The organism is Pseudomonas sp. WS 5021 (assembly GCF_012985535.1).
Taxonomy (GTDB): domain Bacteria; phylum Pseudomonadota; class Gammaproteobacteria; order Pseudomonadales; family Pseudomonadaceae; genus Aquipseudomonas.
In genome coordinates this window covers 1-43,831 of record NZ_JAAQWP010000014.1, presented here as the reverse complement: position 1 = coordinate 43,831, position 43,831 = coordinate 1, and the positions used below count along the sequence as shown (strand labels likewise).

The following is a 43,831-nucleotide window of genomic DNA, read 5'->3' as shown; positions in this document are numbered from 1 at the left end:
GGTTGGCCACGAAAAGCTGTGTGTCTTCAACTTGGCCAGAGTGTAGAAACGCTTTGACCTGGGCGTTATAGCCACAGGGCAGGCGCATCAGAAAGTGCCGCTGTTGCTGCGCGAACAGCGCGAATAACCAGTGCCCAGGGTAACCACGGTCAAACAGCGTCAGGCTGTCAGCCGGCAGGTGCTCAAGGTGCAGATGGGCACAGTCGCGCTCGCCGACGGTCAGGGGCACGATCAGGCTATGCAAGGTTTGACCGTCAGCGACTTCGTAGAGTGTGGACAAGCGAGCCATGGGAAAGCCAGAGTGACTGCCAAAGAAGGTCGCCATGGTCGACTCCAGGGGTAAATGCACGGTCGAGCCATCCACCGCGAGCACCCTCAGCCCACGCCACTTCTGACGCAGCCCGAAGCAGTCAATTTGTTGCTGCAGGAGGCGATTGAGACTTTCAAATACCTCGGGGTTGAGCTTTTTGCGCGCTTTGCAGAAGGCCTGCGCAGTGACCATTTGCGTCTCAGTCGACGCCTGATTGAGTACGCGATAGAACTGATCGAGTTCGGTTTGCAGGGCCGTGCGCGGCTGATTGAGCAGGAACAGGACGAGGTTCTTGAAGGTGAGCTGGCGTCGGCGGGTAAAGTCTTGAGGATTCTGGCGGTGGGCGGCGATGAAGGCGGGACAATCGAGCGGGCTGGTTATTTTTTGTACAATTTTCAAGCCAGGGTTTGGCTGGCGGTGTCAAGCGATGCGGTATAGGTAGTCAAAAGGGCTTCTCCCATGCACTGATTTGAGCGCTAATTATATGATATTTATGGATAATTTCCAAAGTTGATGACATTGGTAGCGAACATGCCGGCGTAAATCAGCCAACGGATAAAGTGATCACTGAGCAGCTCAGCCTCCCTTTCCAGTTCGGCTGTTAAAAAAACAACACCGTTGTTTGAAAGCACCAGCAAATCAAGTGCTCACTCTTCTATTTTACAGTACCTGGCAACAGCACTTTGCGGTGCAGTCGATCAGATATCCGGAAGGTTGATCGTAAGCTTCAGCCTAGCGCTCTTCGAATTTAATGTCGTCGAGCTTCGGCCCAACCATTCCCCCGACCTACTCTTCCCTCCCCTAGAGACCCTAGCAGTCACTTGAATCGCGGCTGTCTGCGATAAGGTGTTGCTGGTAACTATTGCATCAGCGCCTGAAAACTCCACCTCGGCCGGCAGACTTGAGACCTTAAGTCGTATGGTAGCGAGAGGTACCTTGGAGCCCGATAGCGTCTGTACGAAAACGAACACACTGTCATCCAAAGCGACCTTTTCGAAAATTTCCGGGGAAATGTCCACCCGTACCTTGAGCGGTGTTGGTGGCAAGCCAGCAACATGGTTAATCGTCAAATTGTTGTTTTTTTCATCCGCTGAAAGACCGTTTCTTGCCTTTCCAATGGCCTGTACTAAAGCAGCGTGTGACGGATGGTCGGAACCCATCTCTGCTAATGCGTGATGCCAATATTTTAAAGCATCTTGGTAACGATGCTCTTCAAACGCAGCCAGACCTATGAGACTCAAGCTCTGGAGCTCACCCGGATTTCCATTTAAAGCTTCATCTGTCAGCGCCTTGATTGGCGGAGACCACATTTTGTTGTTAGAGAAATACAATGCTTTAGCCCACTCGCCTAATAACTCCGGTCGGCGACCGGCCAGTGACACCGTTCGTTCGAACATTCTAGCGGCATCGTCGGGCCTCCCTTGAGCCATGTAGTTTTGGGCCAGGTTATAAGCGTTCTCAGCTGACTCCGGTTGGGCGTTAACCGCGCGTTCCAGACGGTCGTTCATTTGCGCGAGTGAACCGGGAGGCTGGGCGAACTCACGAACCAGCTCGACTTTGTCGCTGGCGCCAAAATGCAGGTACAGCGCGAGCCCCAGCGCCGGTATCAAGAAAGCCACGAATACTGGTAGCGGCTTGCCTGTAGTCGAAAAACGTTCGAGGCCAGCTCCTTCGGTGTCCGCCAGCAATTCGCGGTCCGCCTCAGAGCGGGCACTGTTTTTTTGCGCAGGAGACATCACTCCGTCCCCTTGCTGAAGCTGTAGCTCCGCCAGGCGTTCCTGATACAGCGCCACGTAAAAAGCGGTGCGATCTTCTTCGCTTTGGGCACGACGTACAAACAACACAGGGATTAGCACGAAACTGAGGGCAACCAGCAACAGCAGGCCGACCCATAGCCAGAAATCAATCATTAGATTCTTTACCCAATAGGAGGAGGAGCCGTTGACGCTCTTGGTCAGAAAACACCTCAACATCATCGCCATGCCGACCACGATGACGTGCAACGATCAAGTAAATCACCCACACACCGCCCAACAACAAACCGCCAGGCCCAAACCAGAGCAACCAGGTGTGGCTGTTCAGCTCAGGTTTGTAGCGCACGAATTCGCCATAGCGATCGACCATGAAGTCGATGATCTGCTGATTACTCTGACCTTCATCGAGCATGCGAAAGATCTCTTTTTGTTGCCGCTGACCGAAAACTGACCCAGTAGAGGCTGTTCTGCCGACTGAAAACTGACCCAGGTGTTCAACTGCTTCTGCTCAATTTTTGAGCAGGAGAACACAGGGTGATCAGTATGGAAATGATGGGCAAAATTCGCCGGATGTATTTCCGCGACAAGCTGTCGCTGCATGAGATAGCCAAGCGCACCGGGTTGGCGCGCAACACGATTCGCAAGTGGGTCAGATCACCTGAGGCCAAGCCGCCGGTCTACCAACGCCGCGCGATCTTCAACAAACTCAGCCCTTTTCACGCCACGCTGGAGCAGGCGCTAAAAGCCGATTCGCTGCGGCCCAAGCAACAGCGGCGCAGTGCCAAGGCGCTGTTGGCGCAAATCAAAGCCGAAGGTTATGACGGTGGCTACAGCCAGCTCACCGCGTTTATCCGTGCCTGGCGAGGGGGACAGGGCAAGGCGTCGCAGGCCTTTGTGCCGCTGACCTTTGCTCTTGGCGAGGCGTTTCAGTTTGACTGGAGCGAGGAAGGCTTGCTGGTCGGCGGCATTTACCGGCGTATGCAGGTGGCACATCTGAAGCTGTGTGCCAGCCGTGCGTTCTGGCTTGTGGCGTATCCGAGCCAGGGCCATGAGATGTTATTTGACGCCCATACACGCTCGTTCGGCTCCTTGGGCGGCGTGCCGCGCCGGGGCATCTACGACAACATGAAGACCGCCGTCGACAAGGTCAATAAGGGCAAAGGCCGGGCGGTGAATGCGCGCTTTGCGGTGATGTGCGCGCATTACCTGTTCGATCCGGACTTCTGCAACGTCGCCGCTGGTTGGGAAAAGGGCATCGTTGAAAAGAACGTGCAAGACAGCCGCAGGCGTATCTGGCTAGACGCCCAGGACTGCCAGTTTCACTCCTTCGAGGAACTCAATGCCTGGCTGGGCCAGCGCTGCCGCGCGCTTTGGAACGAGCTGACGCACCCTCAATACAGCGGGCTGAGTGTGGCCGAAGTGCTGGAGTTGGAGCGCGCTGAACTGATGCCTGTGCCAGCGCCATTCGACGGTTACGTCGAGCGGCCTGCGCGGGTCTCCAGCACCTGCCTGGTCAGCGTCGGGCGCAACCGCTACTCGGTGCCGTGTGAGTATGCGGGTAAGTGGGTCAGCAGCCGTTTGTATCCGACGCGAATCGAGGTGGTGGCTGACGACGCGCTGATCGCCAGCCATGTCCGCTTGCTGGATCGCGACCAGGTCAGCTATGACTGGCAGCACTACCTCCCGCTGATCGAACGCAAGCCCGGTGCGCTGCGCAACGGCGCGCCCTTTGCTGATCTGCCGGCGCCGCTGCGTCAGCTTAAGCACGGTCTGGGGCGTCATGCCGGCGGTGACCGGATCATGGCGCAAGTTCTGGCTGCCGTACCGGTCGCCGGGCTCGATGCGGTGCTGGTGGCTGTTGAGCTGGTACTGGAAAGCGGCAGCCTGAGCGCCGAACACATCCTCAATGTCGTGGCGCGCCTGGCCGCGACCGAACCACCACCCAGCGTCGAAACCCACTTGTCGCTCAAGGAAGCCCCCGTCGCTAACACGGCGCGCTACGACCGCCTGCGTGGCCAGACCGAGGAGATCGGTCATGCGTGATTTGATGGCGGAACTCAAGGAGCTGCGCCTGCACGGCATGGCCACGGCCTGGGCGGAGTTGACTGCGCAGGGTGAGTCGAACACAGCCTCGTCCAAGTGGCTGCTCGAACACCTGCTGGAACAAGAGCACACAGATCGCGCCATGCGCTCGGTGAGCCACCAGATGAACATGGCCAAGCTGCCGATGCACCGCGACCTGGCCGGCTTCGACTTCAGCGCCTCCAGCGCAGACGCTCGTTTGATCAGCGAACTGGCCAGTCTGGCCTTTACCGACACCGCGCAGAACGTGGTGCTGATCGGTGGGCCTGGCACCGGTAAAACCCACCTGGCCACTGCGCTGGCCGTGTCCGGCATCACCCGGCACGGCAAGCGCGTGCGCTTCTACTCCACGGTCGATCTGGTCAATCTGCTGGAGCGCGAAAAGCACGACGGCAAAGCCGGGCGGATCGCCCAAGCTCTGCTGCGCATGGATCTGGTCATCCTCGACGAACTGGGTTATCTGCCCTTCAGCCAGGCCGGCGGTGCGTTGCTGTTTCACCTGCTATCCAAGCTGTACGAACACACCAGCGTGGTGATCACCACCAACCTGAGCTTCGCCGAATGGTCGAGCGTGTTCGGCGACGCCAAGATGACCACCGCCCTGCTGGATCGGCTGACCCACCACTGCCACATCGTCGAAACCGGTAACGAGTCCTATCGCCTGCAACACAGTAGCTTGGCGGCCCAGGCCAAGATCAAATCACGGGAGCGAAAGCGTAAGGGCGGCCAGGAACCGGAGGACGATGAGCCGTTCTGATTTCATGGCGACGACGGCCTGCTACATGGCTGCGTGTGGCAGGTCTTAAACAACTGAACTGGGCTAGCGAAGGAGTGGGGGCAACAGCAGCTGCGCTGGTAGACTTATCCACAGTTGCTGGTAACAAAATCAGCAATCCGCCCTGGGTCAAATTTCAATCGGCAGGGTGGGGATGCGGACAAAAACTTGGACTGGTTATGCCGCGAAGCCCAGGCTTTCACGATACTCAATGGGACTGAGCGCGCCGAGGGAAATCTTGATTCGTTTTTCGTTGTACCAGCGAATGTATGAATCCAAGGCCTGAATGAACTGCTCGATGCTCGTTGACTGCCAGTTGCGAGGATAGAACAGCTCCGTTTTCAGTCGGCCGAAGAAACCTTCACAAGCCGCGTTGTCAGGTGAGCAGCCTTTGCGCGACATCGAACGAATCAGCTTCGCATCAGCGATGCGCGATAGCCAGCCGGGCCAGCGGTAGTGAGCGCCACGATCGGAGTGAACAACAGGCCGTTTATCGTTGCTGGCCACCGTTTCGACAGCGGCATCCAGCATCGTGTTCACAAGCTCGGCGTCGGGACGCGTGCCGATCGACCAACTGATTACCTTCCCATCGAAGCAGTCGATCATGGGGGACAGGTACACCTTGCCGGCTGGGATCTGGAACTCCGAGATGTCGGTCAGCCATTTCTCATTCGGAGCTAGGGCCGTGAAGTCGCGGTTGAGGAGGTTTTCCGGCGCCGGACTGATCTCCCCGAGGTAGGAACCGTATCGACGCCGTTTCGGCTTGGCGACGACTAGGCACTCCTGCTTCATCAAGCGCTGCACCACCTTCTCTGAAAGGCGCACACGCTGCCTGCTCAACGAAGCTCGCATCCGACGGTAGCCATAGCAACGATGATTGCGCTCGAATATGTCCGCCATGGCACGACGCGCTTCGGTGTACTTTTCCGCGACCTGCATTCGGGCTCGATGATAGAAATAGGAGCTTCGGGCCAAGCCCAACGCGTCAAGCAGCTCTAGCAAGGAGTACCTCTGCCTTAGGGCATCAGCCAGCAATGTCTTCTCCCGATTGGTCAGGACTTGCCGGTTGATGCCCGTCTCTTTTTTTATGAGTTCATTCGCCCTCATCAACAGGTCATGTTCAAGCTGCAAACGGCGAACATCGAGCTGGAGAGATTCGAGTTGCCGCTGCAACTCCTCTCGTTCCGGTGACGATGAGGGTTCAAGCCGACACTTCATGGATGGGGATACCTCTGGGCCGAGTAGCTGGTTTTTCCAGTTGTACAAGGTCGGCCTGCACACGCCCAGCTTTTGAGCCAGGGCTTTCGCACTTTCTTTTCGCGTGCACAGCGCGATGACCGCTGCCTGCTTCACCGCTGGCGGCCGGGCTAACCCGTCTGAACGACCGACAATACGCGTATGCAACTCGGGGTGCATTTCGTAAATCCAGGCACGCAACGAATCCCGCGCGGGGTAGCCCAACGCCTTGATGGTAGCGGCGATGTTGCGACCGTATTCGAGATAGTGCCCGACAGCCTTTTCCCTTTGGGCCAGTGAGTACTTCGACTTCGAGTTCTCGTAGCCACGCGGCAGGTCGAGGCATCGCTCATACTCTGCGTGCCAGCTCTTCAAAGAGTTCTTCGTCGGGTAGCCCAACTGACGAATAGTTGCCCCGGTTCGCTTGCCCAGTTTGATGTAGAGCTTGACCGCTCGGATACGGTCTTCGTATGAGTACATGAACTACCTCCAGGTAGTCCAAGATTTCCGCCGCATCCCCGGTGGGTCAATTTTCCATCAGCGCCAACACACTAAGCAACCATCAGAAAATTTTGACTGTACGCCAAAAAATTCGCATCTACCAGCATCTAAACAGGCGTTGTTGATTATCATAAAACACTGACACTGTATTATATAATCGTGCTTTTGTGTTATTTTTTTAATATTTACTGATTACGTACTTGCTTAACCACTCAGTTGCGCTAGAATTAATAGACGCGAAATTTAAATCTCTAATTTTCCAACACTTAGTAAAACCTCGTTTGCCATCCCACTACCATTGTAGGAGCAAATCAGGAGACATAAAAAATTAGCGGTAGCGTGCCTGGCCCTCTAGATAAGTATTGGAGACTGTAATGAAGTTTGAAAAGTCACAGACAGCAATCGACCACCTGACTCCCGAGCAACACCGAATTACCCAGGAGGCGGGCACCGAAAGGCCCTTCACGGGCGAGTACAACGACAACAAGGAGCCTGGCATCTACGTCGACATAGTGTCGGGAGAGCCACTGTTCGCTTCGACGGACAAGTTCGATTCGGGTACTGGCTGGCCCAGCTTCACCAAGCCGATCGTTTCGGCAAACGTGAACGAGGTGCGGGACAGCGCACACGGCATGGTCCGGACGGAGGTCAGGTCAGTACACGCAGACAGTCATCTCGGCCATGTGTTCCCCGATGGTCCTTCCGACCGCGGCGGTCTGCGGTACTGCATCAACTCAGCGTCCCTTCGCTTCATCCCGCGCGACGAGATGGAGTCCGAGGGATACGGTGAATATCTCGATCAAGTAGAGGAGGCTTAACATGCATCAGCGCGCTGTTCTCGCAGGAGGATGTTTCTGGGGCATGCAGGATCTGATCCGCAAGCGGCCCGGCATCATCTCGACCCGTGTGGGTTACACGGGCGGCGATATTCCGAACGCCACGTATCGTAATCACGGCACGCATGCCGAGGGGATCGAGATTGTCTTCGACCCGACAGTGACGAGCTACCGGAACATCCTGGAATTCTTCTTCCAGATCCACGATCCGACGACGCTGAACCGCCAGGGCAATGATCGTGGGCTCTCCTACCGGTCGGGCATCTATTATGTCGACGAGGAGCAGAAGCGCGTCGCCGAGGATACGATCGCCGATGTGGATGCCTCGGGGCTGTGGGATGGCAAAGTGGTGACCGAGGTCCAGCCGGTCGGCGAGTTCTGGGAGGCCGAGCCCGATCACCAGGATTATCTGGAGAAGCGCCCGGGCGGCTACACCTGCCACTTCGTCCGTCCCGGCTGGGTGCTTCCGAAGCGCCAAAAGGTTGACGACGTACAGCCAGCGGCCGGGACCGCGGCGGAATAGGCTTCACTGCCGTTGCCACTGCGCCGATCCGGTCCGCAATCTTCGTGACCGCGTCGTTCAGCGACGCGGTCATCGAACCCTACTTCAGAGTGACGGCTCGTTCCAGTCAGTCGCCATCGCAACACCAGGATCGCAGATTTATGCCAGACCTCTCGTCCTTTCCGATCACGCAGCGCTGGCCGGCATCTCATCCCGATCGCCTGCAACTCTACGCAGCCCCTACGCCCAATGGCGTCAAGGTCTCGATCATGCTTGAGGAGACTGGCCTGGCGTACGAGCCCCACCTGATCGACATCTCGAACAACGAGTCGAAGGATCCGGCGTTCGTGTCGCTGAACCCGAACGGACGCATACCGGCGATCATCGATCCGGCTGGCCCTGACGGTAGACCCATCGCCTTATGGGAATCCGGTGCGATCCTCCTCTATCTGGCCGACAAGACGGGTCAGTTCATCTCCACCGAACCAGGCCAGCGTTACGAGACCCTAGCGTGGGTGTTCTTTCAGATGTCGGCCATCGGGCCGATGTTCGGTCAGCTCGGCTTCTTCCTGCGATTTGGCGGCAAGGACTATGAGGACAAGCGGCCGCAACAGCGCTTTATCGACGAATCCACGCGTCTGCTGGGGATTCTGGATCGCCGGCTGGAAGGCCGCGACTGGATCGTCGACGACTATTCGATCGCGGACATCGCGACGCTCGGCTGGGTGAATGCGCTGGTGGAATTCTACGCTGCGGGTGACATCCTTGGCCTCAGCAGCTTTTCGAACGTCCGCGCATGGCTTGGACGCGGGCTGGCTCGACCGGCCGTCCAGCGTGGCCTCCACATTCCCGCGAGGCCAGCATGAGCATCATCGCCGCCTATTATTACAACGAAGGCAAGCGAGTTCGCGAAATCGCGCTCGATGAGCACGTCAAGTTGGGCGAGAGTCGCTCGGGCTTCTGCTGGATCGCGCTTAGCGAACCCACCCCCGAGGAACTACTCGCGATCCAAAGGACATATAATCTTCATCCGTTGGCGATCGACAACGCGATGCACCCGCTGTGCCCGCCCAAGCTCGAGGTCTACAACGATGAGTTGTACGTCGTCGCGCAGACCGCCGAGCTGGTCGGCGACCGGATCAGCTACGGCAAGATGGCGATCTTCACCGGTCACAATCACCTTATCACCGTGCGGCACGGCAATGCCGGAGCGCTGGGCAAACTTCGGGAGCAACTCGAGGCATCGCCGACGCAGTTCGGCAAGGGTGTCGACTATGTGCTGCACGCGATCTTGCATCGCGTGGTCGACCAGTATCTGCCCATCTTCGAAATGATCGAGGACGACGTCCTGGCGATGGAGCGACGGTCGCTGCACGATTTCCTCGGGCCAGAAGAGGTGGCGCGAATCTTCGAACTAAGGTCCGAACTCACGCGGTTCCAGCGCACGCTCGGGGCTATGGCCGAGCTGGTGCGAAAGCTCGTTCGCGGCCACTTTCCCTGCATCAGCGCCGAAATGACACCATATTTCCACGACGTCGCGGACCATGTCCACCGCGTGCAGTCCATGGTCGACGGCCTCCTGCTTGTCCTGTCCACGGTCTTTGAGGCCAGCAGCCTTCTTGAAGCGCAAAGGACGGGGGTGATCACCCGCCAGCTGGCGGCTTGGGCGGCAATACTGGCAGTCCCGACGGCGATCGCTGGAATATACGGCATGAACTTTAAGCACATGCCGGAGCTGGACACGGCCTACGGATACTTTGTCGTGCTCGGAGTGATAGCGATATCGTGCGTTTTCCTATTTGTGCGCTTCAAGAAGGCTAAGTGGCTGTGAATACTGCCCATCGTTTTCTTCGCCGTCATCTGACGGTTACAGCGGGCCTTATACGGAAGCTTGTCCAATCCAACTCAAGATGAAGGTGCGTCCATGACATAGCAGCTGACCGACGCTCTACAAGCAGTTCAGTCCTTCATCGCCAAGGGCTAAGACCGCGAATAGCGCGTCAAGGACAGCAATCTCGTCGATCTCGAGCCAGGATCAACCATCGGTCCGTGCGGCATCTGCGTCGACGCGGCGTTTCGCCTCGGAAGCGGTGATGATGGCGATAACGCCTCCACCCTCTACGCGATCACCGATCCGGCGACCGAGCATAAGGGCCTGTTGATCGACGTGTTCGATGAAATCTGCTACCGCGACCCAGTTCAAGAGTCGGGACCTCAATGTAGAAGAAGTTGACTAACGAGCATTCGCGTCATCCGATCAAGCAAGCTGGAGACATTTATGAAAGCCATTGGTTACAAGGTTCCGGGACCCATCGCCGCGGATGCCGCGCTGGTCGACATCAATCTGCCTCGGCCTGTCGCTGCAGGATACGATATCCTGGTTGAGGTGAAGGCCGTCTCGGTCAACCCGGTCGACTACAAGGTCCGCAACAGCACGCCGCCGGCAGATGGCGATTGGAAGGTGCTGGGATGGGATGCCGCCGGGATTGTGCGCGAGGTCGGCCCCGACGTCACGCAGTTCGAGTTAGGCGACGAGGTCTATTATGCCGGATCGATCACACGGCCCGGTACCAATGCGGAGTTCCATCTCGTCGACGCCCGGATTGTCGGTCACAAACCTGCGTCGCTCTCCTGGGCGGAAGCGGCGGCGCTGCCGCTGACGACGTTGACGGCCTGGGAGGCGATGTTCGACCGCCTGGACGTGGCGAAGCCCGTACCCGGTGCGGCGGAGGCGATCCTCATCATCGGTGGCGCGGGCGGGGTTGGGTCGATCGCCGTCCAGATCGCGCGACAGCGCACGGACCTCACCGTCATCGCCACAGCCTCTCGACCGGAAACCCAAGAGTGGGTAAGAGGGCTTGGAGCTCACCACGTCATCGACCATTCTCGTCCGCTCGCGCCACAGATCGCCGAACTCGGCATCGGTGCTCCCGCTTTCGTCTTTTCGACCACACATACCGAGCAACATGTCGCCGACATCGCCGAACTGATCGCCCCACAAGGACGGTTCGGACTGATCGACGATCCCAAGGCATTCGATATCATGGTTTTCAAGCGCAAGGCGGTGTCGATCCACCACGAGCTGATGTTCACGCGGTCGATCTACGGCACGCCCGACATGAATGAGCAGGGCGAGATTCTGGATGCGATGGCAGCGCTGGTTGGGGTCGTCTCAGAAAACGGAAAATAAAGCACGCTAAGCCGGTTGCAGCGGCCGTAGCGGCCTGAACTTGCCCGCGCCGATCTTGGCGCTGCTGCGCCAGAGGTAATCGCCGGTCAGGTTGATGTGCTCCCAGCCGAGCGGCGACAGGTACTGCAACAGGCCGTCATCGACGGCTTGACCGTGGCCACGCAAGGCGTTCGCGGCCCGCTCCAGATAGACCGTGTTCCATAGCACGATGGCCGCCGTCACCAGGTTGAGGCCGCTGGCCCGGTAGCGCTGCTGCTCGAAGCTGCGGTCGCGGATTTCCCCCAGGCGGTTGAAGAACACGGCGCGGGCCAGCGCGTTGCGCGCCTCGCCTTTGTTCAGCCCGGCATGCACGCGGCGGCGCAGCTCGACGCTTTGCAGCCAGTCCAGGATGAACAGTGTGCGCTCGATGCGTCCCAGCTCACGCAGGGCGACGGCCAGGCCGTTCTGGCGCGGGTAGCTGCCAAGCTTCCTGAGCATCAGCGAGGCCGTCGCCGTGCCCTGCTTGATCGAGGTGGCCATCCGCAGGATTTCATCCCAATGGGCGCGGACGTGCTTGATGTTGAGCGTGCCGCCGATCATCGGTTTCAACGCCTCGTAGGTGGCATCGCCCTTCGGGATGTAGAGCTTGGTGTCGCCCAGGTCACGAATGCGCGGGGCGAAGCGGAAGCCCAGCAGGTGCATCAACGCGAAGACGTGGTCCGTGAACCCTGCCGTGTCGGTGTAGTGCTCCTCGATCCGCAGGTCGGATTCGTGATACAGCAGGCCGTCGAGCACGTAGGTCGAGTCGCGCACGCCGACGTTCACGACCTTGGTGTGGAACGGCGCGTACTGGTCGGAGATATGGGTGTAGAACGTCCGCCCAGGGCTACTTCCATACTTCGGATTGATATGCCCGGTGCTCTCTGCCTTGCTGCCGGTTCGGAAGTTCTGGCCGTCCGACGATGACGTGGTGCCGTCGCCCCAATGCTCGGCGAAGGGATGTCGGAACTGCGCGTTGACCAGCTCGGCCAGTGCCGCCCCGTAGGTTTCGTCGCGGATGTGCCAGGCTTGCAGCCAGGCCAGCTTGGCGTAGGTCGTGCCGGGGCACGATTCCGCCATCTTGGTCAGGCCCAGGTTGATCGCGTCGGCGAGGATCGTGGTCAGCAACAGGTTTTTGTCCTTGGCCAGGTCGCCTGACTTCAGGTGGGCGAAGTGCCGGGTGAAGCCCGCCCATTCGTCTACCTCCAGCAGCAATTCGGTGATCTTGACGTGCGGTAGGATCATCGCCGTCTGGTCGATCAGGGCCTGTGCGGTATCGGGCACCGCCGCATCGAGCGGCGTGATCTTCAGGCCCGACTCCGTGATGATGGCGTCCGGCAGCTCGTTGGCCAGCGCCATGCGGTTGACGGTGGCGAGCTGCGTTTCCAGCAGCGTCAGCCGGTCATGCAGGTACTGGTCGCAATCGGTGGCCACGGCCAGCGGCAATTCGCTGGCCTGCTTGAGGCTGGCGAATTTCGCGGGCGGCACCAGGTAGTCCTCGAAGTCCTTGAACTGGCGCGAGCCTTGCACCCAGATGTCGCCGGAGCGCAGCGCGTTCTTCAGCTCCGACAGCGCGCACAGTTCGTAGTAGCGCCGGTCGATGCCGGTGTCGGTCATCACCAGCTTCTGCCAGCGCGGCTTGATGAACTCGGTCGGCGCGTCGGTGGGCACCTTGCGGGCGTTGTCGCTGTTCATGCTGCGCAGCACCTCGATGGCGTCGAGTACGTCCTTGGCGGCGGGCGCGGCCCGCAACTTGAGCACGTCGAGAAATTCCGGCGCGTAGCGGCGCAGCGTGGCGTAGCTCTCGCCGATGCGGTGCAGGAAATCGAAGTCCTCGGGTTGCGCGAGCCGCTGCGCTTCGGTGACGCTCTCGGCGAAAGCATCCCAGGACATGACGGCCTCGATGGCGGCGAACGGATCGCGGCCCGCTTGCTTGGCCTCGATCAGCGCCTGGCCGATGCGCCCGAACAGCCGCACCTTGGCATTGATCGCCTTGCCGGATGCCTGGAACTGCTGCTGATGCTTGTTCTTGGCGGCATTGAACAGCTTGCCCAGGATGCGGTCATGCAGGTCGATGATTTCGTCGGTGACGGTGGCCATGCCCTCGATGGCGAGCGCCACCAGGGTCGCGTAACGCCGCTGCGGCTCGAACTTCGCCAGGTCGGCGGGCGTCATCTGGCCGCCCTCGCGGGCGATCTTGAGCAGCCGGTTCTGGTGAACCAGCCGCTCGATGCCGGAGGGCAGGTCGAGCGCCTGCCACGCCTTGAGGCGTTCGATGTGTTCCAGCATGTGCCGCGAGTTCGGTTTGACCGGGGATTGCCGCAGCCAGGCCAGCCACGTCGTCTTGCCGTTGTCGCGGCGCTTGAGCAGATCGTCGAGGCGACGGCGATGCACGTCCGTCAGCGGCTCAGCCAAGGCGTCGTAGAGACGCCGGTTGGCGCGGGTAATCGCTTCGGCGCTCGCCCGCTCGACGGCGTTGAGGGCGGGCACAATGACCGACTGCCGCCGCAGGTGCTCGATCAAGGCTCTGGCCAGCACGATGCCCTTGTCGGTTTGCATGGCCAGCTCGGTCAGCAACTGGACAGCCTGCCGGTAGTGGCCAATCGTGAACGGCTGGAAGCCGAACACCGTTTGCAGCTCGACCAGGTGCTCGCGTCGGGTCTGCTCACGCTGCCCGTACTCGTCCCAGCTTTCGATGCCGACCTTGAGCTGGTTGGCGACCAGTCTCAGCAATGGCGGGAACGGTGGCTCATCAGCGCCAAGGATGACGCCGGGAAAGCGCAGGTAGCAGAGCTGCACCGCGAAGCCCAGCCGATTGGCCGGGCCGCGCCGCTGCCGGATGATGGAGAGGTCGCTTTCGCTGAACGTGTAGTGACGGATCAACTCATCCTTGGTGTCCGGCAACGCCAGCAGGCTTTCGCGCTCGGCGGCGGAGAGGATCGAACGGCGGGGCATGCGGTTTCCTTCTTCTTGAAAACGTAGGTTTGTGACAAGCCCGCCAAGGCAACCGGCGCGGCACGGGAATCAAGGCATTGCGATTCTCGAAAATAGTTCTTGAAATTCTATTCTTGATTGCATATCATCTCAACGAGTTTCGATAAGAAAGGATGCCCATGCGACCGTCTGTTGTGCTTGACATGAAGCGAAGCGCAGTGCGTGAAGCGGTAGGCCGCTTTCGCGCCGCGAACCCGCGCGTCTTCGGCTCGGTGCTGCATGGCACCGACCGGGATGGCAGCGACCTCGACCTGTTGGTCGATGCGCTGCCCGGTGCCACGTTGTTGGACTTGGGCGATTTGGAAGAAGAACTGAAATCGCTGCTCGGCGTTGACGTCGATCTGCTGACTCCCGGCGACCTGCCGCCGAAGTTCCGGGCCAAGGTGCTCGCGGAGGCGCAACCGATATGAGCGAGAACCGCCTGCCCGATTACCTCGACCACATTCAGCAGGCCGCAACCGATGCGCGCAGCTTCGTGGAAGGGATGGCCAAGGACGACTTCTTGGCCGACAAGCGCACCCAGCAGGCCGTCATCATGAGCCTGATCGTCATCGGCGAGGCGGCCACAAAGGTGATGGATGGCTACGTCGAGTTCACCCAGGCGCATGCCGACGTGCCGTGGCGCAGCATGCGCAATATGCGTAATCGCATGGCTCACGGCTATTTCGACATCAACCTCGATGTGGTGTACCGATACGGTACAATTAATTTTGGAAATGGCGACAAACGGCTATTTTCTGGCGGTCGTATCACAGACCAATTCGATGCTATATTTACAATTTAACTGGGGGGGGGTGCGCTGGTAAGCGTAATGCAATACTACGCTAAGCGAGGCGAGGCGATGATGCACAAGCATGGGATGGGCAGATAGGTTTTTTGAAGCTGTAAAAAAGTTAACACACTCACATGAAGGGGTTGAAATGGATACACGATTATTTGCATTCGTCGGCGGAGACAGCGGTCTTTGGCGGATCGTTGGAACCGAAACCATAGTTGGCAAGTCACTGCCTGAAGCCAAAAGGCTCAACGTAATATCTGCCTCAGAGTTGCAGCCCGAAACCAATGCACCCTGGGTACTTCGCGGAATAACAAGCAATGAACGGTATGTCATGCGCGAAGAGAAGAACGAAATTGTGGCGAAGCAGCAAGGGCTAGCGCGCCCAGAAGCAACTTGCGCTGCGTTGATACCGATCCGAAAAAACGCAGCTTGGTGGGAATTCACGCAAGACGAGCGCCGGAGCGTTTTCGAAAAGTCAAAGCACATTCAAATCGGGCTCAACTACTTGCCTGCAGTAGCGCGCAAGCTCCATCACTGCCGCGACCTCTCTGAAAATGAACCGTTCGATTTTCTCAATTGGTTCGAGTTCGCGCCAACCCATGAGGCTGAGTTCAACGCATTGCTTTCCGAACTGCGTGCAACAGAGGAATGGAAGTACGTTGACAGAGAAGTCGATATCCGTCTCGTGCGAGAGGCGGCGTAGGTCAATCCCCGTCTGACCGCTCAGGGGCGTTAGCGGGCAGCCGGCACTGCATCTATTGATTTTGGATAGCTTGGAACCAGGCATTTCACTTGCAATTAATTCGAGCACGCCGCCATGAAATGCGAGCCGCCGCCGTCGATTGCAAGCTCGTTTGCAAATAGCGTGAGCTTCAGCGCGCCGTCAGTTGCAGTTAATTCGAGCCGAAAGCGGCATCGAATGCGAGCACGCCCGTTTTCAAACGCGAGCCGTTACACATATCCAGCCTGTCTGGGGGCACTGTGAAAGAGGGATCTCCGATGACTGTTGAATCGAGAATATTTTCTGTAGCCGAGTATGTTCAGCCGTCCGAAGGCGAGCCTATTCGTTCCGTTGTGCTTGAAACCCGAGACTCAATTATCGTGGTTTGGCATGTCCATCCCGGGCAGGAAATTGCGGCTCACATTCATCCTCACGGCCAAGACACGTGGACTGTTTTGTCGGGAATGGCTGATTACTTTCAGGGCAATGGGATTGTTCGTGCCCTCAGGGAAGGTGAGATAGCCGTGGCAAGACCGGGCCAAGTGCACGGGGCGCGAAATACAGGTACCGAGCCATTTGTGTTCGTCTCGGTTGTGGCATCAGCCAATGCCGGTTTCGTATTGGCTGAGCGATAGAGCCCAATCTCTGGAGTTGGTCCAATGAGCGGTCGGGGAGATAGGTAACAGACATGCAGCGGACACGGCTGCTAAACCAGGTCGCAAACCTCCTTGCGTCGCAGCGTGCCGCAAGCGACGCGATCAATCGAATGGGGTCGGCATGAGACTGAACACCATCCAGTTCCCGACCGCGTAGCCGCCTGTCCTGCCGATCAGGTCTTGACCATCGACGCCTGGGATCAGTCCTGAATGTTCTTGGAGACCACTACGTTATGAGCCGCAGCCGCCGCAAAACACCCATCGTCGGGCACACGACCTGCGGCAGCGAGCGCGAGGACAAGAAGCTCTGGCATCAGCGCTGGCGCACCCGTGAGCGCACGGCGCTGACCAGCGCGTCGCCCGAAGCCCTGAGCGCCCATCTGCCCCTGCTGGAAAACCAGGCCAGCAGCGTCTGGTCGATGGGCAAGGATGGCCGCTCCTACTGGCCCGTCAAGCGCCAGGCCGCCACGGCGGATCGCATCGCCAATCACAAGGGACGCAACCCGCAAGAACGCGCCTCCCTGAAAAAGCGCCTGCTGCGCAAGTGGATGAGCAAATGAAGCTCTCCTTCCATCAGCACATTGCGCTGTTCTGGATGATCGGTGCTCCGGGCGTCTTCGCGCCCGTGATCGAGAACGCCAAGCGGCCCGATGCCGGCGCCGTCATGGCGTGGGGTGTCGCGATCGTGGCGGTGATGATCCTCTTCACCCCTTTGCTGCTGCGCTGTCCACCATTCCGGCGCTGGTATGGCCGGACGGATGCGCTGTCGGAGCGGCAGCGCCAGGCGCTTGCCGAGCGCGGCCTGCGCCGCTACTACCAGACCGCTTTCGATGACGGCTACGTGCCCCGCGTGATGCCCTACGTGTGGCGCATCATCTGGACGGTCGGCGGGTTGATGGCTGTGACCGCCGTACTGCCTACCAACACCGGACGGCCAGCCTTCGATGCCTTGGTGGTCTTCTCGACCTGGTATCCGATAGGCGTGATGCTGCTGGTTTTCGCGTCGAGGCCCCTTGGCCGGTTGATTCGCCAAAGAGCACAGGAGCGGCGGAAATGAGCACGTCAACCATCGAGGCGCTGGCCAGCGCCTGGGCAAGGATTGCCGAGGAAGCGGAATTCCCCGCTGACTACGAGGGGACTGCCACACCACAAGCGCATCGGGCTAGCGAAGCTATTCAGGAGCAGATTCGGGAGCGCATCGTCGCCACCAACGACATGCGGCTGTTCAGCCTGCTGCACCTGCTGGGTCAGGCGTCGCTGCGCATGGAGCAAGCGCTGTGGCCGGAGGATTACGAGCGGATGACGCGCGAGGTTGAGGAAGCCCTGCGGCAAGCCACCGACGCCAACGCCAGATCGTACACCCACGAAGAAGTGATGCAGGCGATGCAGGAACGCATCGACCGGGCGCGAGACAAGCCATGTTGATTGGCTATGCGCGCGTCTCGACGCAGGATCAGAACCTGGAGCTGCAACGCGAAGCCTTGAGCAAGGCCGGATGTAAAAAGGTCTTCGAGGACAAGGTGAGTGGCACGCGGGCAGACCGGCCTGGCTTGGCCAAGACGCTCGAAATGCTGCGCGAAGGCGATACTTTGGTCGTCTGGAAGCTCGACCGGCTGGGCCGGTCGGTCAAGCAACTGGTCGATCTGGTCGGCGAGCTGCACAAGCACGGTGTCCAGTTCAGGAGCCTCACCGACTCCATCGACACCGGCACACCATCCGGGCGGTTCTTCTTCCACGTCATGGCGAGCCTTGCCGAAATGGAGCGCGAGCTGACCGTCGAGCGCACCCGCGCCGGGCTGGAAGTCGCCAAGCAGCTCGGCCGCAAAGGCGGCCGCAAGCCGAAGATGACCGACAGCAAGATCGAGTCGGCCAAGAAGCTGCTGGCCAGCGGGGTGCCGCCCAAGGACGTGGCCAAGAACCTCGGCGTGTCCATTCCGACGCTGTACCGCTGGGTGCCAGCCTCCACGCACGCTTAGCGTGCTTTATTTTCCGTTTTCTGAGACGACCCCTTGAACAGAAAACGACTGACGTCGCCCTTGCCCGCATACTTTTCGCCGTACAGCCAAGCCGACAGACCAGTGAGCAGCACGAACACCGGGGCACACAGGTGCGCCAGGGTGCGACTGAAGAACAACGCGGGTTCAGTGGTGGCAACGTTCATGGGATCGCCGACCTGATGGTGCAGGAAGAAGGTTTCGCGCACGTGGTCGAGCAGCATGAACAGAATCACCAGGCCTCTGAGTGCATCGATGCTCAGAAGCCGGACGACGGTGGAACGCGGTGGTGCGAGGGTCATGGGGTATTCGCATTACAGGAACGGGGGCGAGCACCTTATATTGTTACCCTATAACATCTCAAGCATTTCCGAAGCCTTGTAAGAGCGAGCTTGCTCGCGATGGCACCGCCGACATCAACGCTGACTGCCCCACCGCTATCGCGAGCAAGCTCGCTCCTACAGGAGGCCGGGCCGCTCACAGAATGTGTGTTTAGCCCAAATCCCTGTGGGAGCGGTGGTAGGGTTCGATGAAGTGACAGCCCAGGACATCGTTCAGGCGCTGGCCGTCGCTCATGCGGCGGAACAGCCCGGGTGTTTGCCAGGGCGCATCACCGTCGACGTTCGGCGCGCCGAGCCCGGCCAGGACGTCGGCGATCAACACCGAGCGGGTTTCGAACGAGATGCGCGTCAGCCCGGTGCTGTTGCCAACGCCGGCGTGGGCGTGCGCGCCGGAAAAGGCGATCAGGCTGCCCGGCTCGATTTGCACCGCAATGCCCTCTTGCCCATCGATCGGTTCCAGCAAATGCGGGATGGCCTCATCGGCATCCACCGTGTTGCGCCCGTCCTGGTGGGAACGCTGGAGAATGGCGCGCATATCGAAATCGGCGCTGGAATTGCGCAGTGCGCGCTGCCAGAGGTTGGGGTAAATCGCAAACGTTCGCCCTGCCGTGATCGGATAGATCGGCGCCCACCAGTTAGTCTGCGCGTACAGGTTCGAACCCCAGGTGTCTCGGTGAAATGCAATGGTTGCCGTCACTCGTGCCCGTGAGGCACGCGCATCAGCTTCGCGGTGCGGCTGGAAGCGCAGGTGCAATCGGTCGCAGGCCAGTGCCTGCGCCTCAAGGCCCTGGCTTTCGATGACCGCTCGCCACAGCCCCTGAATCTCGCGAGAACCGGCAAAAGCGCCCTGGCATTTGGCGAACAGCACGGCCTGTTGTTCGTGGTTCAGATGGCGATGGATGTGGGTCGGCGGCCAGGGATGCAGCGCTTCTTCAAGCATCGCCCGGGTGTGCTCGACCAGGGCGAGCATGGCCGGCGCCTCGTTGATGCGCAGGATTTCGCCGGCGTAGAGACGATCATGAAATTGTCGAGCGGAGCCTGGAACAGCGAACGGGCTGTACATGGGCGGGGTTTCCCTTGGGAAGATCCCTCGACTTTAGAAGCGCGCAGGGCTTGGCGACAGTGGCAGGCGGGACAAAAAAGTGCGGATCAGTGGATCCGAAGCTACCGCGTCCCCTGTAGGAGCGAGCTTGCTCGCGATTGCGGTGGATCAGCCGACATCCATGTTGAATGTCACACCGCTATCGCGAGCAAGCTCGCTCCTACAGAGGGGGGGGGTGCAAGCAGGTCCGGTTAGCTGCGCCCACAATGCTCCAGCAACGCCTCCAGCGGATGGCGCAATTGCTTGTCTGCCTGGCGCTTGACCTGGCTGCGGCAGGAGTACCCGGTGGCCAGGGCCTCGCCAGGCTTGTCCAGCTTGCCGGCCCAGGACTGCTCGAAAATCGTTCGCGAAGTTTCCTGGTTGCGCGCTTCGTGGCCGTAGGTGCCGGACATGCCGCAGCACCCCGTCGCTTCCGTCACCAGTTTCAGCCCAAGCTTGGCGAACACTGCTTGCCACTGCCCAGTGCTGGCCGGGGCGTTGGTTTTCTCGGTGCAATGGGCCAGCAAACGGAAGGTCTGACTGACCGGACGAGGATTATCCGGCAGCGCATCCAGCAACCACTCCTGAGGCAGCAGCACGTTCGGGCAGCCTTCGAGCCCCGGCACTTTCTGATATTCCTGGCGATAGACCAGGGTCATCGCCGGGTCCAGGCCGACCAAAGGCACGCCGCAGTCAGCCAGCGCCTTCAGTTGAGTGGCATTGCGAATCGCCGCCTTGGCGAACGCGCCGAGAAAGCCCTGCACATGCAATGGCTTGCCGTTGGCACTGTAGGGCGCCAGGAACACCCGGTAACCCAGCTGATGCGCCAACTGGATGAAGTTGGCCAGCAATGGCGTTTCGAAGTAACGGGTGAAGGCGTCCTGTACCAGCACCACACTGCGGTCACGCTGCGCAGCAGTCAGTTCGCGCAGGGCCGGCACGCTGGCCACCGCGACCTTGCAACAGGTCAACGTGTTTTGCAGGTCGAAGCGATGCAGCAGCGGACTGTCGAGCATACCGACGTGGCGCTCAAGCAGACGACTGATCCATTTCGACCCCATCACCGCGTTATACAGGCCCGGTGCATAGGCCATGTAAGGGATGGTGAACTCCAGCGAGCCGATCAGGTAATCGCGCAACGGGCGTTGATAACGACCGTGGTACAGCTCAAGGAAACGCGAACGAAATTCCGGCACGTTGACCTTGATCGGACACTGTCCGGCACAGGATTTACAGGCCAGGCAACCCGCCATCGCGTCGTAGACTTCATGGGAGAAGTCCGCCTCGCCACGGGCGCGCGCCAGGTTATTGCGCAGCCGCGCAGGCAAGCCACTGAGCCACGACACCTTGCTGCGTGCCGCCGCCAGCACGTCGATATTGGCCGCCCCTTGCAGACGCAGCCACTCACGGATCAACGACGCCCTGCCCTTGGGTGAATGCTGGCGCTCGCGGGTCGCTTTCCACGACGGGCACATGGCGTCGTTAGGGTCGTAGTTGTAGCAGGCGCCGTTGCCGTTGCAGTGCACGGCGCTGCCGAAGCTCTGCCAGACGCGCTCGTCGATCTGCCGGTCGAGGTCGCCACGCAGGGTCACCTCGTTGACCTTGAGCAAACCCTGTTCGGCGTCCGGCGGCGTGCAGATCTTGCCGGGGTTGAGCTGGTTATGCGGATCGAACGCGCCCTTGAGCGATTGCAGCGCCGGGTACAGCTCGCCGAAAAACGCCGGGACGTATTCCGAACGCAGGCCCTTGCCGTGCTCGCCCCACAGCAGGCCGCCATAACGCTGGGTCAGCTCGGCCACGGCATCGGAGATCGGCTTGACCAGCGCCGCCTGGGCCGAGTCCTTCATGTCCAGCGCCGGGCGCACGTGCAGCACCCCGGCGTCGACGTGGCCGAACATGCCATAGGCCAGGCCATGGCTGTCGAGCAAGGCGCGAAACTCGGCGATGTAGTCGGCGAGCTTCTCCGGCGGCACGGCGGTGTCTTCCACGAACGGCTGCGGGCGCACTTCGCCCTCGACGTTACCCAGCAGCCCCACCGAACGCTTGCGCATGGTGTAGACGCGGGTCACCGCTTCGGCGCCTTCGGCCAGGGTGTGGCCCAGGCGCTCGATGGTCTTGTCGGCTTGCAGGTGTTCGACGAATGCCGCCACGTCGGCGTTGACCTGCGCCACGTCTTCGCCGCTGAACTCCACCAGGTTGATACCCAGGGTGGCGCGCTCGGGGTCGCTGGGGAAATACTCGGCGACGCTGTGCCAGACGATGTCCTTCATCGCCAGCAGCAGCACCTTGGAATCGACGGTTTCAATCGACAGCGGCTTGTGCGCCAGCAGTGCGTTGGCATCGCGCAGCGCGTCCATGAAGCTGCTGTAGCGCACGTTGACCAGCACCGAATACTTGGGGATCGGCAGCACGTTGAGCTTGGCTTCGACGATGTAGCCCAGCGAGCCTTCGGCGCCGCACAGCACGCTGTTGAGGTTGAACCGACCTTGTTCGTCACGCAGGTGCGCCAGGTCATAGCCGGTCAGGCAACGGTTGAGTTTGGGAAACACCGACTCGATCAGATCGGCCTGGGTTTCCTGGATGTGCCGTGCGGTGCGGTACACCTCGCCAATGCGTCCTTGCTGGGCGCACACCGCCTCCAGCTCCGCTTCGCCGAGCGGCTGGCTGTGCAGACGCTCGCCACCCAGCAGTACGCTGTCGAGTTCCAGCACGTGATCGCGAGTCTTGCCATAGGTGCAACTGCCCTGCCCGCTGGCGTCGGTGTTGATCATGCCGCCTACGGTGGCGCGGTTGGAGGTGGACAGTTCCGGGGCGAAGAACAGGCCGTGGGGCTTGAGCGCAGCATTGAGCTGGTCTTTGACCACGCCCGCCTGCACGCGCACCCAGCGCTCTTCGACGTTGATCTCGAGCACCGTGTTCATGTGGCGCGAGAGATCGACGACGATGCCGTCGGTCAGCGACTGACCGTTGGTCCCGGTACCGCCGCCCCGTGGCGTCAGTTTGATCTGCTGGAAACGAGGTTCGGCCATCAACGTCGCGATGCGCACGATGTCGTCGGCGTCCAGCGGAAACACCGCCGCTTGCGGCAGGCGCTGATAGATCGAGTTGTCGGTGGCCAGCACGGTACGGGTGGCATAGTCGGCGCTGAGCTGGCCGCGAAAGCCGCTGGCTTGCAGGGCCTGGAGGAATTCCGGGTAGTGCTGCGCGGGGGACGCGGTCGTCAGCTGGGCGATCATGGCGGTGGTCTCTTCACGGAAATTTCATGATACTTGTCGCCTGAGCATTAATAGATCAGCCTCAGGTCGTTATAGACGCCAATGATCCCGCAGGCTCGGTCACGCAACAAACGGATATTTCTGCCGCTATCGATGAGTTTTATGAATGAATTACCGCCATCTCACGCCGTCGATGTCGCTGCTGCTGGCGTTTGAAGCCGCCGCCCGCCATGAAAGCTACACCCGCGCCGCCATGGAACTGTCGCTGACCCAAAGCGCGGTGAGCCGACAGGTACAGGCGTTGGAGCAGCAATTGGGCCTGACCCTGTTCCGCCGCGAAGGGCGCCAGGTGCAATTGACCGATGTCGGCCGACTGTATCAACGGGAAATGAGCGAAGCGCTCGGGCGTATTCGCAGCGCGACCTTGCAGGCCATGGCCTATCAGTCCGGCAGCGGCACCCTGCGCCTGGCCACCCTGCCGACCTTCGGCTCGAAATGGTTGTTACCGCGCCTGCACGATTTCTACAAGAACCACCCCGGCATGCTGGTGCACATCCATTCGCGGATCGACACCATCGACTTCGAATCCAGCGGCATCGATGCCGCCATCGTCGTCGGCTCCAGCGACTTGCCCGGCCTGATCAGCCACCGGCTGCACACCGAAGAACTGCTGGTGGTGATCTCCCCCCAAGCCGCCGCAGCCCAGCAGGACTGGTCGGCTGAGCGCATCGGCGCGCAGACCCTGCTCAATGTCGCCACCAACGCCAACGTCTGGGGCGAGTGGTTCAGCCATCACCACCTGCCCCATCGCATGATGCGCCTGGGGCCGAGCTTCGAACTGACCTCGCACCTGATCCAGGCGGTCAGGGCCGGCATCGGCATCGGCCTGGTGCCGCGCATCCTCGTCACCGACGAACTGGCCAACGGCGAGCTGATCAGCCTCGACCTGCCCTTCGCCAGCCAGCGCAGCTATTACCTGGCCTACCCGCCACGCAACGAAATGCTGCCGTCGCTGGTGGCGTTTCGTTCGTGGTTGCTTGCGCAAATTTGAACGAACAAGCCTAAAGCCACCGCCTGACCCTCCTCAGAAATCCACCGTCGCCGACAACTGCAACGTACGCGGATACCCCTGGGAGAACGCCCCATACGAGGCCACGCCCGACCAGTATTCGCGGTCGAAGACGTTTTGCACGGTGGCGCGGAACGTCGTTGGCCGGCCTTCGATTTTGGTGGCGTAGCGCGCGCCGGCGTCGATGCGGGTCCAGGCATCCAGTTCCTGGGTGTTGGCCTGGTTGACGTATTGGCTGTCGGTGTAGATGGCGCCGCCGGTCAGGGTGAAGCCTTCCAGCCAAGGGGTGTCCCATTCGGCCCAGAGGTTGGCCTGGATGTCGGGTACGCCGACCGGTTTGTTGCCGCGGTTGGCCGCAGTGGCCGAGTCCGTCAGTTCGCCGTCGAGGAAGGTCACGCCGCCCATCAGGCGGGTGCCGGGTGCCACTTCGCCGAATACGCTGAGTTCGACGCCACGGTTGCGCTGTTCGGCCTGCACCGAAAACACATTGTTCGCACCCACTTCGCCGCTCGGTTTTTCGATCTGGAACAGGGCCAGGGTGGTCATGAACGTACCGTGCTCATACTTCACCCCCAATTCATGCTGCTTGGACTCATACGGAGCGAAGGTTTCACCGGCGTTGGCCGCCGTGCCGGGGGCGATGTCACCTTTGCTCAGGCCTTCGACATAGTTGTAGTACAGCGACACGTCTTCCCACGGTTTGACCACCACGCCCACCAGCGGCGTCGTGGCGCTGTCGTCATAGCGCGAACTGACTGAGCCGGCGGCGTTGTAGTTACGCGATTCGATGTCCTGGCGGCGCACACCAAGCGTCAACTGGATGCGGTCATCCAACATGCCCAGGGTATCGGTGAACGCCACGCCGGACAGTTCCGATTCGGAAACGCGCAGCACCTTCGGCGCAGCCAGGTACTGTTTGGGCACGTCAACCGGGTGGTAGAAGTTGGAACGGATGTCGGTACCGTTGGTGATGCCTCGGGACAGTTCATCCTGATAACGGGTGGCCATGAGCGTCGTGGTATGGGTCACCGGGCCGGTGGCGAAGAGTGCGCGAAGGCCCACATCGACGGTCGAGCGGTCGACGTTGAATTTGTAGTAACCGGGAATATTACTGGTGTCACCTGCATCGTTGAGAATGCGAGGCACCTGGTCGGACAAGCGTTTGACATCCGACTTGCCGCCACCGGCGTGGGCGAACACGGTCAGGTTGTCGTTCAGGTCGTATTCGCCGCCCAGCAAGGCCGACTGCTCCTTGGTGTCGGACCAGCCCCACTTCTGCGATACGTTGGTACGACCATTGGCGGCGGAAGGCACCTCGACCCCCGGTGCGATGGTGAATGGCCGTGATGCGCCATCGAATTTTTCGCTCTGGCTGATGAAGTCCAGGTTCAGGCGCAAGCGCTCACCCTGATAATCCAGGGCGATGGCGCCGATGTTCACCGCACGCTCCTGGTCATCCACAGCGGTATCGCCACCCTGCAAACTGCCGTTGAAGCGCACGCCAAACTGGTTCTCGTCGCCGAAGCGGCGGCTGACATCCAGATGACCGCCGACGTTGGAGTCCGACTCGTAGCTGGCGGTAAAGCGGGTCAGGTCTTCGGCCAGCGGGCGCTTGGGCACGATGTTGATCACGCCGCCCACCCCGCTGTTGGGTGAAATGCCGTACATCAAGGCACCCGGCCCCTTGAGCACTTCGACACGTTCGGTGTACTGGGTAAAGGCGCGATAGTTGGGCGCGACGCCATACACGCCGTCGTAGGCGAGTTCGCCCAGGTTGCCTTCGCCGATGGCAAAGCCACGGATGAAGAAGGAGTCGACGATGCCGCCGGTTTGCCCGGTGGAGCGCACCGAAGGATCCCGTTGCAGGGCGTCGGCCACGGTCACCGTTTGCAGGTCGGCCAGGGTCTTGGCCGTGTAGCTGGTCACGCTGAACGGCGTGTCCATCACATCCTTGTTGCCCATCATGCCCAGGCGCGCACCGCGCGCTACCTGGCCACCGGTGAACTCTGCGGGCAGCGCGGTGGGCCCGGCGTAGCGGGCGTTGATGTTGGTGGTGTCCAGGGTCAGGTTCGGTGCCTCGTTCGACGAACCGGTTGAAGGATTTTCCGGCTTGCCCGAAGGCCCGGCCGTGGCGGCCCAGGCGCTGGTGCTCCCGGCTATCAGGGCAACATTGAGCAAGGCCGCGCGGATGGCGAGCGTGAGGGCGCGCTCGGCGCAAGGTCGACTGGCAACAGGCATGGCGTGAGGTTCCTTGGAGGTAGGAAATGGGAATCACTCCTAATGCCAGCCAGCTCGAAAAAAAGTATCACCCGGCTTCGATTTTTCCTCACGGGCATCACGTGGTGGGTTTATCCGGTTGCGGCAATCGCCGGAGCCGGGTCAAATGCACGCCGTTTGGCCGGGTGATGCGAGGATGTTCTGCCGCTCCCCCGCTCCCGTTCGACTAGCGAGGTTGTCCCATGCCCAGCGCCGGTGTCATTCAGGGCTCGAGCGTCAGAGTCCTGATTTATCTTCTGTTCGCGATCCAGTTGGTCTCCATGGGCGCGATGGAAATGAGCGGGCCGTTCTGGCCGGTGCACCTGCGCGGCTTGACGGACTCGGCCTCGTTTTTCAGCTTCGCCAGCATCGCCGTGTACGTCGGGCCCATGCTGGGCATCATGCTGACCAGCGCATTCTGGGGTCGCATCGGTGATCGCTACGGTCACAAGCTGATGATGATCCGCGCCCTCGCCGGCTTGTCCCTGACGCAACTGGGCCTGGCCTTTGCCAGCGATATCTGGGTGATCCTGGTGCTGCGATTCCTGCAAGGCGCGTTTGCCGGCTACATCGCCCCCGCCCAGGCCTACGGCGTCAGCATCGAAGCACCAACCCGCCGCGCCAGGCTGTTCGCGATCCTGCAAATTTCGACCAACGTCGGGTCCTTGCTGGGGGCCGTCGTCGGCGGGCTGATCCTCGATTACGCGACGTTTTTCTGGATCAACCTCATCGCCTCGATCCTGTGCGCCGTCTGCACGGTGATCGCCGCCGTGACGCTACCGGATGTGCCGCCGGTGAAGAAAACCGCTGCCACCACCCGGCAATCCCACGACCCTGCCTGGCGCCGTTCTCCGGTGCTTTCGTTGTTGTGTGTCATGGGCATTCTGCTGTTGGCGCGGATGCTGCCACAGACGTCGTTTTCGCTGTACGTCAGCTCGACCTTCGAGGTCAGCAACTCGGTGGTCGGCCTGTGTTATGGCCTGCTGGCGCTGGGTTTCATCCTCTGTGCAACGACATGGTCGCGTTATTTCGAGCACCGCACCGCGCAAGACTCGCTGCTGCGCATCCGCTACGTGGTGATCGCCTGCATCGCCCTGACCGCGCTGATCGGCGTGACCCGCAACGCCAGCGTATTTGTCATGGCGTACTTCGTCTGGGGCGTATTGTTGGGCGCGACGACACCGGTACTGATGGCTCTGATCTCGAAAACCACTGACAGCTCACAACAGGGCTACGTGCTGGGGATTGCCCAGGGCATCTCGCAGTTCGCCTCGATTGCCGGCATCTGCGCCGGTGGCTTGCTCAGCCAGATCTACGGTTTGCAGTACACCTACCTGTTCGTCTGCGCGGCCTACCTGATCGCACTGCTGCCCATCGTGGCGTTGCGCGCCCTGCCCCTGCGGACATCGGGCCAATGATCGCACTTGCTTTCCCGGTAGCGAGTCATCTAGCATTGGGAATACTTCTCAATTACAAGTCAGCCTGGCGCCATGAGCGAAACCCTCCCCGCGAATCAAGATCAGCATCTGCGTGCGATTGAGGCCCTGTACAGTGGCCATCACGGCTGGCTGTATGCGACGTTGAAACGAAAACTGGGCAACGCCATGGATGCGGCCGACCTGGCACAGGACACCTTCGCGCGCATCCTCGCGTCCCAGGTCACGGTGATCGAACAGCCGCGTGCCTACCTCAGCTGTGTGGCCAAGGGCATCCTGATCAACTGGTACCAGCGCAAGGCACTGGAACGCGCCTACCTTGACGCCCTCGCCAACCTGCCGCCGCAGGAAGCCCCCTCCCCGGAAGCCCATTTCGTGGTGCTGGAGACCCTGCACGAAATCGACGCGATGCTCGATGCCTTGCCGCCGCTGGTCAAGCGGGCGTTCCTGCTGTCGCAGCTCAATGGCCTGAAATACCAGGACATCGCCGATCAACTGGACGTGTCGCTGATCACCGTCAAGCGCTACATGAAGCAGGCGTTCGTGCAGTGCCTGATGCTGGTGGAATGAATGCTCATCCTGCGCAAAGACCCGCCGCTGCCCCCTGAAGTCCTCGAAGAAGCCGCCGAATGGCTGATGCGCCTGAGTGAAAACGACCTGAGCGACAGCGAACGCGCCGAGTGGGAACACTGGAAGGTCAGCAGCCCCGAGCGTGATCGCGCCTGGGCTCGGGCGCAGTTGCTGCAAAGCAAACTGGGCGGCCTGCCACCTTCGCTGGCGATGTCAGCGCTGGATCGACCGAGCAACCCGGAACGCCGTGCGGCCCTCGGCAAGCTGGCATTGTTGCTGGCGGTGATGCCGGTAGGCTGGGGCAGTTGGAAACTGGCGCAATCGCAGCAGTGGACGGCCGATTACCGCACCGCCGTCGGCGAACGACGCGAGTGGACCCTGGCCGATGGCTCTCGCATCACCCTGAACACCAATACCGCCGTCGATGTGCTGTTCGACAGCCAGCAGCGCCTGATCCGCCTGCGCGAAGGCGAGATCCTGGTGCAGACCGCCACGGACAATTCCCCCCTGGCCCGGCCCTTCCTGGTCAGTACCGCACAGGGCCACATGCAGGCCCTGGGCACGCGTTTCATCGTCCGCCAATTGAGCCCGTTCACCCACCTTGCGGTATTGGAAGGCGCCGTCAAAGTGGTGCTGGCCGAGAACCGCCAGGCCGAGTCCCTGATCGTCAATGCCGGACAACGCATGGCATTCACCGCACAGGCCTTTGGCGCGGCGAACCCCACTGACCGTAACGCCAGCGCCTGGACCCAGGGCATGCTGATGGCGGACAAGATGCGCCTGGCGGATTTCGTCGCTGAGGTCACCCGCTATCGCCACGGCTTCGTCAGGTTCGACCCGGCGATTGCCGACCTGCGCATTTCCGGCGCTTTTCCGATCAGCGACAGCCAGCGCACCTTGAACATGCTGGTGCAAACCTACCCGGTCACCGCCACCGCTCATCTGCGAGGGTACTGGGTCACCTTGTCCCCGGCCTGAGTCTCCAAAAAAAATCTGCCGCTGGCTGATACTTTTTTCGATCTCGGCTGGCCTGTACAGAAACCTCCATTGCCTCTCGCCACAGGGTCATCCATCCATGCCTGTCATTTGCCGCGCGCTGCTGAGCCTGACCCTGATCAGCGCTGCCTGCCCGTTGGCGATGGCAGCCGCGCCGGTGCAACTGGATTCGGTCGTGGTCCATGCCTACAACATCGCCCCCGGACCTCTGGGCGCAACGCTGTCGAGCTTCGCCGTGGATGCCGGCATCGCCCTGTCGTTCGAACCTTCACTGACCGAGGGCTTGATCAGCCCGGGGCTAACCGGATCTTGCTCGACCCGCGAAGCCGTGACCCGCTTGCTCGCCGGCAGTGGCCTGGACATGGTCCTGCGCAGCGACGGCAGTTACACACTGGTGCAACGTCGGGTCACCCTCGAGGAAACCACCATCGACGGCATCGACACACGCAGTGACAGCCTGCCACCGGTGTATCCGGGCGGCCAGGTGGCGACTGGCAGCCGTCTGGGCATGCTCGGCAACACCGCCGTGATGGATGCGCCATTCAGCGTCAGCACCTACACCGCCGCGCTGATCAAGGATCAACAGGCAAAGACCGTGGGTGATGTGCTGGAGCGCGACTCATCGGTGCGCTCCACCGGCCAGACCGGTGGCATCGTCGACTCGTTCTTCATCCGGGGATTTCCCGTCGGTGAAGGCAACCTGGGCGAACTGGCCTTCGACGGCGTCTATGGCGTGGCCTCCAACTACCGGGTGTTCACCGAATACGCCGAACGCATCGAAGTGGTCAAGGGGCCCGGCGCGCTGCTCTACGGCATGTCGCCCAACAGTGCCGTGGGCGGCGTGATCAACGTGGTGCCCAAGCGTTCTCTCGATGAAGACCTGACCCGATTCACCGCCAGTTACGCCCAGGACGCCCAACTGGGCGGTCACCTGGACCTCAGTCGACGCTTTGGCGAGGAGCGCCGATTCGGTATGCGCCTCAACGGTAGCGTGCAGCAAGGTGACACGGTGATCGACGATCAGGACCGCGAGGTCGGCGTCGGCGCGCTGTCCCTGGATTATCAAGGAGATCGCCTGCGCACCAGCCTGGACCTGGTGAGCCAGGAAGAACGGTTTGACGCCGCGTCCCGACCGTTCCTGATCGCGTCGGGCGTGCAAATCCCTTCTGCCGCCAACGGCCGGACCAGCGTCAGCCAGGACTGGGGCTGGTCCAGCACCCGCGACAAGTCGGCCCTGCTCAGCGGTGAATACGACCTCAACGACCAACTGACGGTGTTCGCCCATGCAGGCGGTGGCCAGTCGAAGGTCGCACGCATGTCCGACCAGACGCCCACGATCATCAACGCCGCAGGCGACACCTCGTCGATCCCCGGTTATTACAAGTTCGAAGTCCGGCGCTACACGGTCGACGCCGGTGCGCGCCTGCGATTCGACACCGGTCCCGTGAGCCACAGCACCGCCCTGCAAGTGACGCGTTATCGCGATGAATTATCCCGGGGCATTTTGTCCGGGCCTGCGGTGCTGTCGAACATTTACCACCCGGTCCATCGCCCCAAACCCGCGATTGCCGAGCCGGCCACGCCCAAAGTGTCGGCGACCGAGTTGTCCGGCATCGCCCTGGCCGACACCCTGTCGATACTCGACCAGCGCGTGCAAGTGACCCTGGGCCTGCGCAAGCAGAACATCCAGTCCCACAACTACAACGCCGCCGGTGCAGTCACTTCAGCCTATGACGATGGCAAGACCACGCCGTTGTTCGGGGCCGTGCTGCGGCCCTGGGATCACGTGTCGTTCTACTACAACTACATCGAAGGCCTGAGCAAGGGGGACGTCGCCCCCAGCACCGCTTCGAACGCCGGCGAAATCTTTGCCCCCTACGTGTCGCGCCAGCAGGAGGTCGGGGTCAAGCTCGATTACGGCAGCTTCATGTCGAGCCTGGCCCTGTTCCAGATCAAGAAGCCCAGCGGCGAATTGTCTTCCGGGGTGTTCGCCGTCCAGGGTGAACAGCGCAATCGCGGCGTGGAGCTGAACATGTCGGGCGAAATTGCCCAAGGCACGCGCCTGCTCGGTGGCGTGACGCTGTTGGACGGACAACTGACCAGGACCAGCGTGGCGGCCAACCGTGGTAACAAACCGGTGGGCGTGCCCGACGTGCAAGCCAACCTCTGGGCCGAGTGGGACACGCCCTGGGCCGAAGGGCTGACACTCACCAGCGGCGCGATCTACACCGCCAGCCAATACGTCAACCAGGCCAACACCCAGGAACTGGCCCCGTGGACGCGCATCGATGTCGGCGCTCGATACGCCACGCGTATCGCTCAGCGACCCACGACCTTTCGCGCCACGGTGCAAAACGTTTTCGACCGTGAATATTGGTCGGGAGTCGCCTCCTACGGCGCATTTTCCCAGGGTTCACCACGCACCCTGCTCCTGTCGGCCACGGTCGATTTCTGACACATGCAAAGGCCTTGATCATGCTCACCATTGTTCGACGCAGCCACGCCCTGGCCGCGCTGCTGTTTGCTGGATTGCTGGGGGTTTCACTGGCGTCATTGGCCAACGAAGCGGTTGACACACGCAGCACCGTGACCGATTTGCTCGGGCGCAAGGTCAAGGTAAACCTGCCAGTCAAACGGGTGATTCTCGGCGAAGGCCGCCAGTTGTACCTGGTGGCGGCGCTGGACACGCAAAACCCCATCGAGCGTATCGTCGGCTGGCGCAAGGACCTCATCCAGTCCGATCCCGACACCTACAACGCCTACCTGCGCAAGTTTCCGGGCATTGCCGACATCCCCACCTTCGGCGGGTTTGAAGACGGCACCTTCGACATCGAGCAAGCGATCTCGCAGCGCCCCGATGTGATTGTCCTCAATATCGAGGCCCAGCACGCGACCGAAGATGCGCGCTACATCGAGAAGCTCGACGCCCTGGGCATTCCCGTGGTGTACGTCGACTTTCGCAACTACCCGATGCAGAACACCGAGCCGACCATGCGCCTGTTCGGCCAATTGTTCGGCAAGGAGCAACGCGCCGAAGCGTTCATCGCGTTCCGCAACCAGCAGATTCGCCGGGTCACCGACGTGATTGCCGCGCACCAACCTGCGCGCCCCAAGGTGTTCATCGAGCGCATCGGCGGCTACACCGACGATTGCTGCCTGAGCTTTGGCAACGAGAACTTTGGCCGCTTCGTCGAAATGGCCGGCGGCGACAACATCGCCAGGGACATCATCCCCACGACCTTCGGCCAGTTGAACGCCGAGCAGGTGATCGTCGCCAACCCTGACCAGATTGTCGTGACCAGCGCCAACTGGGAAGCCTTCGCCCCGGGCGGGCATTGGGTGGGTGTGGGTCCGGGCGCGGACATGGCCGAGGCCCGACGCAAACTGGCCTGGTACACCGGTCGCCCGGCCTATGCCGGAATCAAGGCGCAGGACAGCCAGGCCTTCCACGCCATCTGGCACCAGTTCTACAACAGCCCCTATCAGTTCGTGGCCATCCAGCAACTGGCCAAATGGTTTCATCCGACGCTGTTTGCAGACCTCGATCCGCAAGCCGCGTTTCGCGAGTTGCATGAGCGCTTCCTGCCGGTGCCCTACGAGCCTGGCTATTTCGTCAGCCTGGGCGAACCCGAGATCAAGCCATGAATGCGATCAACGATACGATGGTCCAGCGCGACACCTACCGCCGCCTGGTGGTGCGCAAACGCCTGATCCTCGGCGCCCTGACGCTGCTGTTGTTGGGCAGTGTGTTGCTTGACCTGGCCCTGGGCCCGGCCAGCTACAGCCTGGGCGAAGTGCTCGGTGCGCTGCTTTCACCGGACAGCGCCGCGCCGCAGGTGCGGGTGGTGATGTGGGATATTCGCCTGCCCGTGGCACTGATGGCGGTCGCCGTGGGCGCGGCGTTATCGCTGGCCGGGGCGCAGATGCAGACCATCCTCAACAACCCGTTGGCCAGCCCGTTCACCCTGGGCATTTCCGCGGCAGCCAGTTTCGGCGCCGCCATGGGGCTGGCGTTCGGTGTGGCGCTGTTTCCGCTGGCAGCGCAGTACATGGTGCCGGCCAACGCGTTCATCATGGCCATGCTCTGCGCCCTGCTGATCCACTTCTTGAGCCTGCGCCGTGGCGTCACCGCCGAAACCATCGTGCTGCTCGGCATTGCCCTGGTGTTCACGTTCAACGCGTTGCTCGCACTCGTGCAGTTTTTTGCCACCGAGCAAGCCGTGGCCGCCGTCGTGTTCTGGACCATGGGCAGCCTGACCAAGGCGACCTGGCCCAAGCTGGGCGTGATCTGTGTGGTGATCCTGATCACCCTGCCGATTTTCGCCAGGCGCACCTGGGCGCTCACCGCCCTGCGGCTGGGGGATGACAAGGCGGCCAGCTTCGGTATCAACGTGCGCAGCCTGCGTTTCCAGACGCTGATCATGGTCAGCCTGCTCGCTGCGTTTCCCGTGGCCTTCGTCGGCACCATCGGCTTTATCGGGCTGGTCGGCCCGCACATCGCGCGGATGCTGATTGGCGAAGACCAACGTTTCTTCCTGCCGGCCTCGTTGCTCACCGGCGCACTGATCCTGTCGGCGAGTTCGGTGGTCAGCAAAACCCTGATCCCCGGCGCGATTTTCCCCATCGGCGTGGTCACGTCCCTGATCGGCGTACCGTTCTTTATCTCTCTGATTCTCGGCGCAAAGAAAAACTCATGGTAACGATCCAGCTGCAAGACCTCGGCGCCAGCTATGGCCAGCGCACGATCATCAGCGGTGTGACCACCACCGAGTTTGTCGGCGGCCAGGTGGTCGCCGTGGTCGGGCCCAATGCCGCAGGTAAATCGACCCTGTTCAAACGCATGGCAGGGCTGATCGACGGGCCCGGCGAGGTAAAGCTGCAAGGCGCGGAAAAAGGCATGAAAGGCATCAGCTACATGCCCCAGGGCCTCAACGCCAGCGCCCGTTTGACCGTGTACGAATCGGTGCTGCTGGCGCGCAAGCAACTGACACCGGGTTGGGTGGTCCACGATGACGAACTGAAACTGGTCGATGAGATCCTCGACGCCCTGGGCATTACGCCGCTGTCATTCCGCAACCTGGGTGAACTCAGCGGCGGCCAGCAACAACTGGTCTCAATCGCCCAGACGCTGGTGCGCGAACCGCAGATCCTGCTGATGGACGAGCCCACCAGCGCCCTCGACATGCACCGCCAGGTCCAGGTGCTGAACTTCATGCGCGACCTGGCGCGAAAGCGCGAAGTCATCGTGTTCATCGCCATCCATGACCTGAACCAGGCCTTGCGCTTCGCCGTTCAGGTGCTGGTCATCGCCGATGGCACCGCTCAGGGCAGCGGCCCGAGCCATGAAGTGATCAACGAGCAGATGCTGCGCGCGGTGTACAAGGTCGAGGCGCGCATCGAACGCTGCAGCCGTGGGCAGCACCATATCCTGATCGACGATATCGTCTGAACCGCTACGGCTGCAGCCCTTCCAGCGCCGTGCCGACCGCTTCCAGTAGCAAGTGCGCATGCTCCTGTTCGAAGGCCAGCAGCGGGCGAATCTTCAGCACGTTTTCCAGCGGCCCGGCAGCACTGATCAATACGCCCTGCTCGCGCATCGCGTTGACCACCTGACGGGTCTGCGTGGCGGCAGGCGCTTTTGTGGCGCGATCGGTCACCAGCTCGACCCCCAGGAACATCCCGGCACCGCGCACATCGCCGATGATCGGGTAACGCTCGGCCAGCTCCCGCAACCCCGTCAACAGACATTCACCCAGGGTGTGCGAGCGCTGCTGCAACTGTTCGTCACGGATGACGTCCAGCACGGCCTGCCCCGCTGCGCAGGACACCGGGTTGCCGCCAAAGGTGTTGAAGTAGCGCATGTTCTGGCCAAAGTGATCGACCACTTGCGCTCGACCGACCAGGCCGGCGATGGGGTGGCCGTTGCCCATCGGCTTGCCCAGGGTCAGGAGGTCGGGGCGCACGTCGTGCCGCTGGAAACCCCACATGTTCAGGCCAGTGCGGGCGAAGCCGGACTGGACTTCATCGGCGATGTACAACAGGCCTTCGGCCTGGGCCAATGCGATCCCTTCGGCGATGCAGCCGGTTGGGCCCGCAAAGACGCCATCGCTGGCGAAAATGCCGTCGAGCAGGATCGCCGCCGGACGAATGCCGTGTTTGCGCAGGTCATCGATGGCCGCACGGACGTCAGCCACGAAGGTCGAGGCCACTTGATCCGCACCCAGCCGATAAGCATCGGGGGCGCGAACGGTGCGCACGTGGGGTGGCAGAACCATGCTCGGGCCGAGCGACGGAGAAAGCTCGGCGATATCACCCGTGACGCCATGATACGCGAAGCGGGTGATGATCACGCCGGTGCCGCCGGTAAACTGTTTGGCGATGCGCAACGCCAGATCGTTGGCCTCGCTGCCGGTGCACGTAAACATGACCCGCTCGAGGTACTCGGGAAAGGTGCCCAGCAGTTGCTCGGCGTAATCGAGCATGCCCTCCTGCAAGTAGCGAGTGTGGGTGTTGAGTTGCCCGGCCTGCCGGCTGATCGCCTCGACCACCCGGGGATGACAATGCCCCACCGACGCCACGTTATTGTAGGCATCCAGATACCGCCGGCCTTGTTCGTCGTACAGCCACACGCCCTCGCCGCGCACCGTGTGCAAGGGGTGTTCGTAGAACAGTCGATAGGCCGGGCCGAGCAACCGTGCCCGGCGTTCGACAAGGCGTTTTTCCTTGTCTGACAGGCGATCGGCATCTTCAGAAGTGAAACCGTTGATCATGCTCATGCGCCAACCTCCTGGGTGCAAGCGGCAAGGATTCTGTCGTGGATCTCGGCGGGTGCCATTGCGGACAATCCCGCCAGGGCATCCTGGGCGCGGTATGAGTTGCGCAGGATGTACTCGCGATTGTCCGGGTGCAGGTCGGCCCGCCAATAATTGATGCACAACGACAACGCCAGGCGTGTGGAGATCAGCACCGGCAGCAGTTGCAATTCTTCGCCGGTGAGGGGATTGACCTGGTGATAGGCGCGGATCATGTCCAGCGCCGGGGCCAGGACGTCGCCCGCCACCCCCAATTGGTACGATGCCGCGACCGCGACCTCGTTGACCAACGGCGCGTGGACCATGTCGCCAAAATCCAGGATGTTGCGCAACACATCGGGCTGATCCGGATCGACGATGATGTTGTGCGGGTTCATGTCGTTATGGATCACCTGGTGGCGCAGCGTGGCGCACTTGCCCAGTACCTGGGATTCGAAGCGGTCCAGGCTGTGTTCGATCCGGTCGCGACGAACGCCCGGCTCGATGTGTTTCAGCCGGGGCCTGAGGCGCTGGGCGTGTTGCATGTCCCACAGCAGGACGTGCCCGGCAGCGGGATGGCTGAAGCCGTCCAGGGCCAGGTCGAACCGGGCGAGCGCTTGGCCCAGGTTCTGCCTGAAATTCACCGATGTGTGGGCGACGCGGTGCAGCGGCAAGCCGTCAACGAAGGACAGGAGACGGACCAACATGCGCTGGCCTTCGATTTCGACCGGCTCCACGAATCGCCCGCCGAGTGATGCAAAGACACGCTGCACCGGCAACGCCGGATCGTTACGCTCGATCTGGAGCATGGCCTGGTTATGGAAGTCCACGACCTGCGGGTTTTCCAATGGATGCGACAACTTGAACAGACGCGACGTACCGTCCGCGAGCATGACCCGGAAATTGAGGTCGCGCTCGCCGCCCAGTTGCTCGAGTTTTCCGCTGATCGCGTAGTGCTGCGCAAGGACCCCAAGGACCTGCCCGTCACTGACACGGGCAGGGGCCGCCTCCAGCAGACAGGGTTGCGCCGATACTTTCTCAAGCGGCATTGTTCATGACTCCTCGCTTCGGTGATGTGGCCTGCTCGCGCAGGCCCCTTGCATTACTTGTTGGCCCAAGCGATGAAACGCTCTTCCAGGTCTTCGCCGTGGTCGATCCAGAACTCGGCATCCGTGGCCCGGGCGTTCTTCAGGTTATCCGGTGAAGTCGGCAGTTTGCTGCCCACCGCCTCATCGACCAGTGCCACGGTTTTGGTGTTGCTTGGCCCATAAGGAATGGCCTCGACAAAGTGCTTCTGCTGAACCGGTGCACTGGCAAACGCGATGAAGTTTTCCGCCAGGGCCTTCTTCGGCGAGCCTTTGACGATGGCCCAGTGATCCAGGTCGTACAGGCTGCCATTCCACTGCATTTCAAACGATTGTCCCTCCGCCTGCGCCGAGGTGACACGCCCGTTATAGGCCGAAGTCATCACCACGTCGCCTGCCGCCAGCCATTGCAACGGCTGCGCGCCGGATTCCCACCACTGGATGTCGGGCTTGATCTGATCCAGTTTGCGGAAGGCCCGCTGCACGCCCTCCTCGGTGCCGAGCAAGGTGTAGACATCTTCCTTGGCCACGCCATCGGCCAACAGGGCGAACTCCAGGGTGAACTTGGCGCCACGGCGCAGGCCGCGCTTGCCGGGGTATTTCTTCACGTCCCAGAAATCCGCCCAGCCCTGTGGCGCGCTGGCGAGTTTTTTCGGGTCGTATGTCAGAACGGTAGACCAGATGAAGATACCCACCCCGCAATCGCTGACGGCGGCCGGGATGAAATCTTCTTTCTTGCCGATGCGCGACCAGTCCAATGGCTCGAACAGGCCTTCGCTACAACCGCGCAACAGCTCGGGGGATTCGACCTCGACCACGTCCCAGCTGGTTTTCCCGGTGTCGGCCATGACCCGGATCTTGGCCATTTCGCCGTTGTAGTCATCGGCCGTGATCGCCACTTTCTTTTCCGAGGTGAAGGGTTTGTAGAAGGCTTTTTCCTGGGCCTGGCGGTTGTTGCCGCCGAAGGACACCACGGTCAGTTTTTCAGCGGCGCTCAAAGGGCCGGCAAGCATTCCAAGCATCAGTACAGTTGCGATTTTGCTGTTCATGCGTCTCTCCGAATTCGCTACGTGCGTGAGCGGCAGCTAAGGGATGGCAGGTGGTTTTTTTGTTTTTGGCAGCAATATTTCGGTCAGCGCCGGGTGTCTTGCACCTGGTGGCCGGCGCACGGCGATGATTCCGAGGCGCAGCTCATTAGTAACATATTTAGAATATGATGCATCATAATTTTTACTGGTATAGTCTCACCACTCCACCCCTTCCTCAGGAGCGCCTGCATGACCGAGCAACGAACCCTCCTCCTCACCGGTGCGAGCCGTGGCATCGGCCATGCCACGGTGAAGCACTTCAACGCTGCGGGCTGGCGCGTGTTTACGGCCTCGCGACAGAACTGGACCGAAGGCTGCCCCTGGGCTGAAGGCGAGTTGAACCACATCCACCTGGACCTGGAAGACATCGACGAAGTGCGCCGCAGCCTGCCATTGATCCGGGAGAAACTCGGCGGACGCCTCGATGCCCTGGTGAACAACGCCGGCATTTCACCCAAAGGCGAAGCCGGCGCACGATTGGGCGTGCTGGAATCCGATTACGCCACCTGGCTCAGCGTGTTCAACGTCAACCTGTTTTCCACGGCGTTACTGGCCCAAGGGCTGTTCGATGAGCTCAAGGCGGCGCAAGGCTCGGTGATCAACGTCACCTCGATTGCAGGTTCCAGGGTGCACCCGTTTGCCGGGGTCGCCTACGCCTGCTCGAAAGCTGCACTGGCCGCACTGACGCGGGAAATGGCCCATGATTTCGGGCCACACGGTGTGCGGGTCAATGCGATTGCACCGGGTGAGATCGAGACGTCGATCCTGTCTGCCGGGACCGAACTGATCGTCGATCAGCAGATCCCCATGCACCGCTTGGGCAAGCCGGAAGAAGTCGCATCCCTGGTGCATTTCCTCTGCACCCGAGGCGCGTCGTACATCAACGGTTCGGAGATTCATGTCAACGGTGGTCAGCACGTCTGAAATAATCTGGAAATCCCGGCCGGAAACTTCCATCATTCGGGCCGGGCATCCGCCGCAGATGAGCGATCAATGAGCAACCCCTACCCTATTCAAACCCTCAATCACTCTTACCTGGGCAGTGGCATCTACGAGTTGCTGCGCGAGGCACTGATCACCGGGCGTTTCCAGCCCGATGACCGCCTGCGCATCCGCGACCTGGCCGAACAACTGGGCACCAGCGTCACACCGGTGCGCGACGCGATCCTGCAACTGGCCAAGGAACAGGCGCTGATCCTCAAGACCCCGCGTGACATCCGCGTACCCATCCTCACCGCCGCGCAATACGGCGAGATCCGCAGCATCCGCCTGGCGCTTGAAGGCCTGGCTGCGGAGACGGCCGCCGCGCTGGTGACCGACAGCGAACTCGCAGACCTGCAAGCCTGCATCGAAAACAACATCGCCGCGATCAACGCCCAGGACTTGCAAGCCGCTCTCAAGTGCAATCAGCAATTTCACTACGCGCTGACCACCATCGCGCGCATGCCGGTGCTGGCGGGTTTGCTCGATAGCCTGTGGATGCGCACCGGCCCACTGATCGCCCGTGCCTATGGCAACTTCAACGAGCGCATGGCCATCGACCATCACTGGGAAGTGCTCGACGCACTCAAGCGCCGCGATGGCGCGGCGGCACGGGCGGCCATCTGCCGTGACATTCTCGATGGCAACGAGAAGATGCTCGAGTACATCGAGATGGCGCAGGCGGACTGATTGGCAGTCAATTCGACTGTTGACGAAACATAGATGACCAGTTAGTTTATTAAAACTTTCTCATCACTGGATGTCTCTGTCATGGCTCGCCCGGTCAACCTCGAAGTCAGATCCCGTTTGCTGTCGATTGGCCGCCAGGTGGTTCACAACCGTGGCTTCAACGGCTGCGGCGTCCAGGACATCACCGCCGCTGCCGAGATTCCCAAGGGCTCTTTCTACAACTACTTCGCCAGCAAGGAAGACTTCGCGGCAGAGATCCTCGAGGAATACTGGACCTCGATCGAAACCCGCCACGGGCCGATCTTCTACGACGCCCGGGTCAAGCCGCTGGAGCGCATCGGCCAGTTCTTCCAGGCCCTGGTGCTCGAGCACGGCGAGCATGAATACAGCCTGGGTTGCCTGATTGGCAACCTGTCCCTGGAAATGTCCAATGGCAGCGAACAAACCCGCAAGCGTCTGGCCGATGTGCTGGCGCGCTGGGAAGGTTTGCTCGCGAGCTGCCTGCGTGAAGCGCAGCAGCGCCGCGAACTCTCTGAAACTCACGACGCCGAAGCGCTGGCCAGTGTCATCGTCGAAGGCTGGGAAGGTGCGGTCATGCGCGGCAAGGTCCTGCGCGACGGTGCACCTCTGCAGCGTTTCGTATCGATGGTCTTGCCTCGGCTATTGGAGTGAGTTTTTTTTCCTCATTAATAAGACGACTGGTCATTTATATAAAGCAACATTCACGTCTCATCCACGCAAGCACCCAAGAGGTAAATCGTCATGAGCCATCTGTACGCCGACCCCGCCGAACCCGCACTGCCTGCCACTGGTTTCAAGCTCGACCTGAGCAAAGCCGCCCTGGTGGTCATCGACCCACAGAACGACTTCCTCAGCCCTGCCGGCGCCAGTTGGGCGGTGTTCGGTGAGAGCATCGTCGAGAACAACACCGTCGAAAACCTGGAAAAACTGTTCAAGGCCTTCAAGGCTCACGACCTGCCCGTGGCCGTGTCGCCACACTATTACTACCCGCACGACCACGACTGGCATTTTGGCGGTCCGCTGGAAAAGGTCATGCACAGCATCTGCATGTTCGATCGCAAGGGACCGAACACCCTGGAAAACTTCGAAGGCTCCGGCGCCGATTTCCTCGAGATCTACAAGCCGTACATTCTCGACGGCGAGACCATCATCGCCTCGCCGCACAAGGTCTACGGCCCGGAAACCAACGACCTGGCGCTGCAATTGCGCAAGAAAGGCGTGTCGCAGATCATCCTCGCCGGCATGGCGGCCAACCTTTGCGTGGAATCACACCTGCGCGAACTGCTCGAACAGGGCTTTGAAATAGTCGTGGTACGCGACGCCACCGCCGGCCCGCGCCTGCCGGATGGCGACGGCTACCTGGCGGCCATCATCAATTACCGCTTCCTCGCCCACGGGCTGTGGACCACCGAAGAGACTATCGCGCAACTGCAACCGGCTTGATCGTGCCCGAGCGGCCGGGCATCGCGCCCCCCCGCTCTTTCTCGAGAACCCCCGATGAAAATCCCCGCCCGTTATGAGCATTTCGTTTTCGGCGTCGTTCAATCCGGCCTGACCTGCGCGGTCGCGGCCGCCATCGCCACCACACCCCATGCGCTCGACCTGGCCTTTGCCGGCCGCTGGTTGAACGCGTGGGCGCTGTCGTGGGTATCGATGTTGCCGGTGGTGGTGCTGGCGGCGCCGATGATTCGGCGCGTGGTGAGGCGGATGACGGTGGGCTGAATGACTTGGCTATGACTCACCCAACACACCGCCATCGCGAGCATGCTCGCTCCTACCGGGGGCTTCGGGGCTGCTCGCGACAGGCGCGCAAGCCCGCACCCGACGCACGAAATACTGTGCCCGTTCGCATTTTCGCAATAAACCACTTTTCATCCGCGCATTTGTAGCCGCTTCGTTCACGGACAAGCCGGTACATTAGACCTCCATGGTCCCGCAGAGCGACCGACAACAAAACCTACAGCTCGCCCAAGAAAATCTGCCAACCATTCGGAGTCTTTCCATGAGCACATTGCGCACTACAGCTTTCCAACTCGCGAGTCTGGCCCTGTTCATCGGTAGCGCCACCCAGGCCATGGCCGAGGACATCACGTTCGTATCCCAGGGCGGTGCTTATCAGGAAGCCCAGAGCAAGGCGATCCTGGAGCCTGCGGCGAAAAAGCTCGGTCTGACGCTCAAACAGGACAGCTCGCCCAAGGCCTACCCGATCATCAAGACCCAGGTCGAGAGCGGCAAGGTCACCTGGGACGTGGTGGACCTGCCCACTGGCGACTGCATCCGTGGCGAAGCCGAAGGGCTGTTCGAGAAGCTCGACCTTGCGCTGATTCCCAATGCCGCGCAAATACCCGACAGCCTCAAGGACGAATACAGCGTCGGCTACATCAGCTACTCCACGGTGCTGGCGTATCGCACGGACGCGTTCAAAGGCGCGGACGTACCCAAGACCTGGGCCGACTTCTGGGACACCAAAAAATACCCGGGCCAGCGCTCCCTACGTAACCTGCCACGTCCAACCCTGGAAATCGCGCTGCTGGCCGATGGCGTGCCGATGGACAAGCTCTATCCGCTGGACGTCGATCGCGCCTTCCGCAAGCTTGAGCAGATCAAGCCCGACATCGCCACCTGGTGGACGTCCGGCGGGCAGTCGGCGCAGCTGATCAGCGACGGCGAAGTGGACATGATCCAGGCCTGGAACGGCCGTATCACCGCCGTACAGGCCGCCGGCGCACCCGTGGCATTCGACTACAACCAGGGTGTGCTGGAAACCAACTCGTTGTGCGTCCTCAAAGGCTCGCCGCACAAGGTGGCCGCCATGAAATTCGTCAACGAGGCCATCGATGCCAAACTGCAAGCGGCGTTGCCGATGATCATCGACTACGGCCCGCTCAACCCCGAAGCCTTCAAGACCGGGGTAATCCCGGCCGAGCGCGAGGCCAAGCTGCCTTCCGCACCCGGCAACATCTCGCGCCAGGCCCTGCTCTCGGCGCAATGGTGGGCCTCCGAAGCCGGGGTCAAGGCCGAAGAACGCTGGTTGTCCTTCGTCCAGAAAAAATAGCCATCGGCCGTTGCTGCGCCGCAGGCCAGAGGCCTCGGCGCAGGACATGCCGTCTGCCCCCGCGATTTCGACATAAAGCGCTTGCGCACCGGTCAATTGCGTCCACTTCATTCGTTGGCATCCCGGTACATTAGGCCTGAGGGTCCCGCAGAGTGACCTGTGCAGACAACTCGCGCTCGCCTCAAGTACCTGCCCACCATTGGGAGTTCTTCACATGACATTACCCGAGCACCGCACCCTGCTGTCCGCCAGGACGACTGCCACCGCCAGCGCTACCCGTCAGTGCTGGATACCCTCCAGCACTGCGCAGTGACGAGAGGTCATCATGTCCAACGCCTATCTCGCCAAATCCATGCCCGACTCCAGCGACCAGCAGCACCAGCCGCCCATGACCAGCGAAGACGCCCTGGCCCGTGAAGAAGGGGTTCGGGGAGCAATGGAACAGTAAACGCACTTAAGCCCAGTACCTGCCCGCAAACCAGCGCTCTGTCTGGGGAGTACGATAAAACCACCGTTTTATGAAACCGTTTCCGCTATCGCGAGGAAAGGTCACCAACACCCGAAAATCAGTGCAATAAACCTTTCTCACGAATCAAAGTTCGTTAATTCGCAGTCGCTGACGAGTAAAACGAACTCTAATTCGGCTTACGTTGGTTTTCAGTTCCATTGCTCCCCAACCCCCTTATTCGCGCTGTTCGCGCAGCAACAGCGGCACTTTCTGATGCGCCTGCCCTGTGGCTATAACGCCCAGGTCAAAGCGTTTCTACACTCTGGCCAAGTTGAAGACACACAGCTTTTCGTGGCCAACC

General features: G+C 61.1%; 39 protein-coding genes and 4 pseudogenes. 30 read left to right on the top strand and 13 right to left on the bottom strand.

Going from position 1 to position 43,831, the window contains the following annotated elements; translation table 11 throughout:
• The 3 genes and pseudogenes from HBO19_RS27650 to HBO19_RS27640 form a co-directional block, all read right to left on the bottom strand.
• Positions 1 to 709, bottom strand: a pseudogene (locus HBO19_RS27650) (IS4-like element ISPa1635 family transposase); the annotation flags it as partial.
• A gap of 299 nt (positions 710 to 1,008) precedes the next feature.
• Complete coding sequence (gene ccmI / locus HBO19_RS27645) at positions 1,009 to 2,220, bottom strand: c-type cytochrome biogenesis protein CcmI (protein WP_012080656.1); 1,212 nt, start codon at positions 2,218 to 2,220, stop codon at positions 1,009 to 1,011.
• Positions 2,213 to 2,494, bottom strand: a pseudogene (locus tag HBO19_RS27640) (cytochrome c-type biogenesis protein); the annotation flags it as partial. The pseudogene HBO19_RS27640 and the gene ccmI, both read right to left, overlap by 8 nt.
• A gap of 113 nt (positions 2,495 to 2,607) precedes the next feature.
• On the opposite strand from HBO19_RS27640, the gene istA reads away from it, so the two are divergent.
• Together istA and istB are read left to right on the top strand one after the other, a co-directional pair.
• On the top strand, positions 2,608 to 4,107 hold the full coding sequence (gene istA, locus HBO19_RS27635) for an IS21-like element ISPst3 family transposase (protein WP_169990550.1): 1,500 nt from the start codon (positions 2,608 to 2,610) through the stop codon (positions 4,105 to 4,107).
• The gene (istB, locus tag HBO19_RS27630) at positions 4,100 to 4,903 is read left to right on the top strand and encodes an IS21-like element ISPst3 family helper ATPase IstB (RefSeq protein ID WP_010454871.1); all 804 of its coding nucleotides are present in this window, start codon (positions 4,100 to 4,102) and stop codon (positions 4,901 to 4,903) included. Before istA ends, istB begins: the two co-directional genes overlap by 8 nt.
• A gap of 195 nt (positions 4,904 to 5,098) precedes the next feature.
• On the opposite strand, the gene HBO19_RS27625 is transcribed toward istB, so the two are convergent.
• Positions 5,099 to 6,637 (bottom strand): IS3 family transposase, encoded by a 1,539-nt coding sequence (locus HBO19_RS27625; RefSeq protein WP_008071379.1) that lies wholly within the window; start codon positions 6,635 to 6,637, stop codon positions 5,099 to 5,101.
• A 395-nt stretch (positions 6,638 to 7,032) separates the two neighbouring features.
• On the opposite strand from HBO19_RS27625, the gene msrB reads away from it, so the two are divergent.
• From msrB to HBO19_RS27605, 4 genes are all read left to right on the top strand, one after another.
• Positions 7,033 to 7,476 (top strand): peptide-methionine (R)-S-oxide reductase MsrB, encoded by a 444-nt coding sequence (gene msrB, locus HBO19_RS27620; RefSeq protein WP_003464965.1) that lies wholly within the window; start codon positions 7,033 to 7,035, stop codon positions 7,474 to 7,476.
• A 1-nt stretch (position 7,477) separates the two neighbouring features.
• Positions 7,478 to 8,017, top strand: a complete 540-nt coding sequence (gene msrA, locus HBO19_RS27615; protein ID WP_003464967.1) for a peptide-methionine (S)-S-oxide reductase MsrA — start codon at positions 7,478 to 7,480, stop codon at positions 8,015 to 8,017.
• A 140-nt stretch (positions 8,018 to 8,157) separates the two neighbouring features.
• Positions 8,158 to 8,862 (top strand): glutathione S-transferase N-terminal domain-containing protein, encoded by a 705-nt coding sequence (locus HBO19_RS27610; RefSeq protein ID WP_003464969.1) that lies wholly within the window; start codon positions 8,158 to 8,160, stop codon positions 8,860 to 8,862.
• Positions 8,859 to 9,827, top strand: a complete 969-nt coding sequence (locus tag HBO19_RS27605; RefSeq protein WP_003464971.1) for a magnesium and cobalt transport protein CorA — start codon at positions 8,859 to 8,861, stop codon at positions 9,825 to 9,827. Before HBO19_RS27610 ends, HBO19_RS27605 begins: the two co-directional genes overlap by 4 nt.
• Before the next feature lie 204 nt (positions 9,828 to 10,031).
• Here the strand turns inward: HBO19_RS27605 and HBO19_RS27600 are convergent, their stop codons facing one another.
• Positions 10,032 to 10,199, bottom strand: a complete 168-nt coding sequence (locus HBO19_RS27600) for a hypothetical protein (protein WP_016487060.1) — start codon at positions 10,197 to 10,199, stop codon at positions 10,032 to 10,034.
• Between the two features lie 75 nt (positions 10,200 to 10,274).
• Between HBO19_RS27600 and HBO19_RS27595 the strand changes: the two are divergent.
• Positions 10,275 to 11,183 (top strand): annotated as a pseudogene (locus HBO19_RS27595) (zinc-binding alcohol dehydrogenase family protein); the annotation flags it as partial.
• Between the two features lie 9 nt (positions 11,184 to 11,192).
• Here the strand turns inward: HBO19_RS27595 and HBO19_RS27590 are convergent.
• Complete coding sequence (locus HBO19_RS27590) at positions 11,193 to 14,159, bottom strand: Tn3-like element ISPa38 family transposase (RefSeq protein WP_016487058.1); 2,967 nt, start codon at positions 14,157 to 14,159, stop codon at positions 11,193 to 11,195.
• A gap of 158 nt (positions 14,160 to 14,317) precedes the next feature.
• On the opposite strand from HBO19_RS27590, the gene HBO19_RS27585 reads away from it, so the two are divergent.
• The 8 genes from HBO19_RS27585 to HBO19_RS27550 all read left to right on the top strand — a co-directional run bounded on the left by HBO19_RS27585 (position 14,318) and on the right by HBO19_RS27550 (position 18,329).
• Positions 14,318 to 14,608, top strand: coding sequence for a nucleotidyltransferase (locus HBO19_RS27585; RefSeq protein WP_001247892.1), 291 nt, complete (start codon positions 14,318 to 14,320; stop codon positions 14,606 to 14,608).
• Positions 14,605 to 14,982 (top strand): DUF86 domain-containing protein, encoded by a 378-nt coding sequence (locus HBO19_RS27580; protein ID WP_262377094.1) that lies wholly within the window; start codon positions 14,605 to 14,607, stop codon positions 14,980 to 14,982. Before HBO19_RS27585 ends, HBO19_RS27580 begins: the two co-directional genes overlap by 4 nt.
• Before the next feature lie 136 nt (positions 14,983 to 15,118).
• Positions 15,119 to 15,679, top strand: coding sequence for a chlorite dismutase family protein (locus tag HBO19_RS27575; protein ID WP_151122437.1), 561 nt, complete (start codon positions 15,119 to 15,121; stop codon positions 15,677 to 15,679).
• A gap of 296 nt (positions 15,680 to 15,975) precedes the next feature.
• Positions 15,976 to 16,332: a cupin domain-containing protein gene (locus HBO19_RS27570; RefSeq protein ID WP_003465043.1), complete on the top strand. Its 357-nt coding sequence runs from the start codon at positions 15,976 to 15,978 to the stop codon at positions 16,330 to 16,332.
• 254 nt (positions 16,333 to 16,586) lie between these two features.
• Entirely contained in the window at positions 16,587 to 16,913 is a 327-nt protein-coding gene (locus HBO19_RS27565; protein WP_003100858.1) for a hypothetical protein, read from the top strand.
• Entirely contained in the window at positions 16,910 to 17,410 is a 501-nt protein-coding gene (locus HBO19_RS27560; protein ID WP_003100856.1) for a hypothetical protein, read from the top strand. The genes HBO19_RS27565 and HBO19_RS27560 overlap by 4 nt, the downstream gene beginning before the upstream one ends.
• Positions 17,407 to 17,778, top strand: a complete 372-nt coding sequence (locus HBO19_RS27555) for a hypothetical protein (RefSeq protein WP_003100853.1) — start codon at positions 17,407 to 17,409, stop codon at positions 17,776 to 17,778. Before HBO19_RS27560 ends, HBO19_RS27555 begins: the two co-directional genes overlap by 4 nt.
• On the top strand, positions 17,772 to 18,329 hold the full coding sequence (locus HBO19_RS27550; RefSeq protein ID WP_004118524.1) for a recombinase family protein: 558 nt from the start codon (positions 17,772 to 17,774) through the stop codon (positions 18,327 to 18,329). Before HBO19_RS27555 ends, HBO19_RS27550 begins: the two co-directional genes overlap by 7 nt.
• Before the next feature lie 32 nt (positions 18,330 to 18,361).
• Here the strand turns inward: HBO19_RS27550 and HBO19_RS27545 are convergent.
• The 3 genes and pseudogenes from HBO19_RS27545 to HBO19_RS27535 all read right to left on the bottom strand — a co-directional run.
• Positions 18,362 to 18,649: pseudogene (locus tag HBO19_RS27545) on the bottom strand (heparan-alpha-glucosaminide N-acetyltransferase domain-containing protein); the annotation flags it as partial.
• Between the two features lie 190 nt (positions 18,650 to 18,839).
• The gene (locus HBO19_RS27540) at positions 18,840 to 19,751 is read right to left on the bottom strand and encodes a hypothetical protein (protein WP_169990549.1); all 912 of its coding nucleotides are present in this window, start codon (positions 19,749 to 19,751) and stop codon (positions 18,840 to 18,842) included.
• A gap of 230 nt (positions 19,752 to 19,981) precedes the next feature.
• Positions 19,982 to 23,005, bottom strand: a complete 3,024-nt coding sequence (locus HBO19_RS27535) for an FAD-binding and (Fe-S)-binding domain-containing protein (RefSeq protein WP_169990548.1) — start codon at positions 23,003 to 23,005, stop codon at positions 19,982 to 19,984.
• 145 nt (positions 23,006 to 23,150) lie between these two features.
• Here HBO19_RS27535 and HBO19_RS27530 point away from each other — a divergent pair, with 145 nt between their 5' ends.
• A complete protein-coding gene (locus HBO19_RS27530; RefSeq protein WP_169990547.1) occupies positions 23,151 to 24,035 on the top strand; it encodes a LysR substrate-binding domain-containing protein in 885 nt (294 codons plus the stop codon).
• 33 nt (positions 24,036 to 24,068) lie between these two features.
• Here HBO19_RS27530 and HBO19_RS27525 read toward each other — a convergent pair whose 3' ends face one another.
• Complete coding sequence (locus tag HBO19_RS27525; protein WP_169990546.1) at positions 24,069 to 26,291, bottom strand: TonB-dependent siderophore receptor; 2,223 nt, start codon at positions 26,289 to 26,291, stop codon at positions 24,069 to 24,071.
• 221 nt (positions 26,292 to 26,512) lie between these two features.
• On the opposite strand from HBO19_RS27525, the gene HBO19_RS27520 reads away from it, so the two are divergent.
• From HBO19_RS27520 to HBO19_RS27490, 7 genes are all read left to right on the top strand, one after another.
• Positions 26,513 to 27,727, top strand: coding sequence for an MFS transporter (locus HBO19_RS27520; protein WP_069900677.1), 1,215 nt, complete (start codon positions 26,513 to 26,515; stop codon positions 27,725 to 27,727).
• 72 nt (positions 27,728 to 27,799) lie between these two features.
• On the top strand, positions 27,800 to 28,315 hold the full coding sequence (locus HBO19_RS27515; protein WP_069900678.1) for a sigma-70 family RNA polymerase sigma factor: 516 nt from the start codon (positions 27,800 to 27,802) through the stop codon (positions 28,313 to 28,315).
• A complete protein-coding gene (locus HBO19_RS27510; protein ID WP_016487055.1) occupies positions 28,316 to 29,293 on the top strand; it encodes a FecR domain-containing protein in 978 nt (325 codons plus the stop codon).
• Between the two features lie 97 nt (positions 29,294 to 29,390).
• On the top strand, positions 29,391 to 31,766 hold the full coding sequence (locus tag HBO19_RS27505; RefSeq protein ID WP_016487054.1) for a TonB-dependent receptor: 2,376 nt from the start codon (positions 29,391 to 29,393) through the stop codon (positions 31,764 to 31,766).
• A 20-nt stretch (positions 31,767 to 31,786) separates the two neighbouring features.
• Positions 31,787 to 32,956 carry an ABC transporter substrate-binding protein gene (locus HBO19_RS27500; protein WP_016487053.1) on the top strand — a complete coding sequence of 390 codons (1,170 nt, stop codon included), beginning with the start codon at positions 31,787 to 31,789 and terminating at the stop codon, positions 32,954 to 32,956.
• Positions 32,953 to 34,011 (top strand): iron ABC transporter permease, encoded by a 1,059-nt coding sequence (locus tag HBO19_RS27495; RefSeq protein ID WP_016487052.1) that lies wholly within the window; start codon positions 32,953 to 32,955, stop codon positions 34,009 to 34,011. The genes HBO19_RS27500 and HBO19_RS27495 overlap by 4 nt, the downstream gene beginning before the upstream one ends.
• Positions 34,005 to 34,760: an ABC transporter ATP-binding protein gene (locus tag HBO19_RS27490; protein ID WP_170058671.1), complete on the top strand. Its 756-nt coding sequence runs from the start codon at positions 34,005 to 34,007 to the stop codon at positions 34,758 to 34,760. The genes HBO19_RS27495 and HBO19_RS27490 overlap by 7 nt, the downstream gene beginning before the upstream one ends.
• Positions 34,761 to 34,764: 4 nt before the next feature.
• Here HBO19_RS27490 and HBO19_RS27485 read toward each other — a convergent pair whose 3' ends face one another.
• The 3 genes from HBO19_RS27485 to HBO19_RS27475 are packed head-to-tail and all read right to left on the bottom strand — an operon-like array spanning position 34,765 to position 38,236.
• Entirely contained in the window at positions 34,765 to 36,087 is a 1,323-nt protein-coding gene (locus HBO19_RS27485) for an aminotransferase class III-fold pyridoxal phosphate-dependent enzyme (protein ID WP_016487050.1), read from the bottom strand.
• A complete protein-coding gene (locus HBO19_RS27480; protein WP_016487049.1) occupies positions 36,084 to 37,151 on the bottom strand; it encodes a phosphotransferase in 1,068 nt (355 codons plus the stop codon). The genes HBO19_RS27485 and HBO19_RS27480 overlap by 4 nt, the downstream gene beginning before the upstream one ends.
• 53 nt (positions 37,152 to 37,204) lie before the next feature.
• Positions 37,205 to 38,236 carry an ABC transporter substrate-binding protein gene (locus HBO19_RS27475; protein WP_016487048.1) on the bottom strand — a complete coding sequence of 344 codons (1,032 nt, stop codon included), beginning with the start codon at positions 38,234 to 38,236 and terminating at the stop codon, positions 37,205 to 37,207.
• 228 nt (positions 38,237 to 38,464) lie between these two features.
• Between HBO19_RS27475 and HBO19_RS27470 the strand changes: the two genes are divergently transcribed.
• The 7 genes from HBO19_RS27470 to HBO19_RS27440 all read left to right on the top strand — a co-directional run bounded on the left by HBO19_RS27470 (position 38,465) and on the right by HBO19_RS27440 (position 43,470).
• A complete protein-coding gene (locus tag HBO19_RS27470; RefSeq protein WP_016487047.1) occupies positions 38,465 to 39,199 on the top strand; it encodes an SDR family oxidoreductase in 735 nt (244 codons plus the stop codon).
• A gap of 69 nt (positions 39,200 to 39,268) precedes the next feature.
• Complete coding sequence (locus tag HBO19_RS27465; protein WP_016487046.1) at positions 39,269 to 39,946, top strand: GntR family transcriptional regulator; 678 nt, start codon at positions 39,269 to 39,271, stop codon at positions 39,944 to 39,946.
• 81 nt (positions 39,947 to 40,027) lie between these two features.
• A complete protein-coding gene (locus HBO19_RS27460; RefSeq protein WP_003465041.1) occupies positions 40,028 to 40,618 on the top strand; it encodes a TetR/AcrR family transcriptional regulator in 591 nt (196 codons plus the stop codon).
• Between the two features lie 90 nt (positions 40,619 to 40,708).
• Positions 40,709 to 41,410: a cysteine hydrolase gene (locus HBO19_RS27455; RefSeq protein ID WP_003465039.1), complete on the top strand. Its 702-nt coding sequence runs from the start codon at positions 40,709 to 40,711 to the stop codon at positions 41,408 to 41,410.
• Between the two features lie 54 nt (positions 41,411 to 41,464).
• Complete coding sequence (locus HBO19_RS27450; RefSeq protein WP_003465037.1) at positions 41,465 to 41,689, top strand: DUF2798 domain-containing protein; 225 nt, start codon at positions 41,465 to 41,467, stop codon at positions 41,687 to 41,689.
• 280 nt (positions 41,690 to 41,969) lie between these two features.
• A complete protein-coding gene (locus HBO19_RS27445) occupies positions 41,970 to 43,022 on the top strand; it encodes an ABC transporter substrate-binding protein (protein WP_003465034.1) in 1,053 nt (350 codons plus the stop codon).
• A gap of 325 nt (positions 43,023 to 43,347) precedes the next feature.
• Positions 43,348 to 43,470, top strand: a complete 123-nt coding sequence (locus HBO19_RS27440) for a hypothetical protein (protein ID WP_016487045.1) — start codon at positions 43,348 to 43,350, stop codon at positions 43,468 to 43,470.
• Positions 43,471 to 43,831: the final 361 nt, after the last annotated feature.

Coding starts and splice junctions, on each gene's coding strand:
- HBO19_RS27570 (WP_003465043.1), top strand. CDS start 15,976: ATGACTGTTGAATCGAGAATATTTTCTGTAGCCGAGTATGTTCAGCCG.
- HBO19_RS27625 (WP_008071379.1), bottom strand. CDS start 6,637: ATGTACTCATACGAAGACCGTATCCGAGCGGTCAAGCTCTACATCAAA.
- HBO19_RS27550 (WP_004118524.1), top strand. CDS start 17,772: ATGTTGATTGGCTATGCGCGCGTCTCGACGCAGGATCAGAACCTGGAG.
- HBO19_RS27590 (WP_016487058.1), bottom strand. CDS start 14,159: ATGCCCCGCCGTTCGATCCTCTCCGCCGCCGAGCGCGAAAGCCTGCTG.
- istB (WP_010454871.1), top strand. CDS start 4,100: ATGCGTGATTTGATGGCGGAACTCAAGGAGCTGCGCCTGCACGGCATG.
- HBO19_RS27475 (WP_016487048.1), bottom strand. CDS start 38,236: ATGAACAGCAAAATCGCAACTGTACTGATGCTTGGAATGCTTGCCGGC.
- HBO19_RS27470 (WP_016487047.1), top strand. CDS start 38,465: ATGACCGAGCAACGAACCCTCCTCCTCACCGGTGCGAGCCGTGGCATC.
- HBO19_RS27610 (WP_003464969.1), top strand. CDS start 8,158: ATGCCAGACCTCTCGTCCTTTCCGATCACGCAGCGCTGGCCGGCATCT.
- HBO19_RS27485 (WP_016487050.1), bottom strand. CDS start 36,087: ATGAGCATGATCAACGGTTTCACTTCTGAAGATGCCGATCGCCTGTCA.
- HBO19_RS27505 (WP_016487054.1), top strand. CDS start 29,391: ATGCCTGTCATTTGCCGCGCGCTGCTGAGCCTGACCCTGATCAGCGCT.
- HBO19_RS27575 (WP_151122437.1), top strand. CDS start 15,119: ATGGATACACGATTATTTGCATTCGTCGGCGGAGACAGCGGTCTTTGG.
- HBO19_RS27500 (WP_016487053.1), top strand. CDS start 31,787: ATGCTCACCATTGTTCGACGCAGCCACGCCCTGGCCGCGCTGCTGTTT.
- HBO19_RS27445 (WP_003465034.1), top strand. CDS start 41,970: ATGAGCACATTGCGCACTACAGCTTTCCAACTCGCGAGTCTGGCCCTG.
- HBO19_RS27580 (WP_262377094.1), top strand. CDS start 14,605: ATGAGCGAGAACCGCCTGCCCGATTACCTCGACCACATTCAGCAGGCC.
- HBO19_RS27510 (WP_016487055.1), top strand. CDS start 28,316: ATGCTCATCCTGCGCAAAGACCCGCCGCTGCCCCCTGAAGTCCTCGAA.
- HBO19_RS27525 (WP_169990546.1), bottom strand. CDS start 26,291: ATGCCTGTTGCCAGTCGACCTTGCGCCGAGCGCGCCCTCACGCTCGCC.
- HBO19_RS27455 (WP_003465039.1), top strand. CDS start 40,709: ATGAGCCATCTGTACGCCGACCCCGCCGAACCCGCACTGCCTGCCACT.
- HBO19_RS27605 (WP_003464971.1), top strand. CDS start 8,859: ATGAGCATCATCGCCGCCTATTATTACAACGAAGGCAAGCGAGTTCGC.
- ccmI (WP_012080656.1), bottom strand. CDS start 2,220: ATGATTGATTTCTGGCTATGGGTCGGCCTGCTGTTGCTGGTTGCCCTC.
- HBO19_RS27555 (WP_003100853.1), top strand. CDS start 17,407: ATGAGCACGTCAACCATCGAGGCGCTGGCCAGCGCCTGGGCAAGGATT.
- HBO19_RS27515 (WP_069900678.1), top strand. CDS start 27,800: ATGAGCGAAACCCTCCCCGCGAATCAAGATCAGCATCTGCGTGCGATT.
- HBO19_RS27540 (WP_169990549.1), bottom strand. CDS start 19,751: ATGTACAGCCCGTTCGCTGTTCCAGGCTCCGCTCGACAATTTCATGAT.
- HBO19_RS27495 (WP_016487052.1), top strand. CDS start 32,953: ATGAATGCGATCAACGATACGATGGTCCAGCGCGACACCTACCGCCGC.
- HBO19_RS27450 (WP_003465037.1), top strand. CDS start 41,465: ATGAAAATCCCCGCCCGTTATGAGCATTTCGTTTTCGGCGTCGTTCAA.
- msrA (WP_003464967.1), top strand. CDS start 7,478: ATGCATCAGCGCGCTGTTCTCGCAGGAGGATGTTTCTGGGGCATGCAG.
- HBO19_RS27535 (WP_169990548.1), bottom strand. CDS start 23,005: ATGATCGCCCAGCTGACGACCGCGTCCCCCGCGCAGCACTACCCGGAA.
- HBO19_RS27560 (WP_003100856.1), top strand. CDS start 16,910: ATGAAGCTCTCCTTCCATCAGCACATTGCGCTGTTCTGGATGATCGGT.
- HBO19_RS27530 (WP_169990547.1), top strand. CDS start 23,151: ATGAATTACCGCCATCTCACGCCGTCGATGTCGCTGCTGCTGGCGTTT.
- HBO19_RS27460 (WP_003465041.1), top strand. CDS start 40,028: ATGGCTCGCCCGGTCAACCTCGAAGTCAGATCCCGTTTGCTGTCGATT.
- HBO19_RS27565 (WP_003100858.1), top strand. CDS start 16,587: ATGAGCCGCAGCCGCCGCAAAACACCCATCGTCGGGCACACGACCTGC.
- HBO19_RS27440 (WP_016487045.1), top strand. CDS start 43,348: ATGTCCAACGCCTATCTCGCCAAATCCATGCCCGACTCCAGCGACCAG.
- HBO19_RS27490 (WP_170058671.1), top strand. CDS start 34,005: ATGGTAACGATCCAGCTGCAAGACCTCGGCGCCAGCTATGGCCAGCGC.
- HBO19_RS27520 (WP_069900677.1), top strand. CDS start 26,513: ATGCCCAGCGCCGGTGTCATTCAGGGCTCGAGCGTCAGAGTCCTGATT.
- HBO19_RS27465 (WP_016487046.1), top strand. CDS start 39,269: ATGAGCAACCCCTACCCTATTCAAACCCTCAATCACTCTTACCTGGGC.
- HBO19_RS27480 (WP_016487049.1), bottom strand. CDS start 37,151: ATGCCGCTTGAGAAAGTATCGGCGCAACCCTGTCTGCTGGAGGCGGCC.
- istA (WP_169990550.1), top strand. CDS start 2,608: ATGGAAATGATGGGCAAAATTCGCCGGATGTATTTCCGCGACAAGCTG.
- msrB (WP_003464965.1), top strand. CDS start 7,033: ATGAAGTTTGAAAAGTCACAGACAGCAATCGACCACCTGACTCCCGAG.
- HBO19_RS27585 (WP_001247892.1), top strand. CDS start 14,318: ATGCGACCGTCTGTTGTGCTTGACATGAAGCGAAGCGCAGTGCGTGAA.